This window comes from Staphylococcus sp. GDY8P72P (assembly GCF_016890655.1).
Classification (GTDB): Bacteria; Bacillota; Bacilli; order Staphylococcales; family Staphylococcaceae; genus Staphylococcus; species Staphylococcus arlettae.
Genome location: NZ_JAFEQJ010000029.1, coordinates 1 through 57,671, shown reverse-complemented (window position 1 = coordinate 57,671; position 57,671 = coordinate 1). Strand labels below are relative to the sequence as shown.

The following is a 57,671-nucleotide window of genomic DNA, read 5'->3' as shown; positions in this document are numbered from 1 at the left end:
TCATTGGTTACGTACGTCAAAGTACACTCAAACAACAAAGCTTAGCTACTCAAAAATCACTCATTTTGGATACTGCTAAGCAATATGGATGGTCTAATGTAACATTCTATGATGATAAGCGAAGCGGACGACATACAAAACGTTCGGGCTATCAAAAGATGGTAGAAATAATTACGTCTGGAAAATGTAAAGTATTGTGCTGTTATCGTCATTTATTCTGACACCATTGTTTTAAGTTCATGAAATCTATGTAAAGATCCGTATCATCATCTCTCTTTAGTACATAGCGATCGCGTAATTGCATCGCACTGTCAAAGACAGACTTACCGTTAATCCCTGTCATTAAACGTTCAAACTCACGATCCGTCAGCGGTTTTCCATTTAATTTATCCTTATGACGTTCATTGATAATGTTCCGAAAATTATCATGTAGTTGTTCAACGTTATGTATACTTACTCGTTCGTATCCTAAACTCTCAAGTTGTCGTAGCACTTCATTTTCTAATGCATATTCACTTTGATAAGCCATTCATTCATCCACCCTAAACTTAATCTTTCTTTAAATATATCAAAATTTAGTAATAATTAATATTGGACGCGTTATTTTATACTAGATAAATAACGAACTTTTTTAAAATATAGTATATTTATTACTTTTTATCTGTAAATCAGACTAATAATTTTACTAAAAATTACTTAACTTGTAACGTTAATTTAAGTCGTAAAGTTTTTTCTCCATTCTTACTATACCTTCCTCATCAGCATTACTAACTCCATCCTTGAAGTTATAGCCAAACTTCTGATAAAAAGGAACTGCAGTAATTGATGCTGGTATCTCTATCCAGCTAGCTCTCTTATAAAACTCATCGTCTTCCAATGTATTAATAATAAGTTTTCCAACCCCTTTACCTTGGTATTCAGGTAAAACAAAAATAGTGAAAAAACTACTCTCTGTTAGACTATCCCAATAGGGACCAATTGCACCTGTCGTAATGATAGTCTCCTCATCTCTAAATACATAAAAGTGAGTCCAAGAAGCTCTTTCGATGATTGACGACACGGTTATATTCTCAGCATCTTTTACCAAATCTTCTTTAGAATAATCAGAGATGTTCGTTTCAAACATTGCTCGATGAATCAACTTAACAATTTCCTCAGCATCCTTTTCTTCAAAATATTGAATATTAATGCCCATAAAATCATCTCCCTTGCTTTTAAAAATACTCTTTGCTAAGTATTCATCTAGGCCTTCTTTTTCTACATAATACTTTTTAATTCAAATATAATAAACTATTGATCAAGCATAAATATTTCACAATACATTTTATTAATCATTAAAAAACCGCATCATTTATGATATGCTTCGCCTTTCATGATCTTAAAGGCTCTGTAGATTTGTTCGATGAGCATGACGCGCATCATTTGGTGTGGGAAGGTCATGGAACTGAATGACAGGGCGTAGTTGCTTCTGCTTAAGACGTCTTGGTGGAGACCGTGTGAACCGCCTATGATAAAGGTAAAGTCGCTTTGGCCTTGGGTCATTCTACCTTGGAGTTCTTGTGCTAGGCCCTCGGATGTTAACATTTTGCCTTTGATTTCAAGGGTGATGACTGTGGATTGTGGTTTAACTTTAGCAAGTAGACGTTGTCCTTCTTTCGCTTTGACTTGTTCTACTTCTTTGTCGCTCAGGTTTTCCGGTGCTTTTTCATCTGCTACTTCGATCAGTTCAATTTTAGTGTAGCCACCTAATCGTTTTTCGTATTCTGCTAATGCTTGTTTCCAATATTTTTCTTTTAATTTACCAACTGCGAGTATTGTAATTTTCATAATTTCCTCCGATGTGTTTATAAGTTATTATACTTATCCACAAGTTATACACTTGTGCACATGATACCCTCTTATTATAACAAGAATGTATACGATTTTTGTACAAAATTTACGATTTATAAACAAAAATGACTGTATAACTTGTTAATTTGTGGATAACTCTGTGTATAATGTGGGTATCCACATGTGAATTGTGCACATCTCTGGATAACTATGGACAAAACAGTGGATAACTACCCTTCTGTCTTACATAGTTATTCACAGTTATTTACACTTTCTTTATATCCCTTTACATCAGCTTTATAGTTATCCACTGTGGATTATTTCTGCTTATTCTTTGATTAAGACCAACACAACTTGCTCATACTAAAGTAATATTTTACTCTTACTATTCGTCCAATATTAAATTTACAGCATATGCTTTAACGCAAAAAACACCTTTACGATATCGTAAAGGTGTTCTAGTTACTTATGACTTATTATAATGTATAAATTGGTGTGGCTTGGGCTTTATCTGTATCACATAATAATACTTCTCGCTCAGTATCAATATCACGCTCATTCAATACTTGTGCCACACTCATACGTGCTAAATCTTTCATATTATTATCTTGAGATAAATGTGATAAGTAAATACGTTTTGTACTGCCTGTAATCACATCTGACATAGCTAATCCGGCATCTTCATTTGAGACATGCCCTGTATCTCCGAGAATACGTTGTTTTGTTTTCCATGGATAGCGACACATACGTAACATATCCACATCATGATTACTTTCAAACATAAAGGCATCGCTACCTTGAATCATACCTTTCATGCGGTCTGATACATAACCTGTATCGGTCAACATCGTAAATTTCTTATAGTTGTTATGGAAAATATAAAACTGTGGATCAATTGCATCGTGAGATACGTTAAATGACTCAATATCAAAACCTGCTAAAGATTTTGTTTCATATGGATTGAAAATAAATTTCTGATCCAGCGGAATTTTGTTGTCTTTTTTCTCAATCGCTGACCACGTTTTTTCATTGGCATAAATAGGCAAGTTATACTTGCGCGCTAAAACGCCTAAACCTTTAATGTGGTCAATATGTTCATGTGTTACTAAAATACCATTTAAATCAGCTATATTTTTATTAATCTGACTAAATAGTTCTTCCATCTTTTTACCTGTAAGACCTACGTCTACTAGGATACTACCTTTATCGCTTTCGACATACGTCGCATTTCCTGTACTACCACTTGCTAAGACACTCATTCGTATCAAGCGGTTTCACCCTTTCTACTAAGAACACACTGCTACATCTACATCGACATCTCTAAACATGTCTATCGTCTTCACAGTTGCTTCAAAAATTTAAATTTATCACGTTGCTCATCAGTCATATCGTTGTTACTGCTATACTTCACTGACCGTTTACAGTAACTCGTATGACATTCATATGTACGTTCTACGTGCTGTGATTTGATTCATCGTCCCGTTCTTGAATTTCACTATTACATTATACTATAACAAGTTATGTTATGCGTCATCAATTACTCTGATTTTAAAATTCTGTCAAAATCATGGTCGTAGGACTTGTGGGAAAACAAAGTTTCTAAAATAATTCACTCAATCCAAAGTTGTTGCATATCCACTATATCCTATTAACATTATAGCCCGGGAAATAGTGCACGCAGTCAACCGTTACTGTGCCTCTAGCATTTTCTTGTTAACAGCGCCCAAACTATATTACTATTTTTTGTTATTCACTGTTGATATTTTACCTTGTGCGCTAAACCACTAACTATATTTTAAAATAGTGCTACAATCACTTTAGGAGCAACTTAAAGTTGCTCTATGTAATTACAGTTGCAATAATATCTTTGATAGTTTTATATAAATCATAGTCATACTCGCTTTCATTATCACAATGGCTATGTTAAGTGCTTTAAATAATATTCAACACACTCCCGCGTTACATATACGATTGTTAGGTCCCTCTTTCACTCATGATGTGTAATGCTTTAAAATAACACAACTAGTTTCTTATTAATAATTATTTAGCGCTTGATGGCACTTACTCCTCTATAATACTATCAAGATATCCACTTCCTTACTTACAAATTTTATATTTTCAATTTGCAGTTGTGTATTTTATATACAAAATGAGCGCCTACCGTCTGGGTAAGCGCTCATTATTTAACTTTCTTCGATTATTTTAGGACTTTTTGAGACGGCTTCAACGTAGTATGTTTTTACTTTGTCCTCGCCAGCATGTTTAACTTTGATTTCCCAGTTACCTTCTAATACTTGCACATTAGGCTCTTTAACTACGGTGTAATAACCAAGGCGTAATTTCGTCACTTCGTCATCTTGTTTTAAATAACGATTGTAATACAGTGCTTCAATTGCTGATCGTGCACTGATGACTTGTTTTTTGCTGTTATTTTCACCTTTAGACGGTTCTATTGTCTGCATAGCCGTTTGTCTATAATCTGTGGCCTCTTCATCGTCATTAATATTGAACGTCAATTGTGCTTTATTATTATTCATAATCGGAAATGATTGATATGTTTGTTCGAAGGTTACTTTATCATCGCTGACATCGCTCATTTGATATTGTGTACCTTTATACACATCATCGACAATGAATTTTTTCAAATCGGTAAAGGCATCATTTTTAATACTGATGGCGTCTTTCATATCTCCTTTGGCTACACGTCCAGATGACTCCGCAGATACATCATCTTTGTCCTTCGCATAAGACGAAAAATCTTTCGAGCGTGCAGTCAGTAACTGCATTTTTACGCCATCGACGGATTGAAGATGTTGCGGAATAGTGATTTCTTCTTGTTTGAAATCTACTTTATTTTCGTCCTTGCTTTCATTGATATGTGATTTATTTACTTTATCGATATAAATCACAATCAGGGAGATATTAACTAGAATAAAGACGATGATAAATAATGTTTTTGCACGTTTCCAGTTCATTATTCTAGCCTCCCATCTTTATACGGATGCCATTTGCCGTCATATTCAACATACCATTGTGGCGTAAATTCACTATTACGTTGAATTTCAATATCTTTATTATCCGGTTTATCATTCATCGTATAACCAATTGCTAAGTCTGTCACTTTCTCAAAATCAATAGTTCTGTTATTTGCTAAAGATGATCTCACTTCTTCAGCACCCGGTAAATCAGTTTCACTGTCACCACTATCAATCGTAACATTTGTTTTTAATAAGGAACGGGCATAACTAAATATGCCTTTCTCACTCCATGATACTTTAATTTGATTTAAGTCCTTTTCATTAAAGGTTGGTCGCCCATTTAAAAATAGTTGATACGTTAATTCACCACTATCGTTATTTGTACTAAATAGACGGAAATCATCTGTGAAACCTCCGTGACTATTAATATAGTCAAATGTACTTGGTATCGTATCTTTCATATTATTTGAGCGGTCTTCATCCTCTGACAAATTAGTATAACGATAACGTTCGGTTTCATCATTGTAATTTGCAACGCCAGTATTATTATTGTAAGTCGTAGTTCCACTTTTCGCACTACGCACAACTAGCGAATCATTAAAGAGAATTGCATTCATCGCATCCACACTAATACGATTATAAATCGTGCGATATGATTTTAATCCTTTAGGATCATCTGGTGCATAAATATGTGTCGCTTTATCGATAGTGTCCTTACTCGTAATAATTTCAGTGTAAGGTTGCATTTTTTTGTTTAAGCTACTTAAAGCTTGTTTCAATTTACTTGTTTTTGCTGTTGTCGTCATGCGCACGACATCATGTCTGTCTTTACTCACCGCATATAATTGAACTTTACCATTGTGACTTTGGTCAATTAATAAGCGATTAAATTTAAAGTTATTCGGTATTTTCGCACTGATATTTAGTGATTGTCCTAAATATGTTGCTAAAGGCATATCATACGTAAAATCAAGTACTACAAAATCATCACTTAAATCTGGAATAATCAAATTATGTTGACTGTGCATACGTTCAGCTCGTGTGACACGTTGATCCATTAATGGGTCCAACATTGTTTTAACGTTATCTTTAGTCGCTGTGACACCTTCCGTATCTTCACCTTTTGAATGAATGATTTGATACGGTGTCACAACTTGCTCCATACCTTGATTAAGTGGTTTACCGATAGCATGTGTTTGCTTGTCTTTGTCTGTCTGATTATCGACATTAGCTAAGTCTGGCGAGAAATTCCAAGTCATATAAGTGAGGACGCCACTCATAAGCACTAAGATAACAAGGATAATCGTTTTAATTAGTTCTTTATTCTGCATCCCAATCACCATCTTCAATGACTTCACAAGGAAGTGTAATAAAGATTGACGTACCTTGTCCTTCGACACTGTTCGCCCAAATGCGTCCATTATGAGCTTCAACAATCTCTTTGGAAATTGCGAGTCCTAAACCTGTACCACCCATCTTACGCGTTCGTGCTTTATCTACTCGATAGAAACGATCAAATATTTTATCCACATTATTGATTGGAATACCAATACCATTGTCTTTAATACGAATCGTCATACGATTATATAATGCGTTTTGTTTCACGTGAAACTCGACGCGTTTATCACCACGAGAATATTTTATGGCGTTGGTAATGACATTATCAAATACTTGTGTCATTTTGTCTGGATCAAGTTCTGTAAAGATAGTGTTGTTTGGAATTTCACGCACAAATTGTGTTTCTTTCGCTGACATCTCATGTCTATTAATAATTTTATTAATAAAGGAATTAAAATCTACAATTTCTTTTGTAATTTGTTCTGATTCATTATCCATTTTCGATAATTGTAATAAATCATTAACTAAACGTATCATACGTTCTGTTTCTTCTCGTGTAACAGATAGGAATTGCGGTGCCAATTTTCCATCTTTCCACGCACCTTCTTCTAAGGCTTCAATATAACTATTCATAGACGTTAATGGTGTCCGTAATTCATGTGACACGTTAGCTACGAATTCGCGACGTTCACGTTCAACTTGTTGTTGTTCTGTAACATCATGCATTACGGCAATATACCCTGTAACAAAGCCTGTTTCTTGGACAATAGTACTGAAATTCACACGGGCAATAATATCTTCTACTTCATTAATATCTAATAAGAAACTTTCATTACTTTCTTGAATTTCATCTAATGAAAATTCATCTTCCAATTTCAAAATATTTAACATGAAGTAACCGATAATATCTTCTTTTGTTGTCCCCATCATCTTCAATGCCATGTCATTGACAATACGAATACGACCACGACGATCTGTGGCGATAATACCATCACTCATATGCGTGATGACGGAATCTAAGCGCCGCTTCTCACTTTCCGTATTAGCTTGTGCTTCTTGTACACGTTTCGACAAGTTATTAAATGCTAATGCGAGCTCTCCAATTTCGTCGTTACCATAAATTTTCACACGCTGCGTATAATTACCTTTCGACATTTCAATCGTTTGGTTACGCATATCTGTAATTGGTTTCGTGATAGTACGTGCAATAAAGAACCCAAGTATAACTGTAATTAACAACGAAATGCCCGTACCAACAATAAAGATTTGATTAATGCTACTTAACTGATTATATACATCATTAATATCAGCCTCTATGTAGATATCGCCAATTACTGTCCCGTCAGACGTTTTGACTGGCAAATTGTAAACCCACATACGTTGTTTACCATTACCATAATCTTTTAACATAGTATGACTGTTCGCTTCACCAATCGACAAAGCTTTTTGGATGGAATTATCATTCGCTCGTTGGTTAATTAGACTACGCGTAGACTGCTTAGACGTAGCCATAATAATTTGATCGCGATCAATAAAACGAATTTCTTCGATTTCTTGACGGTTCGCATACTCATTCAACAAGTCTTGCACTTCTTTTTGTGCGTTTACAGAACCGTCACTATCGTATACTTTTTCGATATTTATTTCGATTTGTTTCGCATACTGCGTAATATTATTTTTAAAACTTTGAGTCAGTTCTTTCTCAAGACTATTGGTAAAATACAAACCGATAATTTGCATCCCGATGACAATTAGTAATACATAGACAATAACAAGCTTCGTGTGTAGAGATTGAAAATGTTTAAGCCATTTCATCTACGTGGCCTCTAATCATGTTGTTGGAGAAAATATCCAACGCCTCGACGAGTCACGATATATTCTGGATGTGAAGGATCATCCTCGATTTTTTCACGTAAACGACGAATTGTTACGTCTACCGTACGTACATCACCAAAATAGTCATAGCCCCAAACTGTTTGTAATAAATGTTCACGTGTCATAACTTGCCCCATATGTTTAGATAAATAATGGAACAATTCAAATTCACGGTGAGTCAATTCGATATCATCACCACGTTTTTTAATCGAATAAGCATCTGGATAAATTGTAATATCTTTAATCACAATTTCATTAGTCTCTTCGTTAACTTCTTGTGCTGGTTGTGAATAATGACGACGTAAGTTCGCTTTCACACGTGCAATTAACTCACGTGTACTAAACGGCTTCGTCACGTAATCATCTGCACCTAATTCTAAACCTAAGACTTTATCAATTTCTGAATCTTTAGCTGTTAACATAATGATTGGCATTTCATATTTCTTACGTACTTCACGACATACTTCCATACCGTCACGCCCAGGTAACATAATATCTAGCAAGACAATATCTGGCTCTTCGTCATATATTAAGTCCACTGCATCGTTACCATCGTACGCGCAGAATACTTCATATCCTTCTTTTTTTAAGTTAAATTCTAAAATATCAGCAATTGGTTTTTCATCATCGACTACAACAACTTTTCTAGCCATATTATAAACCTCATTTCTAAATTGTGTATTTTATTCAATAATTACACAGTACTCTATTATATAATTTACCATTTATAGCAAGCGAATTCTATTTATCCAAATAAAAAATAATTTGAGTGCATTGTATAATTATACCATGTTCCGCTACAATTCTGAATTTTTCTATTTTCCCACATACGTACTTTTATCTTAACTTAAGTTGCAGGCGAACAAAAGAGCTTGTGACGAGAACTATAAAAAGAAGACTGAAACAATTTTCTGTTCCAGTCTTATAATACATATTAGCAATAAATCCCATTTCAATATTACGTTCGTTCTTCTCATGTTCTTCACAGCAATTACTTAAGTCTTACACTTGTTTCTGTTTCTTTATAAAGAGTGCACAAATAAAACCTATGACAGTTATTGCACAAATGAAGATAAAGGTAAACTGAATACCACTAGAGACAATTGCTTCTGGGGCTAGTTGTGCTTTTGCTGCAGTAACTTGTTGCATATGATTCGTATAAATAGCAATCGCGATAGCTGTTCCTGCTGAGCCCCGACTTGAATTAATGTAGTAATCGTTGCTGAACCATCTGCATACAATGCTTGTGGTAGCTGATTTAAGGCATTTGTTTGTGCTGGCATCATTACCATTGAAATACCGACAAAGAGTAGCATAAAGGCACAAATAATGATCCACACTGGTGTCGTTGTCGAAATCGTTAACGTAAAGATTAATGTAGCGATAAACATAGTCGCAAATCCAAATATACAGAAATAGCGTGCACCATAACGATCAAATAATGAACCAACTACAGGTGACAATAATAAATTCACAGCATTACCCGGTAGCAATATAAGTCCTGCTATAACTGAACTAAATAATAATGCTCCTTTTAAATATAATGGTAATAAAATACCTGTAGACAAAATACATAAGATAACTAAAAATACTAGTAACGCTCCCAACGTAAACATTGGGTATTTAAACACGCGTAAATTGAGCATTGGCTCATTTAAGCTAAACTGACGTAGTGTGAATACGATCAAACTAATAATACCAACAACTAATGGCACCCAGACAATCCATTGTGTTAATGATGCTGTGCCCATTGAACTTAAGGCAAATATTAAGCACGCAAAGCTAAGTGTCGATAGTAAGATTGAGATAATATCAATACGTGGTCGAGTTAACTCTGCCACATTTTCTACTGTAGTCAGTGCAATACATAGCACTACGATGTATAACAGTGCACTAATCCAAAAGATAAAATGCCAGCTTGAAGCTGAAATAATAATACCTGCTAAAGTTGGACCTACGGCGGGTCCTGCTGTAATTACGAGTCCCATTATTCCCATCACAGCGCCTCGCTTTTCTAGCGGAAAAATTAACATTAATACTGTAATCATAATAGGTAATAATAGCCCCGTACCTAATGCTTGAATCACACGTCCGGCTAATAGCACTCCAAAATTAGGTGCTAAAGCACCACTAATAACTCCTACTAACGATAATATTAAGCCTGCAAAAACGAGTGTTCTAGTACTAAACCATTTCGTTAAATATGCTGAAATGGGTACCATACAAGCCATCGTTAGTAAATAACCTGTCGTTAACCATTGTGCCAATGCTGCTTCGATTTGAAAGTCTGCCATAATATCTGTTAAAGCCATATTTAGAGCTGTTTCACTAAATAAGCCCATAAATCCACCAATCATTAAGACAAATGCAAATAGCTTTGGTCTTTGTACTTCTACTTGTGTTGCCATTGTGACATAATCTCCCTTTTTCTTTATGTTATTTCCGTATTACTTCGTCTAAACTATGTAGTCGAACTAAAACACTCCGACTCATAGCCTGAGACATCATGCCGTCTAGCACACCTCCATAATACTAACTTTGTTACTTTACCAAAATATATATAAAATTGTCAACTAGGTTGACAATAATATAAAAAATAAGAGCGCGTGTGAAAGCATTTAATATTGTCGCTTTCCTGTACTCGCTCTAATAATGGTCAGTCAGCATAAGACAATACACCGACGATTAATATATCTAAGACTCAATTAAGTGTTTAACTCAGTCATTTTTTAGCTATAGTAGGTAAATCCCAATCTGTTTGAAGTAATGCTTTTAATTGCTCAAATTGAGCTACGCCTATCGTTGTTTTAATATGTTGTTCTAATTCTTGTTGATAAGTCTGATTGCGTTGCCATAAATCATGACCTAAAGTTGTAAGGTTTACACATTTTTCTTTTTTATTACCTGTGACTGCTTTTAGTACTACAAGCTCTTTTTGTTCTAGTTGTTTAATCGTTTTGTGTATCGCTTGGCGCGTCAATTTCACGAGTGCTGTTAATTCAGACAAGGTATATGTTTCGGCACCAATAATAGAGATGATATACCACTCTGAAGATGATATTTTGCTTTCCTGATCCACATTAGCTGCTGTTTCAGTTAGCTGTCTCAATTGCGCATGACGTTCGCTGAGTAAATCAATAAAATCTAACTCATGTAGTTGTTGGTTACCACTCATAACTTTGCCTCCTCTTACTCCTCATCATAAGCTATTTTCTAGTTAAACGCACAAAAAAATGCCCATCCTATTGGATGGGCAATACGGTCTCGACGGGAATCGAACCCGCGATCTCCTGCGTGACAGGCAGGCGTGTTAACCGCTACACTACGAGACCTAAAAAATGGTGACTCCTACGGGACTCGAACCCGTGTTACCGCCGTGAAAGGGCGGTGTCTTAACCGCTTGACCAAGGAGCCTCTCTTAAGCACAAAAATAATTATAGCAACTCTTCGTAATGAAGACAAGCTATTTTTTAAATTTTTTTAGTATAATTTTCCTTATTAATTGTATAAAGTGTGAATTCGTTTGATTAACCGCTGTTAGTAGCTAAAAAAACCGTTAACTCGCTTAACAAATAACCTTCAATATAATGATTTTCTCTGTCGAGCGATACGCAACATAGAGAACGCATTATCTTATAATCTGCATGAACGTTCTATTCACTACTATGCTTGCGAACAAGCAACGACTAACGTCTGCACGCCATCACTTAATAGTTATTACCTGCTACACATAGCAACATTATTGTGCTAACACTAAGTGCGCATCCTAGCTTCTTTTTTACCGTTACTGTATAAAACCCACTGTAATATGTTAGCTGTAAGCCTCTCGGATAGACAACCCGCACAATCACCCTCATTTATAGCACAAAAAAGTCCTTATCGACAGACAGAAAACTGTTGTCGATAAGGACTAACTATATTATTACCATAAAGGTACAATTAAGTTTGTTTGATTACGATCTGGACCTACTGAGAAGATTGAAATGTTAACATTACATAATTCAGAAATACGTTCTAAGTATCTACGTGCGTTATCTGGTAATTCATCTAATGTACGACATTTTGTGACATCTTCTGTCCAACCTGGCAATTCTTCAAAGATAGGTTGGCATCTTTGTAAGTCACTTAAGTTTGCTGGGTACTCAGTAATTTCTTTACCATCTAGCTCATATGCTGTACAAATTTTCACTGTGTCTAAACCTGTTAAGACGTCGATTGAGTTAATAGAAAGGTCAGTAATACCACTTGCACGACGAGAATGACGTAATACTACTGAGTCAAACCAACCGACACGACGTGGACGTCCTGTTGTTGTACCGTATTCACGACCAACTTCACGGATATGATGACCATCTTCGTCAAATAATTCCGTTGGGAATGGACCGTCACCTACACGTGATGTATAAGCTTTACATACACCAATGACTTTAGAAACGAATGTTGGACCTACACCGCCACCTACAGTTACGTTCCCAGCAACTGGATTACTTGATGTAACAAATGGATATGTACCATGGTCAATGTCTAACATTACACCTTGTGCACCTTCGAATAATACTTTTTCTTCTGCAACAAATGCATCATCTAATACTTTAGCTGTATCTGTAACGAATGGTGCTAAGCGTTGTCCAGCTTCATAATAAGCATCGAAAATTTCTTCAAATGTAGGACATTCTTTATCGAACATGCCTTTGAAATACGCTGCTTTATGTTCAAGGTTTTCTTTTAATCTTGTTTCAAACGTTGCTTTGTCTAATAAATCAGCAACACGAATACCAATACGTTGAGCTTTATCCACATATGCAGGACCGATACCTTTTTTCGTTGTGCCTATTTTATTGTCTCCACGGCGCTCTTCTTCATATTCATCTTGTTTTAAATGATAAGGTAAAATAACTTGCGCACGGTTTGAAATACGTAAATTATCTGTAGAGATACCTCTTTCATTTAGTCCATCTAATTCTTTCAATAATGCGACTGGATCTACAACTACACCGTTACCAATAACAGCGAGTTTGTCTTTATAAAAAATACCAGATGGTACTAAGTGTAATTTATAAGTCTCTCCATCGAATTTAATTGTATGACCTGCGTTATTACCACCTGAAAAACGTGCAATAACGTCTGCTTCTTCTGCTAAGAAATCTGTAATTTTACCTTTACCTTCGTCTCCCCATTGTGTCCCAACTACTACGATTGATGACATATGAGCACCTCCAAGTTTTTCTCAATTAACCATTACGTATTCTACCAAGAGATGAGCTATATTGCAAACAAAAATCGAACATTGATTTGACGAAAACACAATGCTATCACTGTATTTTTATTTTCTGATAATTTAGTGTTAATGATTGTCATATCAATGTTTTAAAAGTGTTATAATCAAAAATACAACACATACTTCCATTAAAAATATTGTGAAAATAATAAATAAAAACCGTACATTAAATACATGTATCAGTTTAATGTACGGTAAAAATAATTTTATATTTTTTTCTTATCCCATTTCGGCATGCGCATAATCAATGTCAGTAAATTTATTATATTGCTTCATAAAGTGCAATTTAACGGTACCTGTTGGGCCGTTACGCTGTTTGGCAATAATAATTTCTATTTCACCATTATCGTCATTTGTTTGTGGCTCAAAGTTTGTATCATCGTCGTCTTCATCATCTTCGCCACGATTATAATAATCATCACGATATAAGAAAGCGACGATATCCGCATCTTGCTCGATAGACCCTGATTCACGAATATCACTCATCATTGGTCGCTTATCTTGTCGTTGTTCCACACCACGTGATAACTGACTTAACGCGATGACCGGACACTCTAATTCTCTGGCAATTGCTTTCAGTGTACGTGAAATTTCAGAGACTTCTTGTTGACGATTATCTGAAAAGCGAGAGCCACTACCTTGAATTAACTGTAAATAGTCTATCACTATCATATCCAAACCATGCTCTTGTTTCAGTCGACGGCATTTAGATCTTATATCAGTAATACGAATACCTGGCGTATCATCTATAAAGATTTTCATACGTGATAACTTACCGACAGCAATCGTAAAACGATTCCAGTCTTCTTCAGTCATCGTACCCGTACGTAAACGGTTTGAATCAACATTTCCCGAACTACAAATCATACGTGTAGCCAATTGGTCAGCACCCATCTCGAGTGAGAAAATGCCTACCGAATAAATGTCTTCATGCGTCGCGACTTTTTGTGCGATATTTAAAGCGAAGGCAGTCTTACCTACCGATGGACGTGCCGCTAAAATAATTAAATCATTACGGTTAAAACCTGCAGTCATTTGGTCTAAATCACGATAGCCTGTTGGTATACCAGGTGTTTGACCGCTATTTTGGTCTAGTAACTCTGCATTCTCGTACACGTCTCCTAAGACATCTCGAATATCTTTGAAGCCATCACTTTCACGTGATGATGATAACTCTAAAATGCGTCGTTCAGCATCATTTAGAATCGTATCAAGTTCTAATTCATCGTTATAACCATCGTTCGCAATACTATCAGCTGCTTGGATTAATTTACGCTTTGTGGCGTGCTTAAAGACAATTTCAGTATAGTATTGAACGTTACGTGTGGTCGGAACGTTGTTTGTTAATTCTGCTAAATACTGCGGACCACCTGCTTCACTCAATCGGCCTTCTTGCGACAGCTGATCCATAATAGTGACTACATCGATATCTTTATTATCTTCATTTAAGTTCATCATTGCTCTGAAGATATGTTGATGCGCCCCTCTATAAAAGGACTCAGGAAGCAACACTTCCTGAGTAGTATTAATCAATTCTGGATCGATGATAATGGCACCTAAGACAGATTGTTCAGCCTCGTTACTATGTGGCATTTGATTTTGTTCATACATTCCATCCATTTTTCCAATTACACCTCATATCTCAATCCAAAATTATTGTTCAACCGTGTGCACACGAATTGTACCTTCTACTTCTTTGTCTAATTTCACTGGTACATTTGTATAACCTAAAGCATGGATACCATTTGGTAAATCCATTTTACGTTTATCTAATTTAATGTCGTGTTGCGCTTTTAAAGCTTCAGCGATTTGTTTACTACTAACTGAGCCAAACATTTTACCGCCTTCACCCGTTTTTGCAGAAATTTCAACTTCGATGTCTGCTAATTGCGCTTTTAGTTGTTTAGCATCGTCAATTTCTTGTTGTCTTTCCGCTTCAGCAGCTTTATTTTGTTGTTCTAATTGTTTTAAATTTCCAGCTGTTGCTTCGACAGCTAATTTATTTTTAATAAGGTAATTATTTGCATAACCTACTGGTACATCTTTAACTTCGCCTTTTTTACCTTTACCTTTAACGTCTTGTGTGAATATTACTTTCATGCGTCTTCACTCCTACTCATTTGTTCTGTTATTGCTTGTTGTAATTGTGCAATGGCTTCTTCTACGGAAACATCTTTCAGTTGTGTCGCCGCATTAGTTAAATGGCCACCGCCGCCTAATGCTTCCATTGTTAATTGCACATTGACTGCACCTAGAGAGCGGGCAGACATGCCAATTAAGTTTTCTTCTCTACGTGCTACGACATAAGATGCCTCTACACCATCTAAACTTAACAGCTCGTCGGCTGCTTGTGCAACTGTCACCGGATGATAAGTTTTATCGTCTGGACCGTGTGCTATAGCTACACCGTTATCTTGTAATTCGACCGTACGAATTAATTCTGTTCGATTAATGTACGTATCAATATCATCTTTTAAGAAATGTTGCGTTAAGATAGTGTCTGCACCGTGTGCGCGTAAATAACTTGCAGCATCAAACGTACGTGAACCCGTACGTAATGTGAAGTTACGTGTATCGACGATAATACCTGCAAACATGACCGTCGATTCTAAACGTGTTAACCGTTGTTCCGTCGGTTGATACTCTAGCAGCTCTGTGACTAACTCTGCTGTCGAACTAGCATATGGTTCCATATATACTAATAGTGGACTTGAAATAAAGCTTTCTCCACGTCGATGATGGTCAATGACTACTTTACGGTTTGCTTTGTTTAAAATATTTTCATCAATGACCATTTCTGGTTTATGCGTATCAACAACGACTACTGTTGTTTTTGAAGTCATCATGTCCCAAGCGTCATCCGAATTGATAAAGCGATTTTTTAATTCTGGTTTTTCATCAATAGCATCCATAACACGTCGTAGCGTTGGATCAATATCTGAATCATTTAACACGATGTAGGCATCTAAGTTATTCATCATCGCAAAACGTGATACCCCTATAGCAGCGCCAATAGCGTCTAAATCAGGTCGTGTATGACCCATAATAATTACTTTGTCGCCTTCCATTAAGATATCTTTTAAGGCATGTGAAATAACACGTGCTCTTACACGCGTACGTTTTTCCATTGGGTCAGTCTTACCGCCATAGAAACGTACGTTACCGTTCATATTTTTAATAGCGACTTGGTCACCTCCACGGCCTAAGGCTAAATCGAGACCTGACTGTGATAATTCACCTAAGTCAATTAAGTTTTCCGAACCTTCACCGACACCGATACTTAATGTTAATTGCGCACGATAACCTACACTCTTTTCACGTAATTGACTGAGTATATCGAAGTTCGTTTCTTCAATATCATTTAAGATTCGGTGGTTTAAATATGCCACAAATTGATCTGTGCTATAGCGTTTAAAATAAATATCATATTCTGATGCCCAACGACTGATAACGCGTGTCACCATAGAGTTAATTTCAGATCGTTGCGTATCGTTCATATTTTGTGTGATTTCATCATAATTGTCTAAGAATAAAGTCGCAATAATCGGCTTTGATTCTTGATACAGTTCATTCGTATGTACTTCTTCTGTTATGTCAAAGAAATACACTACGTGTTCATCTTCTGAATATCTTACACGATAGTAATATTCATTATCTTGGATTTCAATTTCTTTGGTTTTTTCTAGTTGCTTTAAAATATTAGGATATACTTCATTAATCGGATCAGAAATTACGTTTCTAGCTGAACGCTCTAACATAAACTGGTTCATCCACTCTATGTTTTCATTTTCATCTATTACAATCATACCAATAGGTAAGTGTTTAATAGCAGTATTGCTACCAGCTGATATGTGTCCACTTAGTTCGTCTACATAATTGTCCATCTTGTGCAACGCTTGCCTCACCATTAATGCTGTGAGAATAATAATCACAATTAATATTGCCCCGGCAATACCTGCAATGAGTTGGCTGAAAATAAACCATACTACTACAAGTGCAATTGCCGTGAGCGCCATAATAATAAATGGTAAAACTAACGCTTTCTTAGTGGATTGACGGTTCATTTTTCCACCTCAAATCATTTTTTAATGATACCTTTTAAATTAAATGCTAAATCTATAAAACCGATTAAAACTACAATATGTGTTAATGGTGTTAATATTGTCCCTATAACCATTAATAACACTGTTAATATAGGCGGCATTGACTTGGCTTTGCCGAAGAAATGAATCACACTTAGCCCCTGAATATACATACATAATGATAACACAATTTCAAAATTTAATACGATACTTTGAAATGTACCCGGTTGGACAGCAAACATAACACAAATAAGTACAATTACATACATGAATAGTAATGACTTTCTCATTTGCCATGCAAATAGTGGTTTGAAAATTGGTGTCGCTACTTTAAATTTACGTAAAATTGGAAATGTAATCAGCAAGTTAATCAAGATCAATACAAATGCCGTTACAATAACGTAACTTGGTAGTTGAACTGCCATTTGACGAAAGCTTTCTTCTAACATTTGTTTATAATCGCCTTCGACACCACTACTTGTAATTACAGTATGCATTTGATCTTTTAGTGGTTTCGTTAATGATGCTGCACTAGGAATTTTATTAAATGCTTGTAATAACATAAATGCGACTAACGTTATGATACTGACAAACGTTGTCGTAATATATAAGATACGTTCTTTAGACGTACGTTCGGTTAATAGCTGACCGATGATAAAACTTAACACAAGTATTAAGACCATTACGCTTAATACAAAAACATTTCCTAACAATGTCGTTAGGATTACTGTTATCACAGCCGCTAGACCAAAAGATTCTTTGGATTTCTGCCATAACACGATGCCTGGTATCGTCGCAAAAAGACATAAAACAAGACCAAGCGGCGGTAATATATGCAAGACTAAAGCTACTATAATTAATGCTAAAATACTCAATATAGTTGCTTTAGGTTTTATTTTTGAAAACAAATTCGCCACTCCTATACTTTTTTGACTGTATTACTATTCTAACCTCTTTAAAAGTTTTATACAATTATAGGAAATATATTATAACTGTATTTCTTAAATTCTACTAGAAACGCGACACGTCACTACTTTTTGTAGATTTTCATCTATCACAAAGACACTTTTATACACATAGTTTACTCAAACTCACTGTACACATCAAAATGCCTTAATTTTAGCAGCTTACACACTAAAATTAAGGCATCAGTGTTATTTACGTTTAAATTGCGATACTTTTAAGAAATGATACAAGTTTGGCGCCCAATCATTGAAATTTAATAAGAAGCCATCATGTCCTACATTATCAGGCACAAAGAAATGACGATGATATTTGAAACGCTCCCCTACTGCACGTACTAAATCATCTGGATACAGTAAATCATCAGTAAAGCCCATTGTTAATACTTTTGTTTCTAATGAACTTAGCACCTCGGTAACATCATCTCGACCACGGTCAATATCATGACTATCTAAGACATCCAGCAGTGTTAAGTAACAGTCTAAATCAAAGTTTTTTTTGAATTTGTTTCCTTGATGTCGTTGATATGCAACGACTTGATCTGGTGTAAAGCGTTTATCATAACTTTTAGACGAGCGATACGTTAAAAATCCTAACTGTCGTGCAATGCTGAGACCATCCGTACCACCAAGATGTATCGCTTGGCGTGATATTTCATTAAAAGCTCTACTATATGACGACGTTTTGTCAGTAGCCGCTAAAATAACAGCTTTATTGACTTCAAACTTTCGATTGTACAATAACTCCATAGTCTGCATCCCACCAAGTGAACCACCGATTAATATATCTATCCGGTTATACCCTAGTGCTTCAATACCTACTTCAATTGCACGCACAATGTCTCTTAAACTTACTGATTTAGGAAAATCTTCATCTATTAATGCTGAACTAGAACCAAATGGACTCCCAATAACATTGAATGTTAAAAACTGATAATCATTGACTGGCATATAACCACCATCGATAATTTCACGCCACCAGCCCGGATCGTCTTCTGTCCCATAAGTAAGATGATTGCCTGTCAATGCATGACAAACTACTACGAGTGGTTGACCTTTATACCCTACGTGTTCATATCTTAATTTTAAATTATTAATCGTTTCTCCCGATTCTGTTGTAAAGGGGCCTAATTCTAATGTATTAACTGTATAATTTGTCATTGTTTTCCTCCTACCAAAAATTAAAAAACCTCTTACCCGATATAAGTAAGAAGTTCTTAATTACTTATCATTCGAATAACACTCGTTGGTTTTAGCACCGTGCTTAACAAGTCGGTTGCTGAAGCGTCATCGGGCCAAGTCCCTTAGCTTCTCAGAATAAGATTTAATTTTATTTAGTATATCGCTATGTCTTTAGACAAATATTGCGTATAAGTATCTCAAAAATCTAAATTTTCTAATTACTTTCATTCTAACGAATAACGTTTACTACTTCAATGCTAAACATCAAAATAATAAACGAATCATCGCCATGACAAAAATACCTGCCAAGATGGTTATAGTTAAACTACGTGTTACTAATGCTACGAGCACAGTGGGAATTATCGTTACTAAAAAAGGAATATTCAAACTATAACCAAAACTCCCACTCTGTTGTTCAATCACACCATCGATAATTAATGCGGTGAATAAAGTAATCGGAATAAATGACAACCACTTAACGACTTGCTCTGAAAGTTGAATCTTCGAAATTACAATAAATGGAATAATACGTGTTAACCATGTTACTAAACCACAAATCACAATAATAATTAACATATGTACTGAAGTAGTCATCGAGTCATCACCACCCCTAAACACGCTGCAATTACGGAAGATAAAATAATTGCTACATAAGTCGGCATGATTAGACTGAATAGCAACATCATGACAAGAACACTAACAATCAATATTAAGTAAATTGAAATATAAGAACGTTGAACCGTCTCAAATTGTGATACTGCTAAGAAAATAAACATGCCAACAATCGCAAAGTCGAGTCCAAAAACATCGGGATTTTGTATGTATTTACCAAAGACCGCACCTACCACACTCGCAAGCGTCCAAAATAAATACGCTGTAATGTTCAGTCCATGCAACCAACGATCATTGATTTTCTCGCCTTTTAAATGTGGTGTGATAGCTACACCAAATGTTTCATCTGTAACTAACGTTGATAAGCCTATACGATTCCACAAGCCATAATTTTTATAACTTGGCGCCAATGTCATACTTAATAAAAACATTCTAGAATTGACGATAAATGTAGTAAGTACGATCGCAGAAATTGGTGTACCAGCGATAACCAAACTACAAATAATAAATTGTGCTGCACCTGCATATATTAATAAACATAACAAGATTATTTCGAGCAAACTAAAACCAGATGCCACAGCTACAATACCAAATGATAAGCCTACACCCGCGTAGCCTAATAATGTAGGAATACATTCTTTCACACCTTGCTTAAACGTCACATGTTCAGTCATTTCATCCCTCCTAAAGCGTAAAATAATAGTAACAGTCTAATATAGAAATAATGGAACATCAATAAGGTTAGACTTAGGTTTGTTTGAGGTTAGACTACCCGAATACTAAAAACCTTCATTTCTCGGACCTTTACTCTTTGTCGTCGAGGAATGCTATTTATTTATTTTTACTCCCCCTACCCTACTAAAGCATGTCATAAATAATTATAAAACATATTTTTTGATTGTGTAATGTTATTTACTTTTGACAAATTTATATAAATTTGTCTTTAAATATTTTTTATTTAGTATTCATTTAACATCTTAGCTTGCTTTATAATTTTGACTAACCCTCTATTATTTTAGACATTCTTATAGACTCCCCTACCCTCTTCTGTCCACACAAAAAAGCACGCCATCATGCTGATTGGCGCGCTTTCACTTTATATCGTTGTGCTTATTGCGTTACTGGACCGATTACTGTTTTGCCACCCATAAATGGTACAAGTGCTTCTGGAATAGTCACTGAACCATCAGCATTTTGATAGTTTTCTACGATCGCAGCAAACGTACGTCCTACTGCTAATCCACTACCATTTAGTGTATGTGCTAATTCTGGTTTTGCTGTTTTATCACGTTTAAAACGAATATTAGAACGTCGTGCTTGGAAATCTGTGATATTTGAACATGAACTAATTTCTTTATAGTCATCATAGCTTGGTAACCATACTTCGATATCATACGTTTTACTTGAACCAAAGCCAATATCACCTGTACATAAAATGACACGACGATATGGTAATTCTAATTCTTCTAAAATGGCTTCTGCGTGATTTGTCATTTCTTCTAAAGCATTCCAAGAATCTTCTGGTTTTTCAAATCTCACCATTTCAACTTTATCAAACTGATGGAGACGAATTAAACCACGTGTATCACGTCCAGCTGAACCTGCTTCACTACGATAACATGCTGATTGCGCAGTGAATTTTGCAGGTAACACATCCGGTGCAATGACTTCATTACGGTAATAGTTCGTTAATGGGACTTCTGCTGTTGGAATTGTATATAAGCCTTCTTGCTCTACTTTGAATAAATCTTCTTCGAACTTCGGTAACTGACCTGTACCATACATAGAATCAGCATTCACCAGTTGAGGCACCATCATTTCTGTATAGCCATGTTGAGTTGTATGTTTTGTTACCATGTAATTCATTAACGCACGTTCTAATTGTGCACCTTCACCTGTTAAAAAGACAAAGCGGGCACCAGACACTTTAGCAGCACGTTCGAAATCGACCATTTTTAATTCTTCTACTAAGTCCCAATGTGCTTTTGCTTCGAAGTCAAACGTTCTTGGTGTGCCCCAACGTTTTAATTCCACATTGTCTTCATCTGATGCACCTTCTGGCACATCGTCATGAATAAGATTAGGAATACGAGATAAAGTATCAGTTAATGATTTATCTACTTTAGTTAATTGCTCATCACTTGCTTTAATTTTATCTCCTAAGTCACGCATTTCAGCAATGACATCATCAGCATTTTCTTTATTACGTTTTTTCTGTGCAATCTCTCCACTTACTTTATTACGCTCAGCTTTCATTTGTTCAGCTTCGCCAATCAGTTGGCGGCGTTGTTCATCTAATGCTAATACATCGTCTACAACTTGTGCATCCATGCCTCGTTTAGCAACTTTAGCTTTTACTAAGTCAGGCTCTGTACGGAATAATTTAATATCTAACATCACTCATCTATCCTTCCCATTTATATTTGAATGGACGCAAAAAAGACCACATCCCTGAACAAGGGACGTGGTCTACGCGTTGCCACCCTATTTAACAGTCTAATTAGACTGCACTCTCACTAAAATAACGGTTAAACCGATTGTTCACTCTCGTAGGTAGATTCGTACTAAGACGGATTACTTGTTCACAGCAACCACAAGCTCTCTGAAATCTCGTCATCAATATTACTTAGCCTACAAACAATACTATATTAAGTTAAATTTAATATAGCAAATTACTTAAATCTTTTCAAGCGCGAAACGATTGTCGCGCGTATTTTATTGTTGGTATGAGACATCACGTAAATATTGTGCGACCGCTTCTATATCTTTGTGGAACTGACGATCTTCCGTAATAGACGGTATAATTTGACGGAGTTCATCGTATTTAGCTTTCGTTTTCGGCGATAATTTATCCACATCTTTATGTTCTACTGCTTGTAATGCAATAATACATTCAATTGCAATCACTCGGCGAGAGTTTTCAATCATTTGATAACCATGACGCGAAGCAATAGTTCCCATAGAGACATGGTCTTCTTGGTTAGCTGATGATGGAATTGAATCAACACTTGCTGGGTGTGCCAATGTTTTATTTTCTGACACTAAGCTTGCCGCAGCATATTGCATAATCATAGCGCCACTTTGTAAACCCGGTTGTGGACTTAAAAAAGCAGGTAAGCCATTATTTAGTTGCGGATTTACTAAGCGTTCTAGTCGACGTTCGGCTACATTTCCAAGCTCACTAACACCCAACTTTAAGAAGTCTAACGCAAAGGCTACGGGCTGTCCGTGGAAATTACCACCAGAAATGACTAAAGTTTCATCATCTTCATCAAAAATTAATGGATTGTCATTGGCAGCATTCATTTCACGTTCTAACTGCTCTTTCACATATTGGAATACTTGGAAGCTTGCACCATGTATTTGTGGAATACAGCGTAATGTATAAGCATCTTGGACCCGGATTTCTCCTTGTCGTGTCGTTAACTCAGAACCTTCCAACCAATCTAACATACGTTCAGCTACTGCTGTTTGTTCATCAAAATTACGTACTTTATGTACATGCGCATTATATGCATCTGTAATGCCATTTAATGCTTGATGTGTGAGCGCTGCAATCCACTCTGCCTGATAACCTAAACTTGCCGCTTCAATATAATTAATCACACCTTGTGCCGTCATTGCTTGGGTACCATTAATCAATGCAAGGCCTTCTTTAGCTTGTAATTGTAATGGCTGGCGATCTAATTGTTGTAACACATGTCTACTATCTACTTCTTCCCCTTGATAATACACAGAGCCTTCACCAATTAAAGCCAGTGCTAAATGTGACAACGGTGCTAAATCACCTGATGCGCCTAATGATCCTTGTTGTGGGATTACTGGGATAATACGTTGATTAATATAAAATACTAGTTGTTCTACTAATGCGACGGTCGCACCAGAGTGTCCTTTTAATAAAGTATTTAAACGTAATATCATCATTACTAATGAGACTTCTTCTGAAAATGGTTGACCCACGCCACAGGCATGAGAACGAATTAAATTCGTTTGTAATTGCTCGTATTCACCTTCATCTATACGTACATCACTAAATAAGCCAAAGCCAGTCGTAATACCGTATATTGTTTTTTTGTTGTTAATAATACCTTCTACAATAGCACGGCTCTGTTTTACACGTTCTAGTGCCTCTTCTGTAATTACTACTGTGTCCTTATTATTTAAGAAATGTTTAATATCGGCAATCGTTAATCGTTCACCGGTTAATGCTAATGTCATGTTCCCATCTCCTCTCAAAATACATCGATACTCACACAGAGTATACGCTTACATTTATAGGAGGACAATAGCTTTTGCAATACTCGTAATATGGTATTAAATTACTAATTTAATAGGATAAAGTACAAAATATTGACATGCCATAAATTTAACTAAAAATGTCTAATTTTTACTGTTGACTTAACTGCTTTGCAGGTATATTATTTTCTATTGTATTTAAAAAATTCTTACTAACAAACACACTTATAAACACTTAATATTGTGTGATTGATATAGCGTAAATATAAAGTGAGAAAAGGAGGTTTCACAGTGGAAACATTAGCATCTGTAAACATACCTAAACGAGAAGATGACACACATAAAGGCGATTATGGGAAAATTCTTCTAATTGGTGGCAATGCCAATTTAGGTGGAGCAATTATTTTAGCTGCACGTGCTTGTGTTTATAGTGGCAGTGGCCTTATTACTGTCGCAACACATCCAAATAATCATGCAGCATTACATTCACGTTGCCCTGAAGCAATGGTGATTGATATTAATGATACAAAAATGTTAACTAAGATGATTGAAGCAACAGATTGTATTCTCATCGGACCTGGTCTAGGTTGTGATTTTAAAGGTAATAATGCTATTACTTTTTTACTGCAAAATATTCAGCCACATCAAAAATTAATCGTGGATGGTGATGCTATTACGATTTTCAGTAAATTGAAACCAGACTTACCAACGTGTAATGTCGTCTTTACACCACATCAAAAAGAGTGGGAACGATTAAGTGGTATCCCTATTGATGAACAAACTTATGAACGTAACCGTGAAGCGGCAGACCGTCTTAATGGTACGATTGTCTTAAAAATGCATGGCACAGAAATCTATTTTAAAGATAATGAGTATAAACTACCTATCGGCACGCCAGCAATGGCAACGGGTGGTATGGGTGATACTTTAGCTGGTATGATAACGAGTTTTGTAGGTCAATTCGATAATATGAAACATGCAGTAACGAGTGCGACTTATACACATAGCTATATAGGTGAATCATTATCAGAATCAATGTATGTAGTACCACCATCTAAATTAATTAGTGAAATACCTTACGCTATGAAAACATTAGAACAATAAAATTACCCCCTTGCTTAACTTCTTACATAGATGCTAAGCAGGGGGTTTCTCGTTGTTAATATAAAATAACACCAGCAATTATTCCTAAAAGTACAATACACCATGACGGCACTTTGCAATATGCTAATAATACAAATAGAATTGCTGCAATTACAAAATCTAGATGAGACTTAATTGTAGAAGTTATGATGGGATCATACAGTGCTGCAATTAAAATACCTACAACTCCTGCACTAACCGCTTTTAACATAGCTTGTGCATAACGATTAGACTGAACATGTTCCCAAAAAGGTAAGACACCTACTAATAATAAAAATGCAGGTAGAAAGATTGCTATCGTTGCAACAATACCTCCTGTAACACCAGACATCACTGTTCCTATATAAGATGCAAAAGTAAACAATGGTCCAGGCACTGCTTGTGCTAACGCGTAGCCTGTTAAGAAATCAGTCGTACTAATCATTTCAGTCGCCACAAAGGATTGCTCTAATAATGGTAAAACGACATGACCTCCACCAAATACTAATGCTCCTGAACGGTAAAAAGCATCAATCATCGCTATCCATTGAGAAGTCGACGCATAGTTCGCAATAGGCAAACAAATTAATAATATAAAAAACATAATCAGTGCGCTAGCGCCAACTTTCTTCGGTATATTAAAGATTTTCACCATTTTTTGAGCATTATGGTGAGTTCTAAATAATACTAGACCTGCTATAGCAACAATAATCAATGCAGCTAATTGCGACAGTGAATGACTTATTAAGACACTTATAATTAATGTAAACAAGGCAAGTAACTTCGTTTTGACGTCTGGTACTAGCTTTGTAGCCATACCTAAAATAGCATTTAACACAACGGCAACAGCTACTAATTTCAAACCATGCGTCCATGTTAAATTATCACTGTATGACAATAAAAATAGCGCACACAGCATCAAGACAATGACAGAGGGTAAAGTGAAGCCAAGAAATGAAATGACGCCTCCTAATAGACCTCCTTTAGCCACCCCGATACCAAAGCCAACTTGACTACTTGCCGGTCCGGGTAGGAATTGACATAGTGCCACTAAATTGGTGTACTGGCTTTCTGTCAACCATTGCCTCCGCTTAACGTATTCATCATAAAAATAACCTAAATGTGCAGTTGGGCCACCGAATGATGTTAAGCCCAATCGTAGTGATACTAACAATATCTCTAAAAATTTCATATGCTTTCCTCCTTACCACACTTCTCGAGTTAATTCTTGCAATTTTTGCTGACTTTTTCTTAACATAGTACGTCCATAATCTGTAATAGTATATTGCTTTCGCTGTTTACCTTCGACAACTATTTTCTCACTGTGCAATAAACCTTCTGCTTCTATATTATGTAACATTGGATACAACGTCCCAGCACTCATTGAATAACCATGCGTTCTTAATTCTTCTATCATCCAGCTACCATATATTGGGTGTTCATACGCATGATGTAAAATATGAATATAAATAAATCCAAGAAACATACGGCGTTCTAATTTGGATTCCATTGGAACACTCCTTTCTTAATATCGTTTTTCGATATCGAAATTCGCTTCTATTTTAACATGAAATAAATTCTGTGTACGGACATTTACACAATCTTTATAAACTGTAATATTAACGATTCTTAAGAGGGTAACCCGTCTCACTATAATAGAACAAAAAAACAGACTACACGTTACTGTGTAGTCTGTTTGCTATATTAATCAATTAAGTTAACGATTAAGATTCTGAATCATCATTATCTGTGTTGTCGATATCTTCATTAACACGATCCATAAAGTCTTGTCGTAATGCTTTTGGTTCATCATCTGATGCTTCTTCTGGAACCTCAGCGCTGTCTGTTTCAGTGTGAATCGCATTACCTGGTGCATCATCAGCAATAACTTGTTCTGTATCATCAACAGTTTCTGTTGCTGATGTTGTTTCTGATTCTGTTGTTTCTGCTTCAGAATTTTCTTCTTCGTCGACTTTTGCTACTGTAGAAACGAATTGTTCGTCTGATAATTTAATTAATCGTACACCTTGTGCCGCACGACCATTTTGTGAAATATCTTGCACATCAATACGGATAATCACACCAGAATTTGTCACAACCATTAAGTCCTCTTGACCTGTCACTGTCGTGATACACACAATGTTACCATTTTTCTCTGTTACAGTAGCTGTCTTAATACCTTTACCACCACGATTAGATAAACGGTATTCATTCACTGGTGTACGTTTACCGTAACCATTTTCAGTCACAACGAGCACCTCATCATCACTGGCATCATCAGCAACGTCTAAGCCAACAACTTGATCGCCTTCACGTAAGGTAATACCTTTCACACCTGATGCTGTTCGTCCTAATGGGCGTAGAGATGTTTCATGGAAACGGATTAATGATGCATGTGCTGTACCGATTAAGATATCTTGCTCCCCATCAGTTAAACGGACCGCAATCAGTTCATCGTCATTTTTAAAACCAATGGCAATTTTACCGTTTTTATTAATGTGTGAGAAGTTACTTAAAGCTGAACGTTTGACGATACCTTTTTTCGTTGCAAAGACTAAGAAATCATCTTCACTTTCTAAGTCTTTCACTGCAATCATCGTACTAATGTTTTCGTCATTGTCTAGTTCAATCGCATTGACAACTGGAATACCTTTAGACTGACGTGATAGTTCCGGTACCTCATAACCTTTAAGCTTGTAGACACGGCCTTTATTCGTAAAGAATAGAACGTTATCATGTGTACTTAATGTTACCAATTGACTGACAAAGTCTTCTTCAAGTGTATTCATACCTTGGACACCACGACCACCACGGTGTTGCGCGCGATATGTAGATACTGGCAAACGTTTAATGTAGTTATTGTGACTTAACGTAATGACAATTTGTTCTTCTGGAATTAAATCTTCGTCTTCAATATTATCGAAGCCACCTAACTGAATTTCCGTTAAACGATCATCACCAAAGCGCTCACGAATATCAATTAATTCATCACGCACTATTTGTAAGAGCTTTTCTTCATCTGCTAAGATTTCTTGTAATTCTTTAATATAAGCAACAAGCTCATTGTACTCATCTTCAATTTTATCACGTTCTAAACCAGTTAAACGTCTTAAACGCATATCCAAAATCGCTTGTGCTTGACGTTCACTTAATTCAAAGCGTTCTTGCAAGCTTGCCATCGCGACTTTATCTGTTTCAGATTCACGGATAGTTGTAATAATCTCATCAATATGATCTAGTGCTATACGTAAACCTTCAAGAATATGCGCACGATCTTGTGCTTTCTTCAAGTTATATTCCGTACGACGACGTACGACCACTTTTTGATGTTCTAAATATTCAACTAATGCTTCTTTTAAATTAATCAGTCTTGGACGACCATTAACTAAGGCAATCATATTCACACCAAATGATGTTTGTAGCGGTGTTTGTTTATATAAGTTATTTAAAATAACACTTGCGTTTGCATCTTTGCGGATATCAATAACAACTCTAACACCTGTACGTAAACTTGTTTCATCACGTAAATCAGTAATGCCGTCAATTTTTTTATCACGTGCTAATTCCGCAATTTTTTCAATCATACGTGCTTTATTCACTTGGTAAGGTACTTCTGTGACCACGATACGTTGACGGCCACCACCTCGTTCTTCTATTTCAGCACGTGCACGCATTTGAATGGAACCACGACCTGTTTCATAAGCACGACGTATGCCACTTTTTCCCATAATTAATGCTCCTGTTGGGAAATCTGGTCCTTGAATATCTTCCATTAATTCCGCAATTGTGGCATCTGGGTTATGACTTACTTTTAATACACCGTTAATCACTTCTGTAAGATTGTGTGGTGGAATATTAGTAGCCATACCTACTGCAATACCAGACGCACCGTTCACTAGTAAGTTAGGGAATCTTGCAGGTAAGACTGCCGGTTCTCTTTCATTACCATCATAGTTATCTATAAAATCAATCGTATCTTTATTGATATCTCGTAATAACTCTAACGTAATTTTAGACATACGCGCCTCTGTATAACGCATCGCTGCAGCTCCATCGCCGTCCATGGAACCAAAGTTACCCTGACCGTCGACTAATGGATATCGATAGCTGAAATCCTGTGCCATTCTTACCATTGCTTCGTAAATAGATAAGTCACCGTGTGGGTGATATTTACCCATAACATCCCCAACAATACGTGCAGATTTTTTATATGACTTATCCGGTGTCATACCTTGCTCATTTAAGCCATATAAGATACGTCGATGTACAGGTTTTAAACCATCTCTAACATCTGGTAAGGCACGTGAAACAATTACACTCATCGCATAATCTAGAAATGATTCTCGCATCTCATTTGTTATATTTCGTTCATTAATTCTTGATTCAGGTACTTCAGCCATCAAGATATCCTCCTTCAAAATTCAGTTCATTGTAATTAGAAATCTAAGGTCGCATACACTGCGTTGTCTTCAATAAACTGTCTACGGTTTTCCACAACGTCTCCCATTAACATTTCGAATGTTTGGTCTGCACTAATCGCGTCTTCTAATGTTACTTGTAACATTGAACGATTTTCTGGATTCATCGTAGTTTCCCACAATTGATCCGCATTCATTTCACCAAGTCCTTTATAACGTGCAATAGACCATTTTGGTGTCGGTTCTAACTCTGCTTTAAGTTTGTCTAACTCTCGCTCATTAAAGACATAATATTTTTGCTTGCCTTGTGTCAGTTTGAATAATGGTGGTTGTGCAATATACACATAACCCGCTTCAATTAACGGTCTCATAAAGCGATAGAAGAACGTCAATAACAAGGTTCTAATATGCGCACCGTCTACATCGGCATCGGTCATAATAATAATCTTGTGATAGCGTGCTTTGCTTAAATCAAATTCGCCACCAATTCCGGTACCAAATGCTGTGACCATAGAACGGATTTCATTGTTATTTAAAATTCTGTCTAAACGTGCTTTTTCCACGTTTAAAATCTTACCACGTAGCGGTAAAATTGCTTGTGTTTCAGAATCACGGCCAGATTTTGTAGACCCTCCGGCAGAGTCACCCTCTACGATGAAGATTTCACTCTTTTCAGGATCCTTACTTGAACAATCTGCCAGTTTACCTGGTAAACTTGATACTTCTAATGCCGATTTACGGCGTGTCACTTCACGTGCTTTTTTCGCAGCAATACGCGCGCGTGATGCCATAATTCCTTTTTCGACAATGACACGAGCCACATTTGGATTCTCATATAAGAAACGTTCAAATAATTCGGCGAACAACTTATCCACTACTTGACGTACTTCGGAGTTTCCTAATTTTGTTTTCGTTTGTCCTTCGAACTGAGGATCTCCATGCTTGATAGATACGACGGCAGTCAAACCTTCACGTGTATCTTCACCTGATAGTCGGTCTTTGTCTTCTTTAATAATTTTACTCTTTATTCCGTAACTGTTTAACACACGTGACAACGCACGTTTGAAACCATCTTCATGCGTGCCGCCTTCATATGTGTGAATATTATTCGCATATGTTAATAAGTTAGTTGCAAAGCCACTATTGTATTGCAATGCAATTTCCACTTCGATTTCATCTTTAGATTCATGTACATAAATCGGTTCTTCATGTAACGGTTCTTTATTTTCATTTAGCATTTCGACATAAGATTTAATACCGCCTTCATAGAAGTAATTGTCTTCTCTGAAAGAGCCATCTTCTAATGTTTCACGCTCATCTCTTAATGTGATGGAGATACCTTTATTTAAGAATGCCAACTCTCTGATACGTTGCTCTAAAGTCTCGTAATTGTATGTTGTTGTTTCAGTAAAGATTGTAGAGTCTGCTTTAAAGCGAATTGCTGTACCTGTTGTGTCACCGTCTGTTTCGCCAATGACTTTCAAATCAAACTGAGGTATTCCGCGTTTGTATGCTTGGTGGTGTATTTTATTATCTAAGTATACATAGACTTCTAAATCTTCGGATAAAGCATTAACTACAGACGAACCTACACCATGTAGACCACCTGATACTTTATAACCACCACCGCCGAATTTACCGCCGGCATGTAGTACAGTTAAAATAACTTCAACGGCAGGACGTCCCATTTTTTCTTGAATATCAACAGGAATTCCACGACCATTATCTGTTACTTTTATCCAATTATCTTTTTCAATTACTACTTGGATCTCATCTGCATAACCTGCGAGTGCTTCGTCGATACTGTTATCAACAATTTCCCACACAAGGTGGTGTAGACCTTTTTCTGAAGTTGAGCCGATATACATACCTGGTCTTTTTCGAACCGCTTCTAGACCTTCTAAAACCTGAATCTGTTCAGCACCATAATTTTCCGTGTTGTTCACGTCTGACAATGCGTCCACCTTCACTTTCTGTTACTTAATAATTTTGCCTTGATTAATACGATAGAGCTTGGCATTCGTCATTATTTCATGATCGATACCGTCTACGGACGTTGTTGTCACAAACGTCTGTACTTTATGTTGAATCGTACTTAATAAATGCGTCTGTCGTGAATCATCTAATTCACTCAAGACATCATCCAGAAGTAAAATGGGATACTCCCCTACTTCGATATTCATTAATTCTATTTCGGCAAGCTTAATCGATAATGCCGTCGTTCGTTGTTGGCCCTGTGAACCATAAGTTTGTGCATCCATGTCATTAACATCGAAACCTAAATCATCTCTATGTGGACCGAATAAACAAACACCTCGATCTTTCTCACGTTCCATATTGTCATTTAACGTTGTTAAGACTTCCTCAAGTAGGACCGCTTCATCCTGCTCAATATCTGAGAGCTTAATACTGGGAACATAGCGCAACGATAAAGCTTCACGGTCTTCAGTGATACCTGCATGAATGGGTTGTGCTAAAGTTTCCAATTCTTTGATAAAATGTTGACGCCGTATCGTAACTTTAAGCGCATATTCAGCGAATTGTTGGTTTAACACTTCTAACATTGTGGCATCTGTCTTTTGACCATATTGCAATTGCTTTAAATAATTATTCTTTTGTTTTAAGATACGTTGATACTGTGCTAAATCATTTAAATACACTGCCGATATTTGTCCAAGTTCCATGTCAATAAAGCGTCGTCTGATTTGAGGTGAGCCTTTCACTATATTTAAATCTTCAGGTGCAAATAACACCACATTTAAATGACCAACGTATTGCGTTAGCCGACTTTGTTCTAAGTGATTGATTTTGACTTGCTTACCCTTTTTAGTGACATACATTGTGAGTGGCATTTCACCATATCTGTAACTTAATTCTCCCTCTATTTTAGCATACTCACGGTCAAAACGAATCAATTCTCTGTCGTTTGATGTGCGATGGCTTTTCGCTAATGCTAATGTATAAATAGATTCGAGAAGATTAGTCTTCCCTTGTGCATTTTCCCCAATTAGGATATTGACGTCAGGATGACAATCTAAGGCAATTGCCTCATAGTTACGATAGTTTTCTAATTGGAGTGTCTTGAGTTTCATTCTTCACCTTGATGCAAAATCACAAATGAACCCACTTCAGGTATTTCTGGTATCTCAATTGTGTCACGATGGCTTAACTTTTTACCACGGCGTGTTTCACGCGTATTGTTTAACAATACTTCAAACTCATTTAAGAACCATTTCGCTTGCCCGCCAGATTCGATAATACCTTCCGTCTTTAGAAATTGTCCTAATGTGATGTCGCCATCTACAACTACTTCTTCAACCAAACCAATCACTCCATTTCTATATAGGTCATCTATTTATTATACCTTTTTTCACGGAAAATTTCATGTAAAACAAGGGTGAAAACGTTTACTTATAGTGAATTTTTTTCATAGCTTATTTAATTGCGATTTTCACCACAATACAAACGCTGTGACTGCTACTTAATACGGTTTATAACAACTAAAAATAAGCACCTTGTTTTGTAGAATTATGTACTTTGTTAGTAACATGATTATCCCAATAGTTATGTATCATGCTATTTCAAAGGTGACTACAATATTAATTATAGCCTGTATTGCATTTTAAATACTCTATTTGCTTATTGTATCTAATTCTAGAGGAAAACCCAACTTTATTCCTAATTCCTTATATAAAGCTTATGAGTAGCTTTAAAATGCATATGGCTATCACAGTTGTAACTTTAGTGTGTTAGCCATTAACTAAGAGCACAATGTTATCCACAAGTTAGGCAGCTTTGAGACGCAAAAAAAAGCACTTCAAAGCGCAACTTCGAAGTGCAAATCAGTGCTATAGATTCTTAGTATGTTCTGATTGGCAAAATTAATTGCGTTACAGAATCATCGTCTTTTGGTTTTAAAATAAATGGTTTCATTGTTCCAAAGAATTCGACTTCTACTTCATCATTATCAATGGCTTTTAATGCGTCCATCATATATTTTGAGTTGAATGATATTTTCAAGTTGCCACCTTCAACATCACTTGCTTCTACTTCTTCTTTCACCGTACCAATTTCTGGTGATGTTGATGATAATTCTACTAATTCATTACCCGTACTTAGTTTAATAACGTTATTACCACCTTCACGTGCTAATAATGACGCACGATCAATAGCATGATAAAAATCACCGTTGTTAATGCCTAATTTTATTTCGTAGTTTTCAGGGAACAAACGTGATGTGTCTGGATAATGCCCTTCTAATAGACGTGAAATAAAGTTGACATTGCCGACTTTAAATAACACTTGGTTAGACGCAAAGAAAATATCAATATCTTCATCGCTGTCACTCATGATCTTATTTAATTCCGCTAACGCTTTACCAGGAATGATGACATTTTTGTTTTCACAGTCATCTTCTAAACCAACTTTTCTTACAGCCAAGCGGTGTGAGTCAGTTGCTGTGCATATTAATTCATTTTCTTGTATAAGCCAGTTCACACCAGTAAGTACTGGGCGTGTTTCTGAGGTGGACACTGCAAAGTTTGTTTGTGCGATAATATTTTTCAACACTTTGACTGATAATTGTATTGCATCATCACGTGATACTTCTGGTAATAATGGATATTGATCTGAATCTAAACCACTTAAATTAAATTCAGAATGACCTGATGTAATAAGAGTTTGGAATTGATCATTTGTAGATAATTTTACTTCTTTACCTGGAAGCTTTTTAATAATATCAACAAAGAAACGACCAGGGAGTACAACTGAACCAGTTTCAGTTATTGTAACTATATCTTCACCATCTACTTGTTTTGGAATAGTGATTTCGATAGATATTTCTGAGTCAGAACCTGTTAGTATCACTTCGTTGTCTTTAGCATCAATTTTTATACCTGTAAGTATAGGTAATGTTGTTCTTGGGGAGATGGCTTTTAAAGTGTCATTTAATTGATTTATAAAATAATCTCTTCTAATTGTGAATTCCATCTGTAATTTAAACTCCTTCCAGTCGTTTATATATAAATTATATATGTTTTAAAACCGTAGTAATAGTAGTAGGGCCTGTGAATTAGTGGATAACACGGAAAATGCTACTGTTGCCAAGTTTTTAATGGTGTGGATAACTTGTGCACTGTGTGTATTACTTTTACACATTATCCACAATTAACTATTTTTTCCACATTGTACTATTCCTCAAATTTACTACTTTCAATCTGTTATAACACAGTTTTTTTAAGGATTACGAATTTCTTTTTCTAAGTTTTCTACTTCTTGTTTAAATGTTGGATCATTTTTTATATCAGTACTAATTTTTTCATGAGCGTGAATGACAGTTGTATGATCACGGCCACCGAATTCTTCACCGATTTTTGGTAATGAAAAATCCGTTAATTCTCTGGATAAATACATAGCGATTTGACGTGGATATGCGATAGATTTAGTACGTTTCTTCGCACTAAAGTCCTCGATACGCACACTATAATATTCGCCTACAACTTTTTGAATATCTTGGATTGTAATTTTTTTCGATTTTGGTGCTTGTATAATATCTTTTAAAGCTGCAGCCGTCAGTTCAGTAGTAATAGGCTGCCCTTGTAGTTTTGAAAATGCAAGCACACGCGTAAGTGCGCCTTCTAATTCACGAATGTTTGATTGAATTTGATTCGCAATATAAGTTAAAGCTTCGATTGGAATATCTAAATTTTCTTCTTCAATTTTCTTTTGCAAAATTGCCATTCGTGTTTCATAGTCAGGAGGCGTAATATCAACGATTAAGCCCCATTCGAAGCGTGAACGTAAACGGTCTTCTAACTTAGCGATTTCCTTCGGTGGACGATCACTTGAAATAACAATTTGCTTATTAGCTTGATGTAATTCATTGAACGTATGGAAAAACTCTTCTTGTGTTTGTTCTTTATTTTGAATGAATTGTATATCATCAATCAATAAAATATCGATGCTGCGGTATTTCTCTCGGAATTGTTCCCCTTTATTATCACGAATTGATTTAATAAATTCATTCGTGAATTTTTCACTAGAAGTATAAATGACTTTGGCGTCGGGTTTATTGGCTAAAACGTAATGACCAATAGCATGCATAAGATGCGTTTTTCCTAATCCTACACCACCATAAATAAATAGTGGATTATAAGCTTGGGCTGGTGCTTCAGCTACGGCAAGGCTTGCTGCATGAGGGAATCTATTGCCCGGCCCAATTACGAAAGTATCAAATGTATTATGCGTATTGAATTGTTCTCCATTCACTTCAGCTACATTCGTACTTGATTCATCAAGTGCCTTTGTTGGTTCTGGTTCACTCTGCGTTTGGAGATTTTCAAGTTGATCCTCTGAGTAAAATACAGGTGTAATTTCATGGCCAATAGCTTTATATAATAAGGATTCGATAATTTGAGCATAATGCGTTTTCAACCAATCGGCAACAAACGGATTATCGGTAATTACTATGGCTTCATTGTTTCGTAATGAATAAAGTTTGGTATCTTTTAGAAAAGTTTTATAACTTACTTCACTAATTTCTTCTTGAGCTAGCGTAAGTACTTTTTCCCAGATTTCTTGTTCTGACATATTAACTACTCCATCTTTCACTAAAATTTTTGACTTATACACAAAAATAACACATGTGAATAACTATAATCACAGGGTGTTAATAATTATCCACAAGTTAATAACAATCAGTGGATAACTTAGATTAATTTCATTGTTATACACAGCATTTTTCGGTAAATCTACTAAATGCAACCCTTTATGTATCAATAATTAGCTGACTTATCCACATAATTATACGTTTTAACAGGTTAAGATGTCAAATGACTGTGAATATGTTTGTAAATCTGCGAATGGGTTGTGAATATAGATAATATTATCCACAATTTTGAACAAATAAACTGTGTATAAGTGGATAAGTTGCGAAGTTTTTAATTATAACAGAAAAAAGGCATTTTGGGGAGTTGGGAAATAATTTATATGAATTGTATGGAAAATGTATAATGATGTTCGTCTTTTGAATTGCTAGTAAAATCGGAGGCATATTGTTCGGATTTGGCGCCAATTACATAATAAGAAAGTCAAATAAATTTCATATTTCTTCACTATATGAGTAAATTGGTGCTTGCTTTATAAATTAGAATTTGTTATATTTTAGTAGTTGCTTGAATTATGACTAGAAAATAATTGAGTTAAATCAAGACTTATTAGCAGAAACGTATACTAAAATTTATCTATATAATCGTTTAGATAACTGAATAAAGATGGAGGTGTTTTTGCATGGTAAAACGTACTTATCAACCAAATAAACGTAAACATAGTAAAGTTCATGGTTTCAGAAAACGCATGAGCACTAGCAATGGCCGCAAAGTTCTAGCGCGTCGTCGTCGTAAAGGCCGTAAAGTTTTATCTGCATAAGATCACTGACTCATCAGTGGTCTTTTTTTTGGTTTTAAATCACTTTTTGGAGACGTAAAGTTAATTGTAATGTTAAACAATCTTAATGATTTGAAGCTGATAGCAATACACATTAAAATTAACCATTATATAGAAGAAATACGTCTGGATGAGGAAATGGATAACAGATAGGCGAGTGATATGACGTGGAGAAACAGTACCGCATTAAAAAAAATAAAGATTTTCAATTTGTTTATAAAAAAGGTAAATCAGTGGCAAACAGACAGTTTGTTGTTTATACCAAACCGAATAAAACATTAACGCATTTTAGATTAGGGATAAGCGTATCTAAGAAAATTGGTAATGCCGTCGTTAGAAATCGAATTAAGCGTGGCGTTAGAGAAACGTTTAAAGTACATAAAGACGATATTATAGCAACAGAAATTATTGTTATCGCGAGGCAACCTGCCAAAGATATGTCAGCACTGCAAATTCAAGCAAGTTTGGAACACGTCTTAAAAATTGCGAAAGTATTCAATAAGCGTATTCGATAGGGTAGGGGAAGGTAATATTTAGACACACGTTATCCTTACCTCAGACAAACGTTAGACTGAACGGTGGAAAATGTAATACAAGATGTTAGCTTTTTCAGCTCAAAGTCTTTACAATATTATAATGATAATTTTAGTTACAAGGAGGCGAGATGGATGATGGAATTAGACACGATTACTAGTATATCAACCCCAATGGGGGAAGGTGCGATTGGTATTGTGCGCTTATCAGGTGCACAAGCTGTAGACATTGCGGATAAATTATATAAAGGTAAGCGTCCATTAGCTGAAGTCCAATCACATACAATTAATTATGGTCATATCATTGATCCAGAAACAAATGAAGTAGTAGAAGAAGTTATGGTATCTGTATTACGTGCACCTAAGACATTTACACGTGAAGATATTATTGAAATCAACTGTCATGGCGGTATTTTAACCATTAACCGTGTCTTAGAATTAACGATGACACATGGTGCACGCATGGCAGAGCCTGGTGAATTCACGAAGCGTGCATTTTTAAATGGGCGTATTGATTTATCTCAAGCAGAAGCAGTAATGGACTTTATTCGTTCTAAAACTGATCGTGCTTCGAAAGTTGCGATGAATCAAATAGAAGGTCGCTTAAGTGATATGATTAAACGACAGCGTCAATCCATTCTCGAAATCCTTGCACAAGTAGAAGTAAATATTGATTACCCGGAATATGATGATGTAGAAGATGCTACGACTGAATTTTTATTAAAACAGTCAACAGACATTAAGGCTGAAATTAATAAATTACTGGATACAGGGACACAAGGTAAAATTATGCGTGAAGGTCTATCCACAGTAATAGTAGGTAAACCAAATGTTGGTAAGTCATCGATGTTAAATAATTTAATTCAAGATAATAAAGCTATTGTCACGGAAGTTGCGGGTACGACACGTGATACTTTAGAAGAGTACGTCAATGTAAGAGGCGTCCCATTACGTCTAGTGGATACTGCAGGTATTAGAGATACCGAAGACATCGTGGAGCGTATTGGTGTTGAACGTTCTCGTAAAGCATTGAGCGAAGCGGATTTAGTATTATTCGTCTTAAACTATAACGAAGCTTTAACTGAAGAAGATAGAAAGCTTTATGAAGTCATTAAAAATGAAGATGCGGTTGTCATCGTGAATAAGATGGACTTGGAACAACATTTAGATTTAAGCGAAGTTCAAGCTATGATTGGTGATATGCCACTGATTCAAACATCAATGTTAAAACAAGAAGGTATTGATCAGTTGGAAATCCAAATTAGAGATTTATTCTTTGGTGGCGACGTACAAAACCAAGATATGACGTATGTATCTAACTCACGACATATCTCACTGTTAAAGCAGGCTAGAAATGCCATTCAAGATGCAATAGATGCAGCAGAGTCTGGTGTGCCAATGGATATGGTACAGATTGATTTAACACGCACATGGGAAATTTTAGGTGAAATTATCGGAGAATCCGCTAGTGATGAACTTATAGATCAACTATTTAGTCAGTTCTGTTTAGGAAAATAAAAGGAGGAAATAATTATGGCTCAAAAATATGATGTCATTGTAATCGGAGCCGGACATGCTGGAATTGAAGCTGGTTTAGCTTCTGCAAGACGTGGTGCTAAAACGTTAATGCTAACAATTAACTTGGATAATATTGCATTTATGCCTTGTAATCCATCTGTAGGTGGTCCTGCGAAAGGGATTGTAGTTCGTGAAATAGATGCTTTAGGTGGTCAAATGGCTAAAGCAATCGATAAAACACACATTCAAATGCGTATGTTAAATACAGGTAAAGGACCTGCAGTAAGAGCGTTAAGAGCACAAGCAGATAAAGTATTGTATCAACAAGAAATGAAACGTGTTTTAGAAGAAGAAGATAACTTAGACGTTATGCAAGGCATGGTCGATGAATTAATTATCGAAGACGACGTAATTAAGGGTGTACGTACGAATATTCAATCGGAATATTATGCAGAAGCAGTTATTGTTACGACAGGTACATTTTTACGTGGCGAAATCATTTTAGGAAACATGAAATATTCAAGTGGTCCAAACCATCAATTACCATCTGTCACACTTGCAGATAATTTAAGAGGTCTTGGCTTTGACGTTGTGAGATTCAAAACAGGAACACCACCACGTGTTAACGCTAAAACTATAGATTATGACAAAACAGAAATCCAACCCGGTGATGACGTTGGCAGAGCGTTCAGTTTTGAAACTACAGAATATATTTTAGATCAACTTCCATGTTGGTTAACATATACTAATGAATCCACGCATAAAGTTATCGATGACAACTTACATTTATCAGCGATGTACTCAGGTATGATTAAAGGTACAGGTCCAAGATATTGTCCATCTATTGAAGATAAATTCGTACGTTTTAACGATAAACCACGCCATCAATTATTCTTAGAACCAGAAGGACGCAATACCAATGAAGTTTACGTGCAAGGCTTATCTACAAGCTTACCAGAACACGTACAACGTCAAATGTTAGAAACAATTCCTGGTTTAGAAAAAGCAGATATGATGCGTGCGGGTTATGCGATTGAATATGATGCGATTGTGCCAACACAGTTATGGCCGACATTAGAAACTAAAAAAATTAAAAACCTATATACTGCAGGTCAAATCAACGGTACTTCAGGTTATGAAGAAGCGGCTGGTCAAGGTATTATGGCTGGTATTAACGCTGCAGGACGTGTCTTAGGTAAAGAGGAAACAATTTTAAGCCGTTCAGATGCCTACATCGGTGTATTAATTGATGACCTTGTAACTAAAGGTACTAATGAACCTTACCGTCTATTAACATCACGTGCTGAATATCGTTTGTTGTTACGTCACGATAACGCGGACTTACGTCTTACAGATTTAGGTCATGAATTAGGTATGGTGTCAGAAGAACGCTATGCACGATTTAATGAAAAACGTGATTTAATTAAAGCAGAACAAGAGCGTTTAGCTAATATTCGTATTAAACCACATCAACGTGTGCAAGACATTATCGAAGCACACGGTGGTTCTATTCTTAAAGATGGTATTCTCGCAATAGAATTATTACGTCGTCCTGAAATGACATATGATATTATTTTAGACATTCTAGAAGAAAGCCACAAATTACCTGCAGACGTATCAGAACAAGTAGAAATTCAAACGAAGTATGAAGGCTATATCAATAAATCATTACAACAAGTTGAAAAAGTAAAACGTATGGAAGAAAAGAAAATACCTGAAAACCTAGATTATACTAAGGTAGACAGTCTTGCTACAGAAGCACGTGAAAAATTAATTGAAGTTAAACCTTTAAATATTGCACAAGCTTCACGTATTTCTGGTGTTAATCCAGCAGATATTTCAATCTTATTAGTATATTTAGAGCAAGGGAAAATCCAAAAGGTGGAGCAATAATATGAGTGTGACATGGTTAACTGAGCAGCTAAGTGAACATGGCATTACCTTAACAGCTAAGCAACAACAACAATTTCAAACGTATTATGATATGCTAGTGTCTTGGAATGACAAAATGAATTTAACAAGTATTACTGAAGAACATGATGTGTATTTAAAGCATTTCTATGACTCCATAGCACCAAGTTTTTATGCAGACTTTCAACAAGATTATAGTATTTGTGATGTCGGTGCAGGTGCAGGTTTTCCAAGTATTCCATTAAAAATTATCTATCCAGAATTACAAGTCACAATTGTTGATTCGTTGAACAAACGTATTCAGTTTTTAAATCAATTAGCTGATAAATTAGAATTGGAAAACGTTAGCTTCGTGCACGACCGTGCGGAAACCTTTGGCAAGGGAGACTACAGGGAGTCATATGATATTGTGACAGCACGTGCAGTTGCACGTTTATCAGTCCTTAGTGAACTATGTTTGCCGCTAGTGAAAAAAGGTGGCCGATTTATCGCTTTAAAATCGGCTAAAGGCGATGAAGAATTAGAAGACGCTAAATTTGGCATCGGTGTATTTGGTGGAAAATTAGCACAGCTTATTTCTTATGAATTGCCAGAAGAAGCGGGCGAACGCCAAATGATGATTATTGAAAAGCGTAGCTTAACACCGAAAAAATATCCAAGAAAACCAGGGACACCAAATAAAGCACCGTTACTTGAAAAGTAAAAACAGACAATTAATTTAGAGGGAGCGCATGAATCATGAAAAAACCTTTTTCTAAATTATTTGGTTTAAAGAATAAAGACGACATCATTGGTTATATCGAAGAAGATTATAATAATAGCGTAGAATCAATCCACGTGGAGCGTATCGTACCTAACCGTTATCAACCAAGACAAGTATTTGAGCCAAATAAGATAAAAGAACTTGCAGAATCAATAGAAGAGCACGGGTTACTACAACCCATCGTAGTACGTCCAATCGAAGAAGATATGTTTGAAATTATTGCGGGTGAGCGTCGCTTTAGAGCAATCCAATCGCTACAACAAACGCATGCAGACGTGATTATTCGTGCATTGGATGATGAAGAAACAGCAGTAGTAGCGCTTATCGAAAATATCCAACGTGAAAACTTATCGGTGATTGAAGAAGCGGAAGCCTATAAGAAACTGTTAGATATTGGTGATACTACGCAAAGTGAACTTGCTAAAAGTGTAGGAAAAAGTCAAAGCTTTGTTGCTAATAAATTACGTTTATTAAAATTGGCGCCTCAAGTCATTGTACGCTTACGCGAAGGCAAAATTACAGAACGTCATGCACGTGCTATGCTAAGTTTATCAGAGGCTGAACAAGAAGAATTGGTTGAAATCGTTATTGCGCAACAACTTAATGTCAAACAGACAGAAGCACGTGTGAAACAGCAAATGGGTCCAGAAAAAGTCAAAGCTCAAACTTTCCAATTTGCTAAAGATTTAACACAGGCACGTGAAGAAGTTGGGAAAAGTATTGAAGCCATCGAGCAAACAGGAATCCACGTGGAACAAAAAACAAAAGATCATGACGATTATTACGAAATAAAAATTAAACTTTATAAAAGGTAACGGTTAAAAGAGTATGGAAGATAAACACTCCTCGCTCAAAATAAGAGGTTGGGACGAATCGATCGTGTCCCAACCTCTTATTTTATATTTGGCTGTTTTTATACACGCTTTCCGCGGGCACTGCCTTAGCCTGTAGTTTGTGGCTAGTGCTTTTTCCTCAGGAGTCGCCCCAAATCACTGCCAATCGTATATAAAAAATTTTGTGATATATGTTAAATAGTGGTTATAATATTGAATCAATTGATAAGCGAACTGGAATTTTGATCGTGCATGCTTGCATGGGTTATGGTTCGAACATATAGTCTCTCACTCATATGATTCCCCCGGGCGTCAGCACGTTACAAAATCGGTACAACATGTATTTAGTTATTCAAAAACAATGTCGATTCGTATAATTGATCAATGAACTTGTTAACGATAAAATCATACTTGTATGTTGGAATTGCACTACAGACAATATGGTTCACTATGTTCGTTATCCAATAACCTTTCATGTACAATGCCAAAGCAGACAACGGATTATTTTCTGGGAAATAATGTTAATGGTTTTGTGGTTAAATGCATTGAACTATTCAAGTCATGACCTTTGAGCTGTTGTACCAATTCGTTTGTTACATAACATAGCAGGATGCATATTTTTAACTACTGTTGCAATTTCAATAAATTATCATTGGTTATCTTAGGTTTTATATAATATTAAAATATAATTTACATAGAATATATCAACTTAATATAGGATTAATTTAATGTTGCTAGAATGGTGATGTGAGACCTAATACGATTTCTTGGAGGAGAATATAGATGATACAGAAAAAGCACCAATCGACTGCATTACGTGCTGCAACGAGTTTTGTTTTATTATTTAGTCTTATTATTAGCCCTGAAACATCAACAGCAAATGCGTCAGCAAACACAGAACCAAATGCTACATCGCAGCAACAAAGCAATGATAAAATTAAATTATTAGATAGTAAACCTGAGGTTGCGGACATACCAAAACATAATAAACCCAACCGTATTATTACTAATATTAATGGTAATCCACAATCAGAAATGGGATTTAGTTGGTATACATCAGATAAATTTGAAGATGCTAAAGTATGGGTATCAGAATCGAAAAACTTTAAAGATGCTAAAACAGTTGATGCCAAAGCTAAAAAAGTAAATTCTAAATATCTTGAAAGAGATAAACATGGTAACATCATTTTCAAAGATATTGCCAAAAATGATGAAGGCGAACCAATTAAAAATAAAGACGGCAAAGAAAAGGTTAACGGCTATTATACTGATAAGCATGCTAGTGGTCCGGAATGGTTGAGTGGCGATAAACATGGTAAAACAGATTTAATAAGCGAACCGGAATATACATATAAAGCACAAGCCAAGGACTTAAAACCGAATACAAAATACTACTATAAAGTAGGTAGCGAGTCGGGTAAACAAAGTCAAATCGGACAATTTAAAACTGCAGGAGATAAAGGTGATCCATTTAGCTTCGTGCAATATACAGATACACAAAATGCCTTTTGGAATGAAAATGTAAGAAATGAAGCAATGTTTGGAGCAGACACATTAAAAAATGCGATTAAGACTGCTGGCGAGCCTAGTTTTGCACTGCACACAGGAGATTTTGTAGAAACAGCAGAAGTTGAAGATGAATGGAAAGATTTATATAAACAATCACGTCCATCGTTTATGTCATTGCCAGTAGTTGCTACAGCAGGTAACCATGATGAATATGCATTAAGCGAAGAGGATGAAAAATTATTAACTAAATTCAATGAGCATGTAAACGTACCGAAAGAAAATGATGCTATCAATGGAGGATCTTATTATTCATTTGATTATAACGGTGCGCACATGGTAGTTGCCAACACAAATGACAACAAGAAATCAAAAGATAATCCAGATGAAAAAGCAATTGGTAAGGAACAAATGGAATGGATTAAGAAAGATATCAAAAAAGCAAGAGAGAATGGGGCAAACTGGGTAGTGTTAAACTTACACAAACCAATGTACTCTAAATCATATCACGCATTATCAGATGAAGATGTGAAAAAGATTAGAGCAGAATTAACAAAACAAATAGATGACTTAGATATCGATTTAGTGTTACAAGGTCATGACCACGTCTTATCACGTACACATCCGCTAGAACATACATCGACTAAGAATAGCTTTGTTAACGCGAAAAAAGAAGATACAAAACAAGTAGTTGGTGAAGACAACGTGCCTTATTATGATAATCCGAAAGGCTCAGTTTATGTATTACCAAATACAGGTGGTACGAAAGAATATGACAGTATTTATGATCGTTCACTAGAACATATTAAAAAGGTAAGACCAGAACTAAGTTGGTTAACTGAAAAAGATTTAGAACACTATAATAGTTTATTCAAAGTAGGTAAACAGCCACAAGAATCAGAAGCCTTTAATGACAGTCACTCAAATAATCGTGATTCATCTTCTCAAAACTTCTCTGTTTATGAAGTAGAAGATAATACATTAAAAGTTAAAATATATCAATTGAGTGGTGACATTAGTAAAGGTGAGCAACGGAATATTGAATTAGTAGATGAATTTGGTATTCAAAAAGACGATAAATAATTAAACCAAATGAGGCTAGGACAAATTAACTATGTCCCAGCCTCTGATTGGTTTCTTTGGAAAAAGAGGTGTGATATAAAATGAAACAGACAATTAAAGGTGTCATACTGATCACACTAACTGGCATGTTGTTGGCGAGCTGTAGTAATGACAAGCAAGCAACTGAACAATCAACCGATAAAGTTGCCCATTCACAATCCACGCAACAAGATAAAAAAGCTAATGATTCCGTTAGTGATGAAGATAAACAAGCAATAAAAAAACAACTATTAACATGGCTCTCTGAACATGAAAAGGACAACGGAAAAGCCGTATCTAACCGTTATTTTGGTAGTGGTAGCATGTCAGACGGTGATTGGTATGCAGGAACTGAAGACGGTGAGATTCAAGTGAGTAATAGAGGTGAACCAGGGCCTAAAGCGTTTGATGTGCATACTGTGACTGGAGCAGTAACGTATACTTCTAACGAAGGTACAACAGGCAAAGATCCAGCTGCTAACAACTTATCCAATATCGAAGGCTATAACACAGTAGCAGACACCGACAAACCAATAACAAAATATCTATTTGCAGATAATGGTAAAGTCTATGAATATCAGTTTACGGGTGCTGAAGATATCACATTATCATCAGGCTTTGCCCCTAAAGACCATACCGATAAAGATCCGAACTTAAGCCCGAATCAAATGTTCAAAGTTAGTGAAAATAAAGCACTTAACAACTATTACAAAAAGTTATTAACTAAATATAACAATGAATAGATAAAGCGATAGCGCTAAAATAAAGGTATAAAACCTTAGTTTTAGCGCTATTTTTAAGATTCACGTGAAACATCATTTTTAATGAAATTATGATTTTTATATTCTTCAGTTAGTAACTGGCCTTCATTTGAGACATAAGAAAAATGGTCATCGAACGTCGATACTGTTGTGGGAAAGAGCCAGTATAGTTTTCCTTGTTCAAATGATGCATTGTTAGTGATACATAAGTATCTACACTCAGAAATTTTCATAGTTGACGCCTCTTTTAATTCAATGTAATCGGTAGTTATTTAATAATATTATTGTGAAAGACAAAGTTTGGTTCAGCACCTAAAATAATTAAGAACATTTGAGGGTAGTCCACGTTGTGTAAGTTCAACATCATATTTTTAAATAATATAAAATTTTGTTCTGCTTTAACTTTTTCGACTTCTTGTTCATATAAAGCTAACACAGATTCTCTAATTAAAGTAGGTCTATTATTTTGGACAAGTTCAGCATCGTTGGAAAACATAAGTAATCCTAAATATTTATAATGAATACTTAATTGTCTTGTTAAACTAGCGATATATTCTAATTTTGCGTAAATATGCGGCGCTTCATTGTGCAACTGTTCTAAATTTGATTTTACTTGTTTAAGTTCATCCATTTCACTAATCATTTTACACACTCCTCTAATTCCCATGGTTTTTTAATATTAAGTGAAGCAATCATCGATTTACTTTGTAGGCGTTTCATCTTACGAATATTTGCGCGATTTTCACCATCGCTAAATAACAAATGTTCTTCTGCAGTTTGAGGTTTGATTTTTGGAACTTTAATAGGGCGTTTATTTTCATCCAAGGCAACAAAAGTAAGGAAAGCTATTGCTGCAATTTTTCGTTCTGCAGTAATCATATCTTCAGCAATGACTTTACAAAAAATTTCCATAGATTTTTCACCAGTGTATACTACGCTAGACTCTACACAAACTGAATCAGATTGTGTAATAGGATGTAAAAACTCTACTGAATCTGTGGAAGCAGTGACACATTCTTTCACACGTGCATGTCTTCTAGCTGATAACGTAGCATTGTTATCAATTTTTTTCATTAATACGCCACCAAACAATGTGTTGTAATTGTTTAAATCGTTAATTAACACTTGATCTGTACTGACAATTTTACTATCACTCGGATATTTATAATTCTCCATCAAAAAACTCCCATTTCTATAATTTTTACAAGTTAAATTATAGTTTGGGAGTCCATAAATATAAAATATCCTTTTTTTATAAGGGTATAAATTTTGTGAATGCCTTTATACTTTAAGGATTCAGTAAGTAGTTTTCTTGGATATATTTAATCCAATCTTTAGTTAAAGAGTCTACGATGATATCTTTGCGCCAAATGATAGCGAGTTCCCATTTCATTGTGGCATCAGTGATTTCTATTGCTTGCAAATGCGTATCTAATAATTGCAAGATGCCTTCGGGTAGTATACAAACACCCATATTAGTTAATAACATTTCCTCTATAAAACTCCACTGTGACGTCTCGAAAATAATATTAGGATTAAAGCTGTAATTGCGACACGTTTCTTTAATTTTGTCATTTAAAAAGAAATCAGAATTAAATAAGATGAACTCTTCATCTGCCAATTCATCAATATTCACTGTTTGATGTTGAGCTAACCGATGATCTTTATGAACGACTAATTTTAATTTTTCTTCAATAAAAGAGAAGGTATTGAAATTTTTATTATTAGTAGGTAATACTGTAATACCCATGTCTAGATCTCCATAATACACATCATGTTCAATCGTTTTACTACCACTTTCAAATAATTGAAAGGTGACATTCGGGTAAGTTTCATGAAATTGGGAAATCAGATGAATGAGTCTGCGGATGTTAATAATGGATGGAATTCCAATTTTTAAATGTCCGGTTTTTAATTCTAATAAATTGCGTAATTCATTAGGAATATTATCATACATTTTTAGCATTTCTTTGCATTGAAAGAAGAAAGCTTCACCGGCATCAGTTAAGTAAATTTGATTTTTATATCTGTTAAATAACGTAACGTCCAGCTCAGCTTCCAATAATTTTATGGTGTTACTAATCGTAGGTTGTGTAACAAATAGTTCCGTTGCGGCCTTCGTCATACTCTTTTGTTTTACAACTTCTACAAAGTATTCCATGTGTCTAAGTTCCATAAGTTCACCCTCTATCTCTATTATTATGTATCTTGATTATTTTATTATTTGTAATTAATTGAGTATAGCATAAGATAAAAAACAATAGAGATAAAGGAAAGATTTGAGATACAAGATATCCTTACCAAAGTCAATGAGTAGTAACAACTATTTCAACACAATGATGTGATTGATGACAGTTTGTACAACTTAAATAGCGTGTCTTGGGTGTATGTTTAGCCAATATCCATGGTAAAATACTTGGTTTGAATTCTGTGTGACAGTGCGGACACATATACATTATAGAGTTATAGAAGCGGTTAGTTAGTTGAATCGCACAAATAACACCTAAAAGTAAGGCTATGATTAATGGTAGATAACTTTTCATGACAATGCTCAGCGATAAACCGATAACTTGAAATAATGTACCCATAGCACCAGTAACAAATAATTTTTTGTATAACTTCTGGGTATTTTTATTGTTGGCCAAAATAGTTTCAATGACATTTATTTTAGGTAATGGAGAAGTAGAAGACTCCGTAATCATACTTTTAACTTGTTTCATATGTTTAATTTTTTTCTGAGTTTCCGCTATTTTTTGTTCATCCTGTATGATTTTTTGCTCTAATAGCAAATGAACAGCTTTCATATCATGATTATTAATTAATAGTGTTTTAATATCTTTTAAACTTAAACCCATATCTTTGAGTGTGAGTATCGTTTTTAACCGTTCAACTTCGTTATCAGTATAAATTCTGTAATTATTATCTTTGATATAGGCTGGTTTAAGTAGGTCTTTTTTATCATAATATTGTAAAGTCCGAGTTGATATAGAACATAGTTTAGCTAATTCACCTGTTAAATATTGTGTCATTGGTTCACCTCCTTACTTCTGTTATAAACTATAACGTTAAGTCAGGGTCAATATTATTCCACAATTTGTAGCATTAAAGTTTAGAAATAAATAAACAAAACAATAGTATTAGACGGTAGGTAGAGTTACCGCTAATAACAAAATTTAATTTACTGATAGATTCGTCACAATAGCATCTCTGAGAAATTGCGCACCACCTGTAACAAATCGCTCATAGTAAGCAGTGAAAGCTGCGTCATGAATATAGAGCTCTGCTAACCCTATATGAGCTTCTGTAGAATAGCTTGGCCAAGTATATAGTAACCATTGTTTGTGTGTTGCTACAAGTTCTTGTGCTACCGCAGACGAGGGATCACCTGTTTGGTAGGCTTGTTGTAATAAATCGCCTATACGTTGTTCTAAATTTTTAAAATCATCATACTGCGCTTTAGACATATTTTTAAACTTTTCATTACTGTTGTCGATCACTTCATTACCATATTTGTTTCTGATTTCTTCTCCGTAATATTGCTCATTTTGTGAAATAGCTTGCGCTTTAAAACCTTCGAATTTTTCTTGATCAGTCATTGTAATCACTCCTTTTTTTGATGAAATTGTTTTTTCAATCGTTGATAACATAGTATCTAGACGATTACGTTTGTGCATCAGTTTGTCATAGTGCTCTTCTAAAGCTACCATTTGGTCAAATGAAGGTTGGTTGATAATGGTATTTATCTCTTTCAATGGTACATCTAATTCACGGTAAAAGATGATTTGTTGTAGTAAATCCACTTCGTTTTGCGTATAAATTCTATAACCAGAAGCGTTAATATCATGAGGTTTTAACAAGCCAATTTCATCATAATAACGTAGCGTTCTCGTACTGACTCCTGATAGATTTGCCAAATTACTAATGGTATATTCCATTTTGTTTCACCTCCACAATGCCTACTATAATGCTTGACGTTACGTGAACCTCAAGTAAAAATCATAATAATTTTAAAATATCAGTAAATCCTTGTCATACAAAGTGAATAATAGCTATTTATCGTTTATTATGTAGCAACTCTTAACGTTATTAAATTAATAATTTAAATTTTAAAAATATTTCGATTAAATATATAATTTGTTTATAAAATATGGTAATTTAACTATATATTAAATAAATTAAAACATGTTTGGTAGTAATTTTATGATCAAGCATTAGTTTTATAAAAAATTATATAAATGGAGTGCATAGTATGGAGCGATTTAAGTCTTTTATGAATAAGTATAAATGGTTTGTGATTGGTGGTGTAGTAGCACTAATTATAATAATTGTTGTAGCGACATTACTCGTAAAAAATCATAAGATTGATGTAGAGGATGACGTAAAAGTTAGTTTTAATGGTTATAATAAGACAGGGACAGCCGAAATTACAGATGATTCTTATGAAAAAATCATGAACAAACTTCAAGTAAAAGCGTTGAAACAAGCAGGTTTTAAAAATAAAGAAGTATTAAATATGATTGAAAATAACGAAACTGATGACTTAGATGAAGATGATTTTAATTATGAAGAGCAACAACAAGCGAGAACAGCTGGGAAAATTTTGGAACATGTTAACTTAGACATACATAATGGGGAAGAATTAAAAAATAAAGATAAAGTTACTGTGAAATTGACTATCGACAAAGGTATTTCGAAAGACTATAAGTTAAAAGTAAAAGAATTTACTAAAAGCTTTAAAGCACATGGTTTGAAAGAACCAGAAAATATTGAAGCAAAAGATTTATTTACAGCATTAAAACCTAAATTTACAGGTGTAAATGGTGCAGGTTCACTGAATTTAATTAGTAAAGATTTGCCTAAATCATTACAAGAATTATCAATATCTAACTATGATTTTACAGTAGCTAATAATGGAAATTTAAGTAATGGTGATGAAGTAAAACTTAAAATACCACAAAGCCTTATTGATGATATCAATGAGAGTGGATCGAGCACATTTTCTGGTAAGTCCACTCAAAATATTAAAGTTAAAGGGCTTAAAAATATTAGTAATTTAGATAATATTAATGAGTTAATCGATAAAAATAATACATTAATTGATAAAGAGTATGAAAGTGATGAATATACTAAATACAACACTGAAAATTTAGGTAATTATTATAAAATACAAGCAGATACAGCGGATGAATATTCATTTGGTGAGGAAGAAGACGAAAGTAGTGAAAAGGTGTCTCCAGTATCTGAAGTTGAACCTACGTATGTGTCATTAATTACGGCCGTTAAGGTTACTAAAACAGGAAAGTATTCTGACCCAGATGTCTCTTACACTTACCAAGGTTATAATAACTATCAGTTAGAAGATAATAGATTGGTAAAAGATGATATGACTGATAAAATGTCGATGACGAGTTCAAAAGATAAGCAGGATGAATTAAACAACGATCTTAAATCAGATGGTTTCAAAGAAATTAAATAAGTTTGTTGTCCCCTAATTTTGTAGGCAGTTTTGTGCACGCTTTCCGCGGGCACTGCCTCAGCCTGTGGTCTTCGGCTAGTGCTATTCCCGCAGGAGTCGGCCCAAGCACTGCCAATCTATAGAAAAACTTTTAGGAGAACTAATATTTAAGGTCTGTTTTCTGATAATAAAAAAAGAGGCTACAGACAAAGTTTGCGACTTTGTAGGCAGTTTTGTGCACGCTTTCCGCGGGTACTGCCCCAGCCTGTGGTCTTCGGCGAGTACTATTCCCGCAGGAGTCGGCCCAAGCACTGCCAATATAACTGAGACTGTGACGAATCAATTTTGTCACAGTCTTTTTTAAGGAGTTAAGTATCTCAAATAAAGTGGTTTTTAGATTGTAAATTAGAAACTAAAGGACAGTGTTAGCTTAATCTCATGTCCTTGGGTCATTTCAAAGAATGCCTAGTATTATAGTTAGTCACAGTCACGAAAATAATATTATTTTAAATATATTTGCTTTAATTTTGAATAATAAAGTTATAGTTTCTCTGTTTGGTGGTATAACAATGATTAATAGCAGTTTTAGTCAATATTTATTAACGGAGGGATTACTTGAAACAATTTGCTGTGACATATGATAATACGCTACTTATATTGTCGAAAGAGCAAGGAAAATATCGGATAGAAGCTAATTTTGAAGGTGCTAATCCATTGGCAGTTGCGCAAGACCCAATGGACCATAATATTTTATATTGTGGTACTTTTGATAGAGGATTATGGAAGAGCTCAGACTTAGGTGCGTCTTGGAAACCGATAGGTACACGTTTTAAACATCATGATGCATTTGCTGAAAATGATATTCATATGACACATATTACTACATTAGCAGCATTTAATTTAACAGGCGGTCAAAGTATCTTGCTCGTTGGTACAGAACCGAGTGCCTTATTTGCATCTTATGATCAAGGTGAGTCATTTGAATTAATTTCAGATTTTAATGATATTCCTAGCAAAGCACAATGGTTTTTCCCACCTAGACCACATACACATCATGTGAAGTGGTTAACGAGTAACATCAAAGAACCACAAAATATTTACGGCACAATTGAAGCTGGTGGTATGGTTTATTCAACAGATTATGGTAAAACTTGGTCTGCGCCTAATAATACAGAAGCACCCGTAGATATTCATGTTTTACGTGTACATCCTAAGTATCCTAATCAATTATACGGTGTATGTGGAGATGCCTTTTTAGAAGGTGGACGCAGTACATTTGTCTATAGTGAAGATTATGGTGCAACATGGTCAGATTTTAATGTAGGTATCGAACATAAGTATGGTTTCGGCTTGGCGGTAAATTCGGAAAAGGATTATAATTTTGTAATTGCGACGTCTAACTCACCTTATAATGCGCACCATTATGGTGAGGATACTTTTTCTACTCTATATTATGTAGATGATAGTGACCAATGGACTGAAGTAACAGCTGGTTTGCCGGAACGAGAAGGTACTTTAGTGTCTGCAGTGTCTGAAAGTATGGGTGTTTTTTATGTAGCGAATAACAAAGGTATTTTCTATTCTGAAGACGGAGGGCAACAATGGTCCTCGCTTAATATAAGTTGGCCGGAAGAGCTGACGCAACAACACGCCCACCAAATCATCTGGCTAGATTATTAAGTTGATGTTTATAAATAAAAAAGCGTCAAGTATAGTTATTGTGTACTTGGCGCTTTTAATATATTACTAGCTTTTCAATAATGTGAAAACATTGTTATGCAACTAGGACAGCGATTAAGAAAATCATATATAATACCAAAAGACTACGACATTGAGTAGAAAAAGAATAAGCGCTGGTAGTGCTTTAGTAAATGGAAAGTCTTTGTTAAAGATTAAAGATAATGCTGCTACAAACATAGTACAGCCTAATAAAATACTACCAAAAAGGGCACTAGGAACGAAAAAGATTCCAATTAGTAGCGCTAGGCCACCTACAAATTCAAAAGTACCAGTAATTTGATTAAAAATCTTTGGGTAGCCAAGTCGTTCAAACTCCTGGCTCATAGTACCAGACAATATTTTGACCCCTGTCATGAGGAAAAAGATCCCAACTACGATTTGTAAAATAATTATAATAATATGCATAAAACCTACTCCTTTCTGTTTAATACGAGAACCACAGGCTTTGTGGAAAGTGATACGTGTTATTCATCTCCATTATATGCCTAATGCGTGATTAAACAAAACGAAGCAAACTATTATATTGAATATTAAAACAAAAGATGAAATAATTATTAGACTATATTTAATAATTTGGCAATCAAATTTGAAGTGTTTTAAGTATTATTGTTACTACATAAATATTAGATAAGTAAAATTAAAATTCATATTATGAAAAATGTATTGCTAAAGAGAAATCATTTACCTGGCATAAAAATGTTTTAAAACAGATGTTAAAAACATTTAATCCCACTATTCGCTATCAATTCAAACTGTGTTCTAGAATTAATATATTTTAAGAAATTCTATTTCAGCTGTGTTGATTAGTTCATAATCAATACGGCTTTTGTAGTTATTTTGATTTTATACAGTTAATGACCATAGTCTTAAGGAGGGAGCGTATGAAAACTATAACCAAAATTTTCAGAATAATGAGTCAGATAGTATTAATCATGGGCGTTACATATCTTGGCAACATCATACAAAAAGCCTTCCATCTTCCTATGGCTAGTAGTATTGTCGGTCTCATCATTTTCTTTTTACTATTAAAATTTAAAGTGATACCTGAAAAATGGATAGATAAGGGAGCTAATTTTCTTTTAACGACAATGATATTTTTCTTTATACCTGCAGTAGTTGGGTTAATGGATGTTGTCACAGTTATTGATATGCATTTTATCCTGTTCTTTGTTTTAGTTATTGTTAGTACATTTGTTGTAGCTATTATTTCAGGTTATGTCGCAGAAGGGATGCTATCAAAGTCTAATAAAAGAGGTGGACATGATTAAATGGAAGTATTAAAAGCTATTTTCATGATTTTGTTGACCGTTATTGTGTATATCATTTCTAGAAAAATACAAATCAAATATAAAAATCCTATACTCAATCCTGCGTTGATATCAGCTATCTTTATCATCGCTGTCCTTGTGCTGTTAAGATTGGATTACTCTGACTATATGGCAGGGGGCAAATGGATAAACTATATGTTGAATTGCACAGTAGTGGCCCTTGCTTTGCCATTATATAAGTACTGGGAAACTATAAAAAGACATGCCAAAGTAATCTTTACTAGTGTATTTGTATCAACGCTTATTAATTTTTTTCTTATTTATTTAACGTTAAAAGTTTTTGGCTATTCAAAAGAAATTATAGTTACATTATTACCTAAATCTATAACAGCAGCTGTAGGTTTACAAGTTACACATCAACTCGGTGGTATTGATGCAATAGCAGTAATGTTTATCACTTTTACTGGAATAATCGGAAGTATGTTTGGAGAATACTTTATTAATATATTTAAGTTTAAAAATTCTATTGCTCGAGGACTATTCTATGGCAACTCAGCACATGGTTTTGGTACAGCAAAAGCTTTTGAATTTGATATAGAAGATGGTACGTTTAGTTCTATAGGAATGATACTTACTGCGGTTTTAAGTTCAATTATAATTCCGATATTGGTCTTAATATTGTATTGATGTAAGTCTATGCTAGAAATTCTTGTTCACATCAAAAATCCCCTCACTACTCGCAATAGTGAGGGGATTGGTGTATCTATGCTAGTTCCTTGTTAAATAAATTATAACATCTTGATAGGTTATAAGGTAAAATTACAATTTAATAACTTTATAGTATTTAAGAAATATATTTGTTACTCTTTACATGATGTGATGGATATGAAAACGATTTCCTATGATTATGGAAGCTTCGTCCGTTTTGTTGTTTTCTGGAGCTTAAACTGCTGCATCTTTGATTATTTTTTCTACTGCAATTAGAAGCATATACAGATCACTTACAAGTTTTATCTGATGCCGAAAGATAATATTAATACTTAATTATCCAACTCCTCAACTTCACAGAAAAGGGTTTTGTGTTAATAAAGATAAAATAAAAGTTATAGGAAGGTGAACATTATTAATTATCCCAAGTCGATACGTCGCTCTGTTTATTTATGGTATTTCGCAATAATTGCTGCTACGTTTGAATTAGTTTTAGTATTAATGCAATTTATGCTTGAAAATAGTGAAGAAACGGTAGGGAGCATTGTTATTAATATTATTCTCAGATTATTACTTTTTATCATTTTAATCTTAATTATTCGTCAATTACTTTATGCAAAAAATTGGGCAAGAATTGTTTTGACGATTTTGTTAGGTGTTTTTGGCATATTATCAATGATTGTCTCTCCAATACAGTGGATGCTTAATAACAATGTATTATCATTTTTTGAAAATATAAATTTATTTACATTGTTGTTTACAATTAGCAGAATACTTCATATCATATTTGTTGTTAGCGCTATTATTTTCATGTATTCACGTGAGGCTAATGAATTTTTTAAGAAAAAGACTTAAATTCAGATTAGTGTTATTTTCACAACAATTTAAGTATCGAGAGTTTTAAAATACTTCTGCGTAACTCAATATAGCGGAAGAACATAGGATTCAAAAGATTCAGATGGTATAATATTGAGGTCGCCTATCTCTCAGGCGTCAATTGACGTAGAGGGGAGGTGCATACGTAATGACCGACATCTTTGTAACCATCATGACCACAGCAGCAAGTGGTTGCATCGTTGCTTTGTTTGCGAACTGGCTACGCAAACGCAATGATAAATAGGCGACTAGCCACACCAAAAAATCCCCTCACTACTGGCATAGTGAGGGGATTTGGTGCATACATGCACGACATCTTTGTTAATTACATTATAACACCATAGAGGATGGGAATGCAAAATTGGTATCTATGGGTGATTAAATAAGATAGAGAGTATTATAGGATTTTTAATAATAATGTTCTTTGCTGGAATGATTATAGATTATGCGAGGGTATCTTCAATAGATCAAAATTTAGAAAGACAACTGCATAATTTAAAGGAGTTTGGCGTAGAGAAAATCTTTACAGAGAAACAATCAGGCAAATCAATGAGAATTAGACCTGTATTTCAAGAAGGACTTAATTTTGTAAGAATGAGAGATCGATTCGTTGAGGAGTCAATAAATCATTTTAAGGGAACAGTCTATTTAATCTTAAAAAATGCTGATAAAGAATAAAATCCCGCCAATTAAAAATAAAAATGATGCAAGTAATGATTTTCTCATAGTTACAATAAACATAGAGATTAAAAATATAGAATAGAAAAATGATTCTACATTTTGACTGAATTTAGTTACTTCAAGTAGATTAATACTTGCTAAGACTAAAAATATAATAGAAATCACAAAAAATACTATCTCGTAGCCCTTCCATTTAACATTTTCTCTCATTCGTATTCACACCTTTAAAACTAATATTCTCTTTCACAACTATATTTACATAAAAAAATAAATACGTAAACTACAATTTAATTTTACGAAAATCTTTTATGATTTTATTGTTATATTGGTACAAAACATTGTTAAACTATGTACTAAATGTTAGAAATCGTAAATTCATTAAAAGAAGCAATCGAATCAGGGATCAATCAAGACTGGTAACTATATAGAAGTAAACATGATAAGAATGATTATCTTCATGGTGGGGCAACGCAAATAAGAGATACTCACAGTTTCTCAAATCGCATAAAATATTACTGAATTAAGATTTGTATAATTAAGCAAGAAAGAATCTGTCTCTTAAGGGTTCAGCGCCTAAATGGCGAAGGGGTTGTTTATTTTATATTTATATAATTTTTTAAATATAGCACGGTGGTTAGTAATAGAATCAGTACTATTTTGA

General features: G+C 34.9%; 49 protein-coding genes, 2 tRNA genes, 4 pseudogenes, 1 riboswitch and 1 other annotated feature (1 of these 57 running past the window's edge). Of the genes and pseudogenes, 17 read left to right on the top strand and 38 right to left on the bottom strand.

The window, feature by feature from the left end; genetic code table 11:
• Positions 1-209: pseudogene (locus JVU85_RS11830) on the top strand (recombinase family protein) (its annotated part extends 10 nt beyond the left edge of the window); the annotation flags it as partial.
• 2 nt (positions 210-211) lie between these two features.
• Here the strand turns inward: JVU85_RS11830 and JVU85_RS11825 are convergent.
• The 22 genes and pseudogenes from JVU85_RS11825 to hutH all read right to left on the bottom strand — a co-directional run.
• Positions 212-529, bottom strand: a pseudogene (locus JVU85_RS11825) (PDDEXK family nuclease); the annotation flags it as partial.
• Between the two features lie 180 nt (positions 530-709).
• Positions 710-1,195 carry a GNAT family N-acetyltransferase gene (locus JVU85_RS11820; protein ID WP_204170815.1) on the bottom strand — a complete coding sequence of 162 codons (486 nt, stop codon included), beginning with the start codon at positions 1,193-1,195 and terminating at the stop codon, positions 710-712.
• 152 nt (positions 1,196-1,347) lie between these two features.
• Positions 1,348-1,827, bottom strand: a complete 480-nt coding sequence (gene rlmH, locus JVU85_RS11815; RefSeq protein WP_204172632.1) for a 23S rRNA (pseudouridine(1915)-N(3))-methyltransferase RlmH — start codon at positions 1,825-1,827, stop codon at positions 1,348-1,350.
• Positions 1,828-2,306: 479 nt separating this feature from the next.
• The gene (locus tag JVU85_RS11810) at positions 2,307-3,089 is read right to left on the bottom strand and encodes an MBL fold metallo-hydrolase (RefSeq protein ID WP_204172635.1); all 783 of its coding nucleotides are present in this window, start codon (positions 3,087-3,089) and stop codon (positions 2,307-2,309) included.
• Positions 3,090-4,013: 924 nt separating this feature from the next.
• Positions 4,014-4,805: a two-component system regulatory protein YycI gene (locus JVU85_RS11805; RefSeq protein WP_107373650.1), complete on the bottom strand. Its 792-nt coding sequence runs from the start codon at positions 4,803-4,805 to the stop codon at positions 4,014-4,016.
• The gene (locus tag JVU85_RS11800) at positions 4,805-6,139 is read right to left on the bottom strand and encodes a YycH family regulatory protein (protein WP_002510632.1); all 1,335 of its coding nucleotides are present in this window, start codon (positions 6,137-6,139) and stop codon (positions 4,805-4,807) included. The genes JVU85_RS11805 and JVU85_RS11800 overlap by 1 nt, the downstream gene beginning before the upstream one ends.
• On the bottom strand, positions 6,129-7,961 hold the full coding sequence (gene walK, locus JVU85_RS11795) for a cell wall metabolism sensor histidine kinase WalK (protein WP_204172631.1): 1,833 nt from the start codon (positions 7,959-7,961) through the stop codon (positions 6,129-6,131). The genes JVU85_RS11800 and walK overlap by 11 nt, the downstream gene beginning before the upstream one ends.
• Positions 7,962-7,972: 11 nt before the next feature.
• The gene (yycF, locus tag JVU85_RS11790) at positions 7,973-8,674 is read right to left on the bottom strand and encodes a response regulator YycF (RefSeq protein ID WP_002510630.1); all 702 of its coding nucleotides are present in this window, start codon (positions 8,672-8,674) and stop codon (positions 7,973-7,975) included.
• Between the two features lie 349 nt (positions 8,675-9,023).
• Positions 9,024-10,429 (bottom strand): annotated as a pseudogene (locus tag JVU85_RS11785) (DHA2 family efflux MFS transporter permease subunit).
• A 314-nt stretch (positions 10,430-10,743) separates the two neighbouring features.
• Positions 10,744-11,196 (bottom strand): MarR family winged helix-turn-helix transcriptional regulator, encoded by a 453-nt coding sequence (locus JVU85_RS11780; RefSeq protein ID WP_002510628.1) that lies wholly within the window; start codon positions 11,194-11,196, stop codon positions 10,744-10,746.
• Positions 11,197-11,280: 84 nt separating this feature from the next.
• Positions 11,281-11,353: transfer RNA gene (locus JVU85_RS11775), tRNA-Asp, on the bottom strand.
• 7 nt (positions 11,354-11,360) lie between these two features.
• Positions 11,361-11,435, bottom strand: a tRNA-Glu gene (locus tag JVU85_RS11770).
• A 508-nt stretch (positions 11,436-11,943) separates the two neighbouring features.
• Positions 11,944-13,227: an adenylosuccinate synthase gene (locus JVU85_RS11765; protein ID WP_204172630.1), complete on the bottom strand. Its 1,284-nt coding sequence runs from the start codon at positions 13,225-13,227 to the stop codon at positions 11,944-11,946.
• A gap of 291 nt (positions 13,228-13,518) precedes the next feature.
• Positions 13,519-14,919: a replicative DNA helicase gene (gene dnaB, locus JVU85_RS11760; protein ID WP_204172628.1), complete on the bottom strand. Its 1,401-nt coding sequence runs from the start codon at positions 14,917-14,919 to the stop codon at positions 13,519-13,521.
• 33 nt (positions 14,920-14,952) lie between these two features.
• Entirely contained in the window at positions 14,953-15,399 is a 447-nt protein-coding gene (rplI, locus tag JVU85_RS11755; protein WP_204172626.1) for a 50S ribosomal protein L9, read from the bottom strand.
• Positions 15,396-17,363, bottom strand: coding sequence for a DHH family phosphoesterase (locus JVU85_RS11750; protein ID WP_103388675.1), 1,968 nt, complete (start codon positions 17,361-17,363; stop codon positions 15,396-15,398). Before JVU85_RS11750 ends, rplI begins: the two co-directional genes overlap by 4 nt.
• A 14-nt stretch (positions 17,364-17,377) precedes the next feature.
• Positions 17,378-18,304, bottom strand: a complete 927-nt coding sequence (locus JVU85_RS11745; RefSeq protein WP_172604836.1) for a YybS family protein — start codon at positions 18,302-18,304, stop codon at positions 17,378-17,380.
• Between the two features lie 231 nt (positions 18,305-18,535).
• On the bottom strand, positions 18,536-19,504 hold the full coding sequence (gene metX / locus JVU85_RS11740; RefSeq protein ID WP_204172623.1) for a homoserine O-acetyltransferase MetX: 969 nt from the start codon (positions 19,502-19,504) through the stop codon (positions 18,536-18,538).
• Positions 19,505-19,565: 61 nt separating this feature from the next.
• Positions 19,566-19,667, bottom strand: a riboswitch (SAM riboswitch).
• 122 nt (positions 19,668-19,789) lie between these two features.
• On the bottom strand, positions 19,790-20,119 hold the full coding sequence (locus JVU85_RS11735) for an AzlD domain-containing protein (RefSeq protein WP_021459420.1): 330 nt from the start codon (positions 20,117-20,119) through the stop codon (positions 19,790-19,792).
• Positions 20,116-20,811, bottom strand: a complete 696-nt coding sequence (locus JVU85_RS11730; protein WP_112369328.1) for an AzlC family ABC transporter permease — start codon at positions 20,809-20,811, stop codon at positions 20,116-20,118. The genes JVU85_RS11735 and JVU85_RS11730 overlap by 4 nt, the downstream gene beginning before the upstream one ends.
• Positions 20,812-21,247: 436 nt before the next feature.
• Positions 21,248-22,534 carry a serine--tRNA ligase gene (gene serS, locus JVU85_RS11725; protein WP_204172634.1) on the bottom strand — a complete coding sequence of 429 codons (1,287 nt, stop codon included), beginning with the start codon at positions 22,532-22,534 and terminating at the stop codon, positions 21,248-21,250.
• Between the two features lie 58 nt (positions 22,535-22,592).
• Positions 22,593-22,784 (bottom strand) — a binding site (T-box leader).
• 68 nt (positions 22,785-22,852) lie between these two features.
• Positions 22,853-24,355: a histidine ammonia-lyase gene (gene hutH / locus JVU85_RS11720; RefSeq protein WP_204172620.1), complete on the bottom strand. Its 1,503-nt coding sequence runs from the start codon at positions 24,353-24,355 to the stop codon at positions 22,853-22,855.
• A gap of 309 nt (positions 24,356-24,664) precedes the next feature.
• Here hutH and JVU85_RS11715 point away from each other — a divergent pair, with 309 nt between their 5' ends.
• Positions 24,665-25,477 carry an NAD(P)H-hydrate dehydratase gene (locus tag JVU85_RS11715; RefSeq protein WP_002510617.1) on the top strand — a complete coding sequence of 271 codons (813 nt, stop codon included), beginning with the start codon at positions 24,665-24,667 and terminating at the stop codon, positions 25,475-25,477.
• A 55-nt stretch (positions 25,478-25,532) separates the two neighbouring features.
• On the opposite strand, the gene chrA is transcribed toward JVU85_RS11715, so the two are convergent.
• The 8 genes from chrA to dnaA all read right to left on the bottom strand — a co-directional run bounded on the left by chrA (position 25,533) and on the right by dnaA (position 36,501).
• Positions 25,533-26,687 carry a chromate efflux transporter gene (gene chrA, locus JVU85_RS11710; RefSeq protein WP_204172618.1) on the bottom strand — a complete coding sequence of 385 codons (1,155 nt, stop codon included), beginning with the start codon at positions 26,685-26,687 and terminating at the stop codon, positions 25,533-25,535.
• A 12-nt stretch (positions 26,688-26,699) separates the two neighbouring features.
• The gene (locus JVU85_RS11705; RefSeq protein WP_204172616.1) at positions 26,700-27,005 is read right to left on the bottom strand and encodes a PadR family transcriptional regulator; all 306 of its coding nucleotides are present in this window, start codon (positions 27,003-27,005) and stop codon (positions 26,700-26,702) included.
• A 214-nt stretch (positions 27,006-27,219) separates the two neighbouring features.
• Positions 27,220-29,895 (bottom strand): DNA gyrase subunit A, encoded by a 2,676-nt coding sequence (gene gyrA / locus JVU85_RS11700; protein ID WP_204172614.1) that lies wholly within the window; start codon positions 29,893-29,895, stop codon positions 27,220-27,222.
• 35 nt (positions 29,896-29,930) lie between these two features.
• On the bottom strand, positions 29,931-31,877 hold the full coding sequence (gene gyrB, locus JVU85_RS11695) for a DNA topoisomerase (ATP-hydrolyzing) subunit B (RefSeq protein WP_172604835.1): 1,947 nt from the start codon (positions 31,875-31,877) through the stop codon (positions 29,931-29,933).
• Between the two features lie 12 nt (positions 31,878-31,889).
• Positions 31,890-33,005: a DNA replication/repair protein RecF gene (recF, locus tag JVU85_RS11690; RefSeq protein WP_002510612.1), complete on the bottom strand. Its 1,116-nt coding sequence runs from the start codon at positions 33,003-33,005 to the stop codon at positions 31,890-31,892.
• Entirely contained in the window at positions 33,002-33,244 is a 243-nt protein-coding gene (yaaA, locus tag JVU85_RS11685) for a S4 domain-containing protein YaaA (protein WP_002510611.1), read from the bottom strand. The genes recF and yaaA overlap by 4 nt, the downstream gene beginning before the upstream one ends.
• Before the next feature lie 527 nt (positions 33,245-33,771).
• Positions 33,772-34,902: a DNA polymerase III subunit beta gene (gene dnaN / locus JVU85_RS11680; protein ID WP_112369322.1), complete on the bottom strand. Its 1,131-nt coding sequence runs from the start codon at positions 34,900-34,902 to the stop codon at positions 33,772-33,774.
• 246 nt (positions 34,903-35,148) lie between these two features.
• Positions 35,149-36,501 (bottom strand): chromosomal replication initiator protein DnaA, encoded by a 1,353-nt coding sequence (gene dnaA / locus JVU85_RS11675; RefSeq protein ID WP_103388666.1) that lies wholly within the window; start codon positions 36,499-36,501, stop codon positions 35,149-35,151.
• A 699-nt stretch (positions 36,502-37,200) separates the two neighbouring features.
• Between dnaA and rpmH the strand changes: the two genes are divergently transcribed.
• The 8 genes from rpmH to JVU85_RS11635 all read left to right on the top strand — a co-directional run bounded on the left by rpmH (position 37,201) and on the right by JVU85_RS11635 (position 46,264).
• Complete coding sequence (gene rpmH, locus JVU85_RS11670) at positions 37,201-37,338, top strand: 50S ribosomal protein L34 (protein WP_002510608.1); 138 nt, start codon at positions 37,201-37,203, stop codon at positions 37,336-37,338.
• A 185-nt stretch (positions 37,339-37,523) separates the two neighbouring features.
• The gene (gene rnpA, locus JVU85_RS11665; protein WP_103388665.1) at positions 37,524-37,871 is read left to right on the top strand and encodes a ribonuclease P protein component; all 348 of its coding nucleotides are present in this window, start codon (positions 37,524-37,526) and stop codon (positions 37,869-37,871) included.
• A 156-nt stretch (positions 37,872-38,027) separates the two neighbouring features.
• Entirely contained in the window at positions 38,028-39,407 is a 1,380-nt protein-coding gene (gene mnmE, locus JVU85_RS11660) for a tRNA uridine-5-carboxymethylaminomethyl(34) synthesis GTPase MnmE (RefSeq protein ID WP_031266697.1), read from the top strand.
• A gap of 15 nt (positions 39,408-39,422) precedes the next feature.
• Complete coding sequence (mnmG, locus tag JVU85_RS11655; RefSeq protein ID WP_021459414.1) at positions 39,423-41,300, top strand: tRNA uridine-5-carboxymethylaminomethyl(34) synthesis enzyme MnmG; 1,878 nt, start codon at positions 39,423-39,425, stop codon at positions 41,298-41,300.
• A 1-nt stretch (position 41,301) separates the two neighbouring features.
• Positions 41,302-42,021: a 16S rRNA (guanine(527)-N(7))-methyltransferase RsmG gene (gene rsmG, locus JVU85_RS11650; protein WP_002510605.1), complete on the top strand. Its 720-nt coding sequence runs from the start codon at positions 41,302-41,304 to the stop codon at positions 42,019-42,021.
• Between the two features lie 35 nt (positions 42,022-42,056).
• Positions 42,057-42,896 (top strand): ParB/RepB/Spo0J family partition protein, encoded by an 840-nt coding sequence (locus tag JVU85_RS11645; protein WP_002510604.1) that lies wholly within the window; start codon positions 42,057-42,059, stop codon positions 42,894-42,896.
• A gap of 801 nt (positions 42,897-43,697) precedes the next feature.
• Positions 43,698-45,503: a purple acid phosphatase family protein gene (locus tag JVU85_RS11640; RefSeq protein WP_204172612.1), complete on the top strand. Its 1,806-nt coding sequence runs from the start codon at positions 43,698-43,700 to the stop codon at positions 45,501-45,503.
• An 80-nt stretch (positions 45,504-45,583) separates the two neighbouring features.
• On the top strand, positions 45,584-46,264 hold the full coding sequence (locus tag JVU85_RS11635) for a hypothetical protein (protein ID WP_021459412.1): 681 nt from the start codon (positions 45,584-45,586) through the stop codon (positions 46,262-46,264).
• 53 nt (positions 46,265-46,317) lie between these two features.
• On the opposite strand, the gene JVU85_RS11630 is transcribed toward JVU85_RS11635, so the two are convergent.
• The 6 genes from JVU85_RS11630 to JVU85_RS11605 form a co-directional block, all read right to left on the bottom strand.
• Positions 46,318-46,515 carry a hypothetical protein gene (locus tag JVU85_RS11630; protein WP_002510601.1) on the bottom strand — a complete coding sequence of 66 codons (198 nt, stop codon included), beginning with the start codon at positions 46,513-46,515 and terminating at the stop codon, positions 46,318-46,320.
• Positions 46,516-46,550: 35 nt separating this feature from the next.
• Positions 46,551-46,925 (bottom strand): hypothetical protein, encoded by a 375-nt coding sequence (locus JVU85_RS11625; protein WP_002510600.1) that lies wholly within the window; start codon positions 46,923-46,925, stop codon positions 46,551-46,553.
• Positions 46,922-47,458, bottom strand: a complete 537-nt coding sequence (locus tag JVU85_RS11620; protein ID WP_002510599.1) for an acyl-CoA thioesterase — start codon at positions 47,456-47,458, stop codon at positions 46,922-46,924. Before JVU85_RS11620 ends, JVU85_RS11625 begins: the two co-directional genes overlap by 4 nt.
• A 112-nt stretch (positions 47,459-47,570) precedes the next feature.
• On the bottom strand, positions 47,571-48,458 hold the full coding sequence (locus tag JVU85_RS11615; RefSeq protein WP_204172610.1) for a LysR family transcriptional regulator: 888 nt from the start codon (positions 48,456-48,458) through the stop codon (positions 47,571-47,573).
• A 130-nt stretch (positions 48,459-48,588) separates the two neighbouring features.
• Positions 48,589-49,311 carry a MerR family transcriptional regulator gene (locus JVU85_RS11610; RefSeq protein WP_193325432.1) on the bottom strand — a complete coding sequence of 241 codons (723 nt, stop codon included), beginning with the start codon at positions 49,309-49,311 and terminating at the stop codon, positions 48,589-48,591.
• A gap of 144 nt (positions 49,312-49,455) precedes the next feature.
• Positions 49,456-50,217, bottom strand: a complete 762-nt coding sequence (locus JVU85_RS11605; protein WP_002510596.1) for a MerR family transcriptional regulator — start codon at positions 50,215-50,217, stop codon at positions 49,456-49,458.
• A gap of 314 nt (positions 50,218-50,531) precedes the next feature.
• On the opposite strand from JVU85_RS11605, the gene JVU85_RS11600 reads away from it, so the two are divergent.
• The gene (locus JVU85_RS11600) at positions 50,532-51,758 is read left to right on the top strand and encodes a hypothetical protein (protein ID WP_103388652.1); all 1,227 of its coding nucleotides are present in this window, start codon (positions 50,532-50,534) and stop codon (positions 51,756-51,758) included.
• Between the two features lie 594 nt (positions 51,759-52,352).
• Positions 52,353-53,417, top strand: a complete 1,065-nt coding sequence (locus JVU85_RS11595; RefSeq protein ID WP_107376720.1) for a WD40/YVTN/BNR-like repeat-containing protein — start codon at positions 52,353-52,355, stop codon at positions 53,415-53,417.
• Positions 53,418-53,540: 123 nt separating this feature from the next.
• Here JVU85_RS11595 and JVU85_RS11590 read toward each other — a convergent pair whose 3' ends face one another.
• Positions 53,541-53,882 (bottom strand): DoxX family protein, encoded by a 342-nt coding sequence (locus JVU85_RS11590; RefSeq protein WP_002510594.1) that lies wholly within the window; start codon positions 53,880-53,882, stop codon positions 53,541-53,543.
• A 476-nt stretch (positions 53,883-54,358) separates the two neighbouring features.
• Here JVU85_RS11590 and JVU85_RS11585 point away from each other — a divergent pair, with 476 nt between their 5' ends.
• From JVU85_RS11585 to JVU85_RS11565, 5 genes and pseudogenes are all read left to right on the top strand, one after another.
• Positions 54,359-54,745, top strand: a complete 387-nt coding sequence (locus tag JVU85_RS11585) for a CidA/LrgA family protein (RefSeq protein WP_002510593.1) — start codon at positions 54,359-54,361, stop codon at positions 54,743-54,745.
• The gene (locus tag JVU85_RS11580) at positions 54,746-55,432 is read left to right on the top strand and encodes an LrgB family protein (RefSeq protein WP_142020057.1); all 687 of its coding nucleotides are present in this window, start codon (positions 54,746-54,748) and stop codon (positions 55,430-55,432) included.
• A 426-nt stretch (positions 55,433-55,858) separates the two neighbouring features.
• Positions 55,859-56,308: a hypothetical protein gene (locus JVU85_RS11575; protein WP_021459402.1), complete on the top strand. Its 450-nt coding sequence runs from the start codon at positions 55,859-55,861 to the stop codon at positions 56,306-56,308.
• 169 nt (positions 56,309-56,477) lie between these two features.
• Positions 56,478-56,573 carry a type I toxin-antitoxin system Fst family toxin gene (locus JVU85_RS11570; protein WP_107373678.1) on the top strand — a complete coding sequence of 32 codons (96 nt, stop codon included), beginning with the start codon at positions 56,478-56,480 and terminating at the stop codon, positions 56,571-56,573.
• Between the two features lie 188 nt (positions 56,574-56,761).
• Positions 56,762-56,956 (top strand): annotated as a pseudogene (locus tag JVU85_RS11565) (recombinase family protein); the annotation flags it as partial.
• 27 nt (positions 56,957-56,983) lie between these two features.
• On the opposite strand, the gene JVU85_RS11560 reads toward JVU85_RS11565, so the two are convergent.
• Positions 56,984-57,220 carry a hypothetical protein gene (locus tag JVU85_RS11560; RefSeq protein ID WP_204172608.1) on the bottom strand — a complete coding sequence of 79 codons (237 nt, stop codon included), beginning with the start codon at positions 57,218-57,220 and terminating at the stop codon, positions 56,984-56,986.
• Between the last annotated feature and the right edge of the window lie 451 nt (positions 57,221-57,671).

Coding starts and splice junctions, on each gene's coding strand:
- JVU85_RS11820 (WP_204170815.1), bottom strand. CDS start 1,195: ATGGGCATTAATATTCAATATTTTGAAGAAAAGGATGCTGAGGAAATT.
- rlmH (WP_204172632.1), bottom strand. CDS start 1,827: ATGAAAATTACAATACTCGCAGTTGGTAAATTAAAAGAAAAATATTGG.
- JVU85_RS11810 (WP_204172635.1), bottom strand. CDS start 3,089: ATGAGTGTCTTAGCAAGTGGTAGTACAGGAAATGCGACGTATGTCGAA.
- JVU85_RS11805 (WP_107373650.1), bottom strand. CDS start 4,805: ATGAACTGGAAACGTGCAAAAACATTATTTATCATCGTCTTTATTCTA.
- JVU85_RS11800 (WP_002510632.1), bottom strand. CDS start 6,139: ATGCAGAATAAAGAACTAATTAAAACGATTATCCTTGTTATCTTAGTG.
- walK (WP_204172631.1), bottom strand. CDS start 7,961: ATGAAATGGCTTAAACATTTTCAATCTCTACACACGAAGCTTGTTATT.
- yycF (WP_002510630.1), bottom strand. CDS start 8,674: ATGGCTAGAAAAGTTGTTGTAGTCGATGATGAAAAACCAATTGCTGAT.
- JVU85_RS11780 (WP_002510628.1), bottom strand. CDS start 11,196: ATGAGTGGTAACCAACAACTACATGAGTTAGATTTTATTGATTTACTC.
- JVU85_RS11765 (WP_204172630.1), bottom strand. CDS start 13,227: ATGTCATCAATCGTAGTAGTTGGGACACAATGGGGAGACGAAGGTAAA.
- dnaB (WP_204172628.1), bottom strand. CDS start 14,919: ATGGATGGAATGTATGAACAAAATCAAATGCCACATAGTAACGAGGCT.
- rplI (WP_204172626.1), bottom strand. CDS start 15,399: ATGAAAGTAATATTCACACAAGACGTTAAAGGTAAAGGTAAAAAAGGC.
- JVU85_RS11750 (WP_103388675.1), bottom strand. CDS start 17,363: ATGAACCGTCAATCCACTAAGAAAGCGTTAGTTTTACCATTTATTATT.
- metX (WP_204172623.1), bottom strand. CDS start 19,504: ATGACAAATTATACAGTTAATACATTAGAATTAGGCCCCTTTACAACA.
- JVU85_RS11735 (WP_021459420.1), bottom strand. CDS start 20,119: ATGACTACTTCAGTACATATGTTAATTATTATTGTGATTTGTGGTTTA.
- JVU85_RS11730 (WP_112369328.1), bottom strand. CDS start 20,811: ATGACTGAACATGTGACGTTTAAGCAAGGTGTGAAAGAATGTATTCCT.
- serS (WP_204172634.1), bottom strand. CDS start 22,534: ATGTTAGATATTAAATTATTCCGTACAGAGCCTGACTTAGTAAAAGCT.
- hutH (WP_204172620.1), bottom strand. CDS start 24,355: ATGACATTAGCATTAACCGGTGAACGATTAACGATTGCCGATATTAAA.
- chrA (WP_204172618.1), bottom strand. CDS start 26,687: ATGAAATTTTTAGAGATATTGTTAGTATCACTACGATTGGGCTTAACA.
- JVU85_RS11705 (WP_204172616.1), bottom strand. CDS start 27,005: ATGGAATCCAAATTAGAACGCCGTATGTTTCTTGGATTTATTTATATT.
- gyrA (WP_204172614.1), bottom strand. CDS start 29,895: ATGGCTGAAGTACCTGAATCAAGAATTAATGAACGAAATATAACAAAT.
- recF (WP_002510612.1), bottom strand. CDS start 33,005: ATGAAACTCAAGACACTCCAATTAGAAAACTATCGTAACTATGAGGCA.
- dnaN (WP_112369322.1), bottom strand. CDS start 34,902: ATGGAATTCACAATTAGAAGAGATTATTTTATAAATCAATTAAATGAC.
- dnaA (WP_103388666.1), bottom strand. CDS start 36,501: ATGTCAGAACAAGAAATCTGGGAAAAAGTACTTACGCTAGCTCAAGAA.
- rpmH (WP_002510608.1), top strand. CDS start 37,201: ATGGTAAAACGTACTTATCAACCAAATAAACGTAAACATAGTAAAGTT.
- mnmE (WP_031266697.1), top strand. CDS start 38,028: ATGGAATTAGACACGATTACTAGTATATCAACCCCAATGGGGGAAGGT.
- mnmG (WP_021459414.1), top strand. CDS start 39,423: ATGGCTCAAAAATATGATGTCATTGTAATCGGAGCCGGACATGCTGGA.
- rsmG (WP_002510605.1), top strand. CDS start 41,302: ATGAGTGTGACATGGTTAACTGAGCAGCTAAGTGAACATGGCATTACC.
- JVU85_RS11645 (WP_002510604.1), top strand. CDS start 42,057: ATGAAAAAACCTTTTTCTAAATTATTTGGTTTAAAGAATAAAGACGAC.
- JVU85_RS11640 (WP_204172612.1), top strand. CDS start 43,698: ATGATACAGAAAAAGCACCAATCGACTGCATTACGTGCTGCAACGAGT.
- JVU85_RS11635 (WP_021459412.1), top strand. CDS start 45,584: ATGAAACAGACAATTAAAGGTGTCATACTGATCACACTAACTGGCATG.
- JVU85_RS11630 (WP_002510601.1), bottom strand. CDS start 46,515: ATGAAAATTTCTGAGTGTAGATACTTATGTATCACTAACAATGCATCA.
- JVU85_RS11625 (WP_002510600.1), bottom strand. CDS start 46,925: ATGATTAGTGAAATGGATGAACTTAAACAAGTAAAATCAAATTTAGAA.
- JVU85_RS11620 (WP_002510599.1), bottom strand. CDS start 47,458: ATGGAGAATTATAAATATCCGAGTGATAGTAAAATTGTCAGTACAGAT.
- JVU85_RS11615 (WP_204172610.1), bottom strand. CDS start 48,458: ATGGAACTTAGACACATGGAATACTTTGTAGAAGTTGTAAAACAAAAG.
- JVU85_RS11610 (WP_193325432.1), bottom strand. CDS start 49,311: ATGACACAATATTTAACAGGTGAATTAGCTAAACTATGTTCTATATCA.
- JVU85_RS11605 (WP_002510596.1), bottom strand. CDS start 50,217: ATGGAATATACCATTAGTAATTTGGCAAATCTATCAGGAGTCAGTACG.
- JVU85_RS11600 (WP_103388652.1), top strand. CDS start 50,532: ATGGAGCGATTTAAGTCTTTTATGAATAAGTATAAATGGTTTGTGATT.
- JVU85_RS11590 (WP_002510594.1), bottom strand. CDS start 53,882: ATGCATATTATTATAATTATTTTACAAATCGTAGTTGGGATCTTTTTC.
- JVU85_RS11585 (WP_002510593.1), top strand. CDS start 54,359: ATGAAAACTATAACCAAAATTTTCAGAATAATGAGTCAGATAGTATTA.
- JVU85_RS11580 (WP_142020057.1), top strand. CDS start 54,746: ATGGAAGTATTAAAAGCTATTTTCATGATTTTGTTGACCGTTATTGTG.
- JVU85_RS11570 (WP_107373678.1), top strand. CDS start 56,478: ATGACCGACATCTTTGTAACCATCATGACCACAGCAGCAAGTGGTTGC.
- JVU85_RS11560 (WP_204172608.1), bottom strand. CDS start 57,220: ATGAGAGAAAATGTTAAATGGAAGGGCTACGAGATAGTATTTTTTGTG.